52 protein-coding genes and 3 tRNA genes (1 of these 55 running past the window's edge) are annotated in these 57,671 nt (G+C 70.6%); 10 read left to right on the forward strand and 45 right to left on the reverse strand.

Annotated elements, in window-relative coordinates:
* Positions 1-59: 59 nt before the first annotated feature.
* The 11 genes from ABKW26_RS12675 to recQ all read right to left on the reverse strand — a co-directional run bounded on the left by ABKW26_RS12675 (position 60) and on the right by recQ (position 11,382).
* Positions 60-1,892, reverse strand: a complete 1,833-nt coding sequence (locus tag ABKW26_RS12675; RefSeq protein ID WP_348594133.1) for a DUF2075 domain-containing protein — start codon at positions 1,890-1,892, stop codon at positions 60-62.
* A 362-nt stretch (positions 1,893-2,254) separates the two neighbouring features.
* Positions 2,255-2,854, reverse strand: a complete 600-nt coding sequence (locus ABKW26_RS12680) for a YdeI/OmpD-associated family protein (RefSeq protein ID WP_348594134.1) — start codon at positions 2,852-2,854, stop codon at positions 2,255-2,257.
* A 2-nt stretch (positions 2,855-2,856) separates the two neighbouring features.
* On the reverse strand, positions 2,857-3,783 hold the full coding sequence (locus ABKW26_RS12685) for a rhodanese-like domain-containing protein (RefSeq protein WP_348594135.1): 927 nt from the start codon (positions 3,781-3,783) through the stop codon (positions 2,857-2,859).
* Between the two features lie 88 nt (positions 3,784-3,871).
* Positions 3,872-4,645 carry a PKD domain-containing protein gene (locus ABKW26_RS12690; protein WP_348594136.1) on the reverse strand — a complete coding sequence of 258 codons (774 nt, stop codon included), beginning with the start codon at positions 4,643-4,645 and terminating at the stop codon, positions 3,872-3,874.
* A 119-nt stretch (positions 4,646-4,764) separates the two neighbouring features.
* Positions 4,765-5,397, reverse strand: coding sequence for a DUF6318 family protein (locus ABKW26_RS12695; RefSeq protein ID WP_348594137.1), 633 nt, complete (start codon positions 5,395-5,397; stop codon positions 4,765-4,767).
* A gap of 92 nt (positions 5,398-5,489) precedes the next feature.
* The gene (locus ABKW26_RS12700; RefSeq protein WP_348594138.1) at positions 5,490-6,053 is read right to left on the reverse strand and encodes a hypothetical protein; all 564 of its coding nucleotides are present in this window, start codon (positions 6,051-6,053) and stop codon (positions 5,490-5,492) included.
* Positions 6,054-6,104: 51 nt separating this feature from the next.
* Positions 6,105-6,872: a maleylpyruvate isomerase family mycothiol-dependent enzyme gene (locus ABKW26_RS12705; RefSeq protein WP_348594139.1), complete on the reverse strand. Its 768-nt coding sequence runs from the start codon at positions 6,870-6,872 to the stop codon at positions 6,105-6,107.
* The gene (locus tag ABKW26_RS12710; RefSeq protein WP_348594140.1) at positions 6,869-7,555 is read right to left on the reverse strand and encodes a pyridoxal 5'-phosphate synthase; all 687 of its coding nucleotides are present in this window, start codon (positions 7,553-7,555) and stop codon (positions 6,869-6,871) included. The genes ABKW26_RS12705 and ABKW26_RS12710 overlap by 4 nt, the downstream gene beginning before the upstream one ends.
* On the reverse strand, positions 7,552-8,235 hold the full coding sequence (locus ABKW26_RS12715) for a GPP34 family phosphoprotein (protein WP_348594141.1): 684 nt from the start codon (positions 8,233-8,235) through the stop codon (positions 7,552-7,554). Before ABKW26_RS12715 ends, ABKW26_RS12710 begins: the two co-directional genes overlap by 4 nt.
* Before the next feature lie 96 nt (positions 8,236-8,331).
* Positions 8,332-9,438: a glutamate--cysteine ligase gene (locus ABKW26_RS12720; RefSeq protein ID WP_348594190.1), complete on the reverse strand. Its 1,107-nt coding sequence runs from the start codon at positions 9,436-9,438 to the stop codon at positions 8,332-8,334.
* A gap of 96 nt (positions 9,439-9,534) precedes the next feature.
* Positions 9,535-11,382, reverse strand: a complete 1,848-nt coding sequence (recQ, locus tag ABKW26_RS12725; protein ID WP_348594191.1) for a DNA helicase RecQ — start codon at positions 11,380-11,382, stop codon at positions 9,535-9,537.
* Between the two features lie 189 nt (positions 11,383-11,571).
* On the opposite strand from recQ, the gene ABKW26_RS12730 reads away from it, so the two are divergent.
* On the forward strand, positions 11,572-12,666 hold the full coding sequence (locus ABKW26_RS12730) for an S-(hydroxymethyl)mycothiol dehydrogenase (RefSeq protein WP_348594142.1): 1,095 nt from the start codon (positions 11,572-11,574) through the stop codon (positions 12,664-12,666).
* Positions 12,663-13,355 carry an MBL fold metallo-hydrolase gene (locus ABKW26_RS12735; RefSeq protein ID WP_348594143.1) on the forward strand — a complete coding sequence of 231 codons (693 nt, stop codon included), beginning with the start codon at positions 12,663-12,665 and terminating at the stop codon, positions 13,353-13,355. The genes ABKW26_RS12730 and ABKW26_RS12735 overlap by 4 nt, the downstream gene beginning before the upstream one ends.
* A 6-nt stretch (positions 13,356-13,361) precedes the next feature.
* On the opposite strand, the gene ABKW26_RS12740 is transcribed toward ABKW26_RS12735, so the two are convergent.
* The 7 genes from ABKW26_RS12740 to ABKW26_RS12770 form a co-directional block, all read right to left on the reverse strand.
* A complete protein-coding gene (locus tag ABKW26_RS12740; protein ID WP_348594144.1) occupies positions 13,362-14,081 on the reverse strand; it encodes an ABC transporter ATP-binding protein in 720 nt (239 codons plus the stop codon).
* Complete coding sequence (locus ABKW26_RS12745; protein WP_348594145.1) at positions 14,068-15,069, reverse strand: ABC transporter ATP-binding protein; 1,002 nt, start codon at positions 15,067-15,069, stop codon at positions 14,068-14,070. The genes ABKW26_RS12740 and ABKW26_RS12745 overlap by 14 nt, the downstream gene beginning before the upstream one ends.
* Entirely contained in the window at positions 15,066-16,307 is a 1,242-nt protein-coding gene (locus ABKW26_RS12750) for a branched-chain amino acid ABC transporter permease (RefSeq protein WP_348594146.1), read from the reverse strand. Before ABKW26_RS12750 ends, ABKW26_RS12745 begins: the two co-directional genes overlap by 4 nt.
* Positions 16,304-17,341: a branched-chain amino acid ABC transporter permease gene (locus tag ABKW26_RS12755; protein ID WP_348594147.1), complete on the reverse strand. Its 1,038-nt coding sequence runs from the start codon at positions 17,339-17,341 to the stop codon at positions 16,304-16,306. Before ABKW26_RS12755 ends, ABKW26_RS12750 begins: the two co-directional genes overlap by 4 nt.
* Positions 17,342-17,390: 49 nt before the next feature.
* Positions 17,391-18,626, reverse strand: coding sequence for a branched-chain amino acid ABC transporter substrate-binding protein (locus ABKW26_RS12760; RefSeq protein WP_348594148.1), 1,236 nt, complete (start codon positions 18,624-18,626; stop codon positions 17,391-17,393).
* Between the two features lie 137 nt (positions 18,627-18,763).
* A complete protein-coding gene (locus ABKW26_RS12765) occupies positions 18,764-22,219 on the reverse strand; it encodes an SNF2-related protein (RefSeq protein WP_348594149.1) in 3,456 nt (1,151 codons plus the stop codon).
* 29 nt (positions 22,220-22,248) lie between these two features.
* The gene (locus tag ABKW26_RS12770) at positions 22,249-23,094 is read right to left on the reverse strand and encodes an alpha/beta hydrolase (RefSeq protein WP_348594150.1); all 846 of its coding nucleotides are present in this window, start codon (positions 23,092-23,094) and stop codon (positions 22,249-22,251) included.
* Positions 23,095-23,112: 18 nt separating this feature from the next.
* On the opposite strand from ABKW26_RS12770, the gene ABKW26_RS12775 reads away from it, so the two are divergent.
* Positions 23,113-23,496: a GntR family transcriptional regulator gene (locus tag ABKW26_RS12775; RefSeq protein WP_348594151.1), complete on the forward strand. Its 384-nt coding sequence runs from the start codon at positions 23,113-23,115 to the stop codon at positions 23,494-23,496.
* A gap of 24 nt (positions 23,497-23,520) precedes the next feature.
* Here the strand turns inward: ABKW26_RS12775 and ABKW26_RS12780 are convergent, their stop codons facing one another.
* Together ABKW26_RS12780 and ABKW26_RS12785 are read right to left on the reverse strand one after the other, a co-directional pair.
* Entirely contained in the window at positions 23,521-24,537 is a 1,017-nt protein-coding gene (locus ABKW26_RS12780) for an alpha/beta hydrolase (protein ID WP_348594152.1), read from the reverse strand.
* On the reverse strand, positions 24,534-25,940 hold the full coding sequence (locus ABKW26_RS12785; protein WP_348594153.1) for an MFS transporter: 1,407 nt from the start codon (positions 25,938-25,940) through the stop codon (positions 24,534-24,536). The genes ABKW26_RS12780 and ABKW26_RS12785 overlap by 4 nt, the downstream gene beginning before the upstream one ends.
* Before the next feature lie 124 nt (positions 25,941-26,064).
* Here ABKW26_RS12785 and ABKW26_RS12790 point away from each other — a divergent pair, with 124 nt between their 5' ends.
* The 3 genes from ABKW26_RS12790 to ABKW26_RS12800 are packed head-to-tail and all read left to right on the forward strand — an operon-like array spanning position 26,065 to position 28,879.
* A complete protein-coding gene (locus ABKW26_RS12790; RefSeq protein ID WP_348594154.1) occupies positions 26,065-26,733 on the forward strand; it encodes a hypothetical protein in 669 nt (222 codons plus the stop codon).
* Positions 26,730-28,208: an ATP-binding protein gene (locus tag ABKW26_RS12795; protein ID WP_348594155.1), complete on the forward strand. Its 1,479-nt coding sequence runs from the start codon at positions 26,730-26,732 to the stop codon at positions 28,206-28,208. The genes ABKW26_RS12790 and ABKW26_RS12795 overlap by 4 nt, the downstream gene beginning before the upstream one ends.
* Positions 28,205-28,879: a response regulator transcription factor gene (locus tag ABKW26_RS12800; protein WP_348594156.1), complete on the forward strand. Its 675-nt coding sequence runs from the start codon at positions 28,205-28,207 to the stop codon at positions 28,877-28,879. The genes ABKW26_RS12795 and ABKW26_RS12800 overlap by 4 nt, the downstream gene beginning before the upstream one ends.
* A 405-nt stretch (positions 28,880-29,284) precedes the next feature.
* Here the strand turns inward: ABKW26_RS12800 and ABKW26_RS12805 are convergent, their stop codons facing one another.
* The 3 genes from ABKW26_RS12805 to ABKW26_RS12815 are packed head-to-tail and all read right to left on the reverse strand — an operon-like array spanning position 29,285 to position 33,196.
* The gene (locus ABKW26_RS12805; protein WP_348594157.1) at positions 29,285-30,466 is read right to left on the reverse strand and encodes a UDP-N-acetylmuramate dehydrogenase; all 1,182 of its coding nucleotides are present in this window, start codon (positions 30,464-30,466) and stop codon (positions 29,285-29,287) included.
* Positions 30,467-30,476: 10 nt separating this feature from the next.
* Positions 30,477-31,763, reverse strand: a complete 1,287-nt coding sequence (locus ABKW26_RS12810) for an MFS transporter (RefSeq protein ID WP_348594158.1) — start codon at positions 31,761-31,763, stop codon at positions 30,477-30,479.
* Positions 31,760-33,196 (reverse strand): MFS transporter, encoded by a 1,437-nt coding sequence (locus ABKW26_RS12815; RefSeq protein WP_348594159.1) that lies wholly within the window; start codon positions 33,194-33,196, stop codon positions 31,760-31,762. Before ABKW26_RS12815 ends, ABKW26_RS12810 begins: the two co-directional genes overlap by 4 nt.
* A gap of 169 nt (positions 33,197-33,365) precedes the next feature.
* Between ABKW26_RS12815 and ABKW26_RS12820 the strand changes: the two genes are divergently transcribed.
* Positions 33,366-34,445, forward strand: coding sequence for a LacI family DNA-binding transcriptional regulator (locus ABKW26_RS12820; protein WP_348594160.1), 1,080 nt, complete (start codon positions 33,366-33,368; stop codon positions 34,443-34,445).
* A 33-nt stretch (positions 34,446-34,478) separates the two neighbouring features.
* Here the strand turns inward: ABKW26_RS12820 and ABKW26_RS12825 are convergent, their stop codons facing one another.
* From ABKW26_RS12825 to ABKW26_RS12855, 7 genes are all read right to left on the reverse strand, one after another.
* Entirely contained in the window at positions 34,479-35,999 is a 1,521-nt protein-coding gene (locus tag ABKW26_RS12825; protein WP_348594161.1) for a Tat pathway signal sequence domain protein, read from the reverse strand.
* A 146-nt stretch (positions 36,000-36,145) separates the two neighbouring features.
* Positions 36,146-36,580 carry a MaoC family dehydratase gene (locus ABKW26_RS12830; RefSeq protein ID WP_348594162.1) on the reverse strand — a complete coding sequence of 145 codons (435 nt, stop codon included), beginning with the start codon at positions 36,578-36,580 and terminating at the stop codon, positions 36,146-36,148.
* Complete coding sequence (locus tag ABKW26_RS12835) at positions 36,577-37,080, reverse strand: MaoC family dehydratase N-terminal domain-containing protein (protein ID WP_348594163.1); 504 nt, start codon at positions 37,078-37,080, stop codon at positions 36,577-36,579. The genes ABKW26_RS12830 and ABKW26_RS12835 overlap by 4 nt, the downstream gene beginning before the upstream one ends.
* 25 nt (positions 37,081-37,105) lie before the next feature.
* Positions 37,106-37,276 carry a 50S ribosomal protein L33 gene (rpmG, locus tag ABKW26_RS12840; protein WP_348594164.1) on the reverse strand — a complete coding sequence of 57 codons (171 nt, stop codon included), beginning with the start codon at positions 37,274-37,276 and terminating at the stop codon, positions 37,106-37,108.
* 83 nt (positions 37,277-37,359) lie between these two features.
* A tRNA-Met gene (locus tag ABKW26_RS12845) sits at positions 37,360-37,436 on the reverse strand.
* A gap of 65 nt (positions 37,437-37,501) precedes the next feature.
* Positions 37,502-37,573 (reverse strand) — tRNA-Thr (locus tag ABKW26_RS12850).
* 218 nt (positions 37,574-37,791) lie between these two features.
* Positions 37,792-37,873, reverse strand: a tRNA-Tyr gene (locus ABKW26_RS12855).
* Positions 37,874-38,011: 138 nt separating this feature from the next.
* On the opposite strand from ABKW26_RS12855, the gene rarD reads away from it, so the two are divergent.
* From rarD to ABKW26_RS12870, 3 genes are all read left to right on the forward strand, one after another.
* A complete protein-coding gene (gene rarD, locus ABKW26_RS12860) occupies positions 38,012-39,001 on the forward strand; it encodes an EamA family transporter RarD (protein WP_348594165.1) in 990 nt (329 codons plus the stop codon).
* 115 nt (positions 39,002-39,116) lie between these two features.
* Complete coding sequence (locus tag ABKW26_RS12865) at positions 39,117-39,611, forward strand: YajQ family cyclic di-GMP-binding protein (protein ID WP_348594166.1); 495 nt, start codon at positions 39,117-39,119, stop codon at positions 39,609-39,611.
* Between the two features lies 1 nt (position 39,612).
* Positions 39,613-40,467, forward strand: coding sequence for an HAD-IIB family hydrolase (locus ABKW26_RS12870; RefSeq protein WP_348594167.1), 855 nt, complete (start codon positions 39,613-39,615; stop codon positions 40,465-40,467).
* On the opposite strand, the gene htpX is transcribed toward ABKW26_RS12870, so the two are convergent.
* From htpX to nuoH, 15 genes are all read right to left on the reverse strand, one after another.
* Positions 40,461-41,360, reverse strand: a complete 900-nt coding sequence (htpX, locus tag ABKW26_RS12875) for a zinc metalloprotease HtpX (RefSeq protein ID WP_348594168.1) — start codon at positions 41,358-41,360, stop codon at positions 40,461-40,463. The two genes, ABKW26_RS12870 and htpX, sit on opposite strands and share 7 nt — an antisense overlap.
* 145 nt (positions 41,361-41,505) lie before the next feature.
* The gene (locus ABKW26_RS12880) at positions 41,506-42,897 is read right to left on the reverse strand and encodes an FAD-dependent oxidoreductase (protein ID WP_348594169.1); all 1,392 of its coding nucleotides are present in this window, start codon (positions 42,895-42,897) and stop codon (positions 41,506-41,508) included.
* Between the two features lie 142 nt (positions 42,898-43,039).
* Positions 43,040-43,531: a hypothetical protein gene (locus ABKW26_RS12885; RefSeq protein ID WP_348594170.1), complete on the reverse strand. Its 492-nt coding sequence runs from the start codon at positions 43,529-43,531 to the stop codon at positions 43,040-43,042.
* Positions 43,532-43,536: 5 nt separating this feature from the next.
* The gene (locus tag ABKW26_RS12890) at positions 43,537-44,232 is read right to left on the reverse strand and encodes a hypothetical protein (protein WP_348594171.1); all 696 of its coding nucleotides are present in this window, start codon (positions 44,230-44,232) and stop codon (positions 43,537-43,539) included.
* Positions 44,233-44,302: 70 nt separating this feature from the next.
* Positions 44,303-46,108, reverse strand: a complete 1,806-nt coding sequence (locus ABKW26_RS12895) for a serine/threonine-protein kinase (protein ID WP_348594172.1) — start codon at positions 46,106-46,108, stop codon at positions 44,303-44,305.
* Entirely contained in the window at positions 46,105-48,051 is a 1,947-nt protein-coding gene (locus ABKW26_RS12900) for an FHA domain-containing protein (protein WP_348594173.1), read from the reverse strand. The genes ABKW26_RS12895 and ABKW26_RS12900 overlap by 4 nt, the downstream gene beginning before the upstream one ends.
* A gap of 107 nt (positions 48,052-48,158) precedes the next feature.
* Positions 48,159-48,953 carry a protein phosphatase 2C domain-containing protein gene (locus tag ABKW26_RS12905; RefSeq protein ID WP_348594174.1) on the reverse strand — a complete coding sequence of 265 codons (795 nt, stop codon included), beginning with the start codon at positions 48,951-48,953 and terminating at the stop codon, positions 48,159-48,161.
* Positions 48,954-49,101: 148 nt separating this feature from the next.
* Complete coding sequence (locus ABKW26_RS12910; RefSeq protein ID WP_348594192.1) at positions 49,102-50,106, reverse strand: polyprenyl synthetase family protein; 1,005 nt, start codon at positions 50,104-50,106, stop codon at positions 49,102-49,104.
* A gap of 159 nt (positions 50,107-50,265) precedes the next feature.
* The gene (gene nuoN / locus ABKW26_RS12915) at positions 50,266-51,987 is read right to left on the reverse strand and encodes an NADH-quinone oxidoreductase subunit NuoN (RefSeq protein ID WP_348594175.1); all 1,722 of its coding nucleotides are present in this window, start codon (positions 51,985-51,987) and stop codon (positions 50,266-50,268) included.
* Positions 51,984-53,588 (reverse strand): NADH-quinone oxidoreductase subunit M, encoded by a 1,605-nt coding sequence (locus tag ABKW26_RS12920; protein WP_348594176.1) that lies wholly within the window; start codon positions 53,586-53,588, stop codon positions 51,984-51,986. The genes nuoN and ABKW26_RS12920 overlap by 4 nt, the downstream gene beginning before the upstream one ends.
* A gap of 12 nt (positions 53,589-53,600) precedes the next feature.
* On the reverse strand, positions 53,601-55,541 hold the full coding sequence (gene nuoL, locus ABKW26_RS12925) for an NADH-quinone oxidoreductase subunit L (protein WP_348594177.1): 1,941 nt from the start codon (positions 55,539-55,541) through the stop codon (positions 53,601-53,603).
* A gap of 15 nt (positions 55,542-55,556) precedes the next feature.
* Complete coding sequence (gene nuoK, locus ABKW26_RS12930) at positions 55,557-55,856, reverse strand: NADH-quinone oxidoreductase subunit NuoK (RefSeq protein ID WP_098455199.1); 300 nt, start codon at positions 55,854-55,856, stop codon at positions 55,557-55,559.
* Between the two features lies 1 nt (position 55,857).
* Positions 55,858-56,667 (reverse strand): NADH-quinone oxidoreductase subunit J, encoded by an 810-nt coding sequence (locus ABKW26_RS12935; protein WP_348594178.1) that lies wholly within the window; start codon positions 56,665-56,667, stop codon positions 55,858-55,860.
* The gene (gene nuoI / locus ABKW26_RS12940) at positions 56,667-57,344 is read right to left on the reverse strand and encodes an NADH-quinone oxidoreductase subunit NuoI (protein WP_348594179.1); all 678 of its coding nucleotides are present in this window, start codon (positions 57,342-57,344) and stop codon (positions 56,667-56,669) included. The genes ABKW26_RS12935 and nuoI overlap by 1 nt, the downstream gene beginning before the upstream one ends.
* Positions 57,337-57,671, reverse strand: the final stretch of a protein-coding gene (gene nuoH, locus ABKW26_RS12945; protein ID WP_348594180.1) for an NADH-quinone oxidoreductase subunit NuoH. Its footprint extends 1,015 nt past the window's final position; 335 of the gene's 1,350 nt are visible here — the last part of the coding sequence; its start codon lies beyond the right edge, outside the window; its stop codon occupies positions 57,337-57,339. Before nuoH ends, nuoI begins: the two co-directional genes overlap by 8 nt.

The following is a 57,671-nucleotide window of genomic DNA, read 5'->3' on the forward strand; positions in this document are numbered from 1 at the left end:
CCCCCCCCCCCCCCCCCCCCCCCCACGGCAGCGCACGAGGATGTCGAACCACACGCTTGCTACCTCGCGATCGCTCCCAGCATCGCGTGCGTCTCCTCATCGGTCGAGTACAGGAGCGTCCCCACCATCCCCCGGGTGAGGAGCACCTTGTAGACGTGCCTGACGAGACGGTCGAACTCGGCGTCGGACACCTTGGTCTTCGAGCGGAAGTCGGGGTCCTTCGAGAACTCGCGTCGCGACACCCACCCTCCGGCCCCGCCCCTCGCTGCTGCACGCCAGACGAGGTCCGGCCCCAGGATCACCCCGCTCCACGAGTACTCGAAGCCCTGGGCCGTGTAGACGCAGCCCACCTGCTCGAACCCGCCCGCTTCCGAGGCCCAGAGCGACGCGGGCGGCGCGCCGCCGACGCGCCGCTCCCCCTTGAGGTTCCACGGTTTGCGCCAGCTGCCGACGACCACGTCGTCGACGAGGCTCCCGTCAGACCTCGGGTCGCTCCATGGCCAGCAGTAGCCCGCCGTCATCCGAGCGTTGAAGCCCGCATCGCGGTAGGCCCGCAGCCGCCCTTCCATCTCCTCGACAGAGTCGACGACGTCGACGGCGAACGTCTCCTCGTCGACCCACCGTGTTGGTCCGCCGGGCGTGAGACCGAGCAGTCGCTGCACCCAGTCGAGATACGCATCCGAACCGCCGGCTCGATACTGCGCCTTGAGGTCGACGTGCGTCACCGCGAGCCCCCGCTCAGCCGCGTGGGTCGCGATCTCGGTGAGGGTGCCCATCTCGCCGGGACGGACCACCTGGTGCTCGTCGAGAAGGAAGACGGGGACTCGCGCCACAGCGAGCAGCTCCTCGATCTGCGGGCGCGCACGGTCACGGATCGCCTTGATCGTGTAGCGGTTGACCGACGTGTCACGGATGCGGTGCGCCTCGTCGAGGATGACGACGTCGAGGCCGTTGGGCTCAGCGTCCATGAACGAGTTGAAGTACTTGAACAGGGACTTCGTCCGCGTCGAGCCCTTCCCGGCGACCTGCCGCATCGTCTGCGTGAAGCTGCGCGAGCCGGTCGCGTGGATGACCGTGCGGCCCTGCCGCGCGAGCTCGCCGAGCAGCGAGAGGGCGATGACCGACTTGCCGGAACCCGGGCCCCCGGACACGACCACCACCGACTTCGTGTCCTGTCGCCGCGCATGCTCCACCGCTCGCAGGACCAGCTCATAGGCGACGCGCTGCTCGTCGAGCAGGACGAACTGCTCGCGCTCCTGGATCTCCTTGGCCGCCACCGTGAGCAGCTGCTTCGACGGTGCGATCGCCGAGGACAACAAGAGGTCTGCGGCCTCGATCCCCGGCGCGCCAGGCGCGAGCCTGGTCCGCAGGTGAGTGTGGAGCTTGCCTCGTTCCTGGCCCGTGAAGAGCGGCGCGTCCGCGAGCGCCGGGTTGTCCCAGAGGTCTGCGACCGCGATGTCCGTCGCGTTGTGCAGGTACGCGAGGCCTTGCAGCTTGGTCGTGCCGTTGGCGAAGACCCGCACGAAATCACGGAGGTAGTCGGCGTAGCCAGCGACCTGGACGCTCGGGTGCAGGACGGGCCGGTACGGAGCACCGTCGACGTCGACAAGCGTTGCAGAGTCCTCCCACCTCCGGGCCGAGCTCCATTGCTTGAGCTCGACGACCACGTAGGACGGAGCACCCGTCCGAGGGTCGGCACCCGCGACGATGACGTCCGTCCGCTTCGAGGACAGCGGGAGCCTGTGCTCGAGGATCACCTCGGTCTTCTCCAGACCGGCATCGCAGAGGTCCCGCACCAGTGCGGGGATCGAGTTGCGCCACGATCGCACCTCACCCGCGCCGGGCACGCCGATGCCCAGGGCCCTGAAGTGACTCGCCAGGTGCCTCTCCACAGCGGAAGGATCATGGATGGACAGGGTCGCCAACGAGTCGGCGCTGAAACGGACAGCAGACAACAGAACACATCCCCGGGCAGCACGAATGAACGTGCGGAGGGGACATCTCCCCGAGTGCCCGGCACAGGAGCCGGGCGCGCCGAGGAAGTCCGTCGGTACCGCTGGGAAGGAGACTACCTACAGCGTGTCGATCGAGGGGTCTTCAGACCGGTCGACCCATGCCGTCACCGTGCCCTGTGGCGCTCCCGTTCCACGTGACGCGATCCACTCAAGGATCCCTCGAACGTCCTCGGCGTCGAGGTCACGCGGCCTTGCCGTGGCGCGCAGGACGCAGGAACCGGTGAGCGAGCGCCGTCCAATCATCCGACCCCGTCCGGCCTCCGCTTCTGCGGGTAGGGCGTCACGCCCTGCGCCAGCTGGTCGACGAAGGTCGCGATCCGACGAGCACGGGTCTCGGGCCTCTTGGCTTCGTGGATCCGGACGAGGATGGCGAAGCGGTTGCCCGACGTCAGGACGTCGAACCAGGCTCGGGCCTCAGGTGACGCCGCGAGAGCCTCGGTGAGGTCCGGCGGGACCTCGATCGTCGCCGGGCCGGCATAGGCCCGCTCCCACCGGCCGTCGGCCTTGGCCGCGGCGACCTGGGCGCGGCCGGCGTCGGTCATCGCTCCCTCACGCTCGAGGCGCTCGGCGCGTTCGACATTGATCGCGGACCACACGCTGCGGCTGCGGCGCGGGGTCATCCGTTGGAACGAGGCCTCGGAGTCCCGTGAGCGGGCCTGGCCGTCGATCCATCCGAAGCACAGCGCCTCCTCGACGGCGTCGACGTAGGTGAGCGCTGTGACGGTGCCGCCCTTCTTGTGCAGCACGAGCCAGACGCCGATCGCGGTGGCGGCGTTCTCGTCGAGCCATGCGCGCCATGCTGGACGGTCCGGGACGAGCAGCTCAGGAAGCTCGATCACGCTCAGCCCACCTCGACCGGCAGGTCCGCGTCGGCGGTCCACTCGCTGAGCGACCCGTCGTAGACGGCGACGTCCACCCCGGCGACGACGAACGCCGCGAAGGCCGGCAGCGTCGCGGCGATCCCGCCACCGCAGTAGGTCACGGCGCGCTGCGCGTCGAGGATGCCCTGCTCCTGGAGCTTCGTCGTCAGGTCCTTCGTAGGCAGGAAGCGTCCCGTCTCGGGGTCGAGGAGCGTGAAGAGCGGGAGGTTGACGCTGCCGGGGATGCGTCCGCGACGGCTGTACGGGCTGAGGTCCGGCGTGCCCTCGTACGTGGCCGGGTCGAGCGCGTTGATGACGACGTCGGCCGTCGTACCGTCGCCCTCGGCGGCGTCCGCTCCCGGGAGTGACCGCGCGATCTCCGCCTTCGTGGCGAGGAGGTGCTCGCGGAGCTCCGGCGTGAAGACGGGCTTCTCCTCCGCCTCGGGCGGGGTCGCCTCCCCGGACTCGACCGGGTAGTCGGCGTCCTTCCACGCGCGAAGGCCACCGTCGAGGACCGAGACCGCGTCGTGCCCGAAGAGCCGGAACAGCCACCACACGCGGGTCGCCCACGCGGAGCCGGCCGTGTCGTAGACGACGACGTGCGTCTCGTCCCCGACGCCGAGCGCCTCGGCCGCACGCGCGAACCGCTCCGGCGACGGGACGGTGAAGAGCTGCTCGGCATCCGGGTCGGACAGCTCACCGGTGACGTCCGCGTAGACGGCGCCCGGGATGTGCTCAGCGAGGAACTGCTCGTACCCGGTCGTCGCCGTGTAGGGCGCGCCCTCGGTGGTCGTGTGCAGGAACGTCGTCGCGTCGAGGATCGCGATGTTCGTCGATCCGATCGCTGTCCGCAGGACGGTCGGCGGCACGAGGGCAGGGAGCAGGACGGGCTGGACTTCGTCGGTCACGACGGTCACCTCTCGAGGAGTCGGATGCTTCCGACAGTCAACGCCCCGACGCCCTGATCTGCCACCCCACAGACCGGTCCGCGTGGCGTCACGTCTCCGTGCCGTCGACGAGGAAGGAGCGCAGCTCCGTGACCGTGAGAGGGTCGCCGGTCGACGTCGTCTCAGCTGTGCCGTCGATCGCCGTGAACGTCGCCCCACCGTCGACGGAGAACTCCCCCGACCACGTGGTCGTCATCATCACCGTGTACTCACCGACCCGGGCGTAGGTGTTCGACACCGTGTGGTCGGGGTGGGGTCTGCCCGGGTCCGTGGTGACGAGGGGCGCACTGCCGTCCCCGAAGTCCCACGCGAAAGACGTCGGGGTCGCGCGCACGAGGACCGGCTGGCCGAGCACTGTCGTCGGCAACGTCTGCGCCGCGCCGTCGGTGTAGACGACGTTGACCATGTTCACCGGCAGCCACCCGCCGGGTGGACCGACCCAGATCGCCGACGGTGTCAGAGGCAGGGCACGGAACTCCTCGACCGTCACAGTCACGGGGAGCGGCACAGCCTCAGCGATCTCCGGGCACGCAAGGACCCGGACGACGCGAGGGCCCGCCACGAGACCGGCGGCCTCGGCAGCCGCCGCTTCCGCCGGATCGATCGTCGGCGTCTCACCCGTGCAGTCCGGGACGTTCTGCGCCGCCACGCCGGCACAGGTCAGGTTCGTCGAGATCGCGCCCGCGAACTGTCGGACGCAGGGATCGGCGACCTCGACGACCTGCGCACGCGGGCCGGTGGGATCCGGTTCCGGGCATGGAGTCCGCGCCTTCGACTGGACCTTTCCGAGCGTGAAGAGATCACCCGATGCCGTTCCGGTCACAGTCTCTGCCTGGCCCAGGCTGCACGTCCCTCCCGTCCCGACGATCGGCAGTGCGAAGGCGGTAGGGAGGCCAGTGAAGGCCAGCGCGATAACGACTCCGGTTGTCCACGCCACACTCCTCATCGTGTGTCGACATCCGCACCGCGGACGATCCAACCGGAGCCCGCCTGATGCTCCAGGAAGACCACGAACGGCACATCGAGCTGCCCCTCGGTCGCGAAGACGACCTCGCCTCCCGGTCCTGACTTGGTCATCGGCTCTTCGTCGAGCGTGCCGAGCACCTCGAAGAACGGCGACTCATCCGTGGGTGGAAGTACCGAGTCGATCGTCAAGGTCGACCGTCCGCCCTGAACCACCGCACCGGCGACGGCGTTCGCCTCGACCGTCTCGACCGAGCTGGTGCAGAACGCACTCGCTCGATCACAGATCTCCACCAACGCCGTCGGATCATTCGAGGTCAGCGCCCAGTGCCGAACATCCAGGAAGTACGTCGCCGCCGCGCGCGCCCCGAGGTGGCTGTCGCTGGCCATGTCGGCGGGCATCTGGGGCGCGGCGGTCCCGTCGTACGGCGGGATCTCGGCGGGGCTCGGCTCGGGCGTGGCAGTCTCGCCGCTCTCCGACGAGGATACCGTGGGTGCCGGCTCGTCGTCATCGCTCGCGGTGCATCCCCCGCAGAGCAGGACCCCGAGGACGAGGGCGGTCGTGCGAGCGGTGGTCGAGCGGCGCCACGAGGTGATCATCCGAGCAGTCATGCCCCGACCCTAATGTCTGGAACGCGTGGAACCGGCGCCGCGCATCGTCCTGTGGACGACGCGCGGCGCCGGTCCGCGACCAGACGCTCGGCTCAGCGTCCCTGCAGCGCGTCGAGCGCGACAGCCATGGCTGCGGCGACGCGACCGTCGACCCGTGCCCCAGGGACGGTGACCGTGTAATGGTCGCGGAGCGAGAACTTGCGCTCGACGAACATCGCGGGCACACCGGCCGGGTCGTGGAAGTCGAAGTGGAACGTGAAAGGCAGGTTGATGAAGCGCCGGATGATGGCGAGCGCCGCGCTGCGCTCCTCCCCGCGCGCGCCGATACCGGCCGCCTCGAGGAACCAGGTGGAGCGCAGGAGCGACGCCTTGAAGTCCTTCCTGAACAGGCCGATGGGCGTGCCGCTCGCATCGAGCACGTCGTAGGTGGCCCCGAGGTCGATGGCCTGACGTGCTTTGAACGAGAAGACAGGGACCGAGCGGGAGTCGTCCGAGTAGAACGTCACCTGCTCCTTGAACGCCAGGCGCTTCTGCTGTGCGACCGCGAGCAGCGGGCCGAGCTCGTCGTTCGGTCCGAGCGCGTGGATGGCGTACCGGTTGACCATGAGAGTGATCTTCTGACGGACGGCGAATCGTTCGATCTGGGCAAGGCTCACTGACAGCTCTCCAAAGGACGGGTTCGCGCTGGGGGTGCGCGCCGTCGAACTCTAGCGGGACGATGCCGCCGGTGGACGCCCTGGCCACGGGCCCAGCTCGGGGAGAGGGACCTCGACGTCGTCGAGGAACGCCACCGGGGAGACCACCGGGGCACGACCGGCCAACCAGAGGAGCACGTCTCGCCGTGCACCGACGAGACGCACGTGGCGCCCCACGGACGCCGGTGGCCCCTCGTCCGTGGCGGTGTCGTCGCCCTCGAGGACGTGCGCGGGTTCCGTCGGCAGGCGTTCGGAGAGGAACGCCCACAACCGGGTGCAGAGCTCAGGGCTCCACGCGCCGGCCGTGATGCCGGCGTCGAGGTCGACCGCGTGGATCGCGAGCTCGCGCCACCAGGCGTCGAGGATCGTGCGGAGCGTGCCGGAGCGATAGACGACCGCCGCGTCCCAACCGGCCGCGCGGTCCGGCCACGAGGCGCTGAGACGCACGAGGGCCGCCTCGAGGTGGGCGAGGTGCTCGTCGGCGCTGCGTGGCGCTGCGGCCTCGATCGCCGCGTCGCGCCCTTCCGGCCCGCCGTCGTACACCTCGCCGACCTCTCCCCGTGCGGCGAGGTCCGCCTGACGTGTGAACGCGGTCGCGAGGTTCGTCAGGTGCGCGACGACATGCCCGCGGGACCATCCGGGGAGCATCGACGGCGCCCGGACCTCGTCGTCGTCGAGCCGTGCGACGGCCTCCAGCACGAGGTCCTCGAGCTCACCGATGTCGGCGAGCGCGGCCGCCTCCGGCAGCTCGGCCTCGGCCGGGACGGGGGTGCGGTTCATGGCCATAGTGTCTCCTGGGTCCAACGGTCTCGGTCACGGACGTCGGTCGAGCGGGTGCGGGTGTAGAGCAGCCGGGTGTGGGCGCGGTCGTGGGACGCGTTCCAGAACTCGACGCGGTCGGCGACGAGGACGTACACGGCCCACTCGGGGTCGACGAGCTGCGGGTCGGCGTCGAGCCGCGCGCGCGCCTCGGCGAGGGCCCGCGCGTGGTCCTCAGCAGACGCGAGGGGCTGGCTCTGGCGTCCGACGAGCGTCGCGGCGCGCGCCGCCGGCCGGCGCGCGAGGAAGTCGCGGGCGACCTCGTCTGGGCCGAGACGCTCGACGCGACCGGCGACCCGCACCTGGCGCCCCACGACGGGCCAGAAGAACGTCATCGCCGCCGCGGCGTTCTCGGCGAGGTCCCGTCCCTTGGGGCTGGTCGCGTGCGTCGCGAACCACCAGCCGTGGGAGTCGACGTCCTTGAGCGCGAGCGTCCGCGCCGCGACGTCTCCCGTGGCTCCGCTCGTCGAGAGGACGGGTGCATGCGGTGCGGGCTGTCCCGCGTCGACGGCCTCGTCGAGCCAAGCGACGAAGAGCTCCACCGGGTCGGCTGGAGCGGTGCCGACGTCGAAGGTGGGAACAGTCTCAGGAAAGACCGGGAGCGCACGCAACCGGGCACGCAGCGCCGGGACGTCCGACGTCACGAGCTGCTCGCCGCACCCGCGACGGTAGTCGTGGTGAGCACGACCAGGAGGGCTGCGTTCACCGCGTCGATCGCGCGCCGCACGGCCTTGTCCGCGAGTCCGCCGTCGCTCGCGGCCTTGGCGCGCCGGCGCAGCTCGCCCGCGGGCAGCCCGACGTCACCGAGCACCTTGGGCACCCGGTCGACCGCGTGCAGCATGCTGATGAGAGCCGCCTCGCGCGGGGTCGCACCCCGCCCGTTGACGAGGACCTCGTAGAGACCGGTGCGCAGCGACCGCTCCACCCCGGTGCCGGTGGACGGCCACGAGCGGACGCGGAAGACACCGAAGGTCCGCCGCTCCTCGAAGCGCAGGAAGCCCTGCCGGACGAGACGAGCAAGGACCTCGTCACGCAGACCCTTGCGCAGGTCCGGCAGCGTGCTCTCGGGCGTGCGGGGCTTCCCCACCGCGATCCGGCGAAGGGCCTCGTCGAGGAGCGGGTCGCCGGTCGGACGCGGGTCGCGCACCACGAGCCGACCAGCCTTGACCGGCTCTCCCGGCCCCGACACGTCCACCCGGCCCGACGCCACGAGATCGAGCAGCACCGACCCTGCGAGCGCCAGGTCCAGCCGGGTCGAGTCGACGACGGCCTTCCCCGAGATGTCGTGGATGAGCAGGAGCGCGACCTCTTCGGCAAGGATCATGCGTTCACTCTAGGTCGCGGCGGCAACGTCGACGAGACGGCCACGAGCTGCCTGCGGCGGCGGGAGCGCGCCGGACGGGCAGTCCACCGACGCAGATCAGGAGTGCGTCGCCTCGACGGCGCGCGCGACGACCTTCTCGAGGTCGCCGTCGTGCGCGAACCAGGCTCGCTGCGCGTCTGCGCCGTTGCCGCGCACCCAGACGCGGTCGAGCATCTGGTGGACGAGGTCGAGGTCCCCGGTGTCCGCGAGCGCGGGCGCGACGTGGTCGACGAGCTCGTCGACCACCACGCGCGCGGGCACGGGGCGGAAGGTGGTGGGGCTCACGAGGTCGCCGCGCAGCCCGGACCGGCCGGCGCGCCAGCTCGCCGCACGCAGCTGCTCGACGCGGATGTCGGGCGCAGCGTCTCCGTCGGCGGCCTGACGGGCGGCGGTCTCGACGAGTCCACGCACGAGCGCGGCGAGGAGGGCGGCGTCGTCGGGTCGCAGGCACACGTCGGCGACCCGGACCTCGACGGTCGGGTAGCGCGCAGAGAGGCGGGCGTCGAAGTAGATCATCCCGGCGTCGAGGATCGCGCCGGTGTCGATGAGGTCCTGGACGGTCTGGTGGTAGGCGTCCGCGGAGCCGAAGCGTGCGGCGGGACCGGCGGTGGGCCAGCGGTTCCACACCTGGGAGCGGAAGCTCGCGTACCCGCTGTCCTCCTGCTGCCAGAACGGGGAGTTGCCGCTGAGCGCGAGGAGCGGTGGGAGCCACGGGCCGATCCGGTCGAGGACGGCGACGCCCTCGTCGTCGTCGTCGACACTGACGTGGACGTGGCACCCGCACGTCAGCTGCTCGCGTGCGGTGAGACCGAACTGTCGGTTGATCTCGAGGTAGCGCGGCGAGGGCGTGGGCTCGGCGACGACGTGCAGCGGCGAGGTGGCCAGCGCGACGACGCGGGCGTCCACGCGTTCGGCTGCACGCTGTGCACGCCGACGGCCGTCGCGCACCTGGGTGGTGAGATCGGTGAGGTCGGTGCAGGGATGCGTCCCTGTCTCGATCTGCTGCAGCTTGAGCTCTGCCTCGAGGTCGCCGCCCGGGCTGCCCGCACCGGGTGGTCCGTCGCTCGTGGCGCCGGCGCTCTCGGCGGCGTCGAGCAGCGCGCGGGCTCGCGCCATCGGGTGCCCTTCGGACCCGACCAGCAGGTACTCCTCCTCGACCCCCATGGTGCGCACGCGCTCAGTGTGGTGCCTGCGGTCGGGCTGCGCACGCGCAGCGCACGAGCGTGCGCGGTGGTCGGCTCCGCGTCGAGCGGCCGTGCGTCAGGAAGCCGTGTGGCCTAGGGCCTCGAGGACCCCGGGCCCGAACTTCTCGAGCTTGGCCGCTCCGACGCCACCGACGGTCGACAGCTCGTCGAGAGAGGACGGGCGCAGCACCGCGATGTCACGCAGGGTCGCGTCGTGGAAGACGACGTATGCCGGCACCCCCTGCTCCTTGGCGGTGGCGCCGCGCCACGCACGGAGCTTCTCGAAGGCGGACGCTGCGGTCTCGTCGAGGTCGACGGCGGCCGCGCGGACCTTGCCGCCACCGGATCCTCTGGCCGTCCGGCTCCGGGGAGCCTTCGGCGCCTCGCGGCGGAGGAGCACGGGCCGGGCACCGGACAGGACCTCGGCGCTCGCCTCGGTGAGCCCGAGGGTGCCGAAACCGTCCCCGTCGACGCCGAGGAGGCCGCGGGCGAGCAGCTGGCGCACGACGGCCCGCCACTCGCCGTCGGAGAGGTCCGCACCGATGCCGAAGGTGCTCAGCGACGTGTGGCCCAGCTGGGTGACGCGCGGCGTCTCCTTGCCGAGGAGGATGTCGACGAGGTGCCCGGCCCCGTAGCGCTGACCGCGCTCGCGCTCGAGACGCACGACGGTCGAGAGCAGCTTCTGCGCGGCGACCGTCCCGTCCCACGTCTCCGGCGGTGCGAGACACGTGTCGCAGTTGCCGCACGCCGCGCTCTCCTGACCGAAGTAGGCGAGGAGCTGCACGCGGCGGCACTCGACGGTCTCGCAGAGGCTGAGCATGGCGTCGAGGTGCGCGGAGAGCGTGCGCCGGTGCGCGGCGTCACCCTCGGACGTGTCGATCATCCGACGCTGCTGCACCACGTCCTGGAGACCGTAGGCGAGCCACGCTGTGGCGGGCAGTCCGTCGCGGCCCGCGCGACCGGTCTCCTGGTAGTAGCCCTCGACGGACTTGGGCAGGTCGAGGTGGACGACGAACCGGACGTCGGGCTTGTCGATGCCCATGCCGAACGCGATGGTGGCGACCATGACGAGACCGTCCTCGCGCAGGAAGCGCGACTGGTTCGCTGCCCGCACCCGGGAGTCGAGACCTGCGTGGTACGGCAGCGCCGAGATGCCCTGGGCTACGAGATGCTCGGCGGTCTGCTCGACGGACTTGCGCGACAGGCAGTAGACGATGCCCGCGTCGCCAGGGTGCTCGGAGCGCAGGAGGTCGACGAGCTGGGTGCGGGGGCTGTTCTTCGGCGCGATCCGGTAGCGGATGTTCGGCCGGTCGAAGCTCGCGACGAAGTGCCTGGCCTCGACGAGCTGCAGCCGTCGGGCGATCTCCCCGTGGGTCGTCTCGGTGGCGGTCGCGGTGAGCGCGATGCGCGGCACGGTCGGCCAGCGCTCGTGCAGCACCGACAGCTGCAGGTAGTCGGGGCGGAAGTCGTGCCCCCACTGCGAGACGCAGTGCGCCTCGTCGATCGCGAACAGGGCGATCGTCCCGCGGTCGAGGAGCGCGAGGGTCTCGGGGACGCGCAGCCGCTCGGGTGCGAGGTAGAGCAGGTCGAGGTCGCCGGAGACGAAGGCCTCCTCCACGCGTCGTCGTTCCCGGTAGTCCTGCGTCGAGTTGAGGAACCCTGCCCGGACGCCGAGCGCGGACAGGGCGTCGACCTGGTCCTGCATGAGGGCGATGAGCGGGGAGACGACGACGCCCACACCTGGTCGCACGAGGGCGGGCACCTGGTAGCACAGCGACTTGCCGCCACCGGTGGGCATGAGCACGAGCGCGTCACCACCGGCGACGACCGTGTCGATGATCTCGGCCTGGTCGCCGCGGAACGCGTCGTACCCGAACACGCGCCGCAGCACCTCGAGCGCGGCACCGTCGGCAGCGACCGGCACGGCTGGGCCGGCGGGCTCGTCGGTCACGGGGCGGGGGACGTCCAGCACGGGTTCGATCACGTCCCCACTGTAGGTCGAGCGGCCCACGCGGTCGCTCACGTGCCACGATTCTCCACAGGCCTCCGTTCCCCACGAACCATCGGGACCACGTAACCTGGCAGGAGTCCCTGAAACCACGGAGGAGCCCCTGTGCCCTGGACAGTCAACGCCGTCGTCGCCCTGAGCAAGGGCGCCCCGGTCGAGCTCACCCAGATCGTCGTCCCCGACCCCGGACCGGGCGAGGTCGTCGTCGACGTCGCCGCGTGCGGCGTGTGCCACACGGACCTGCACTACCGCGAGGGCGGCATCACCGACGAGTACCCGTTCCTGCTCGGCCACGAGGCTGCCGGGACGGTCGCTGCGATCGGGGAGGACGTGACGCACGTCGCCGTCGGCGACACCGTCGTCCTCAACTGGCGTGCCGTCTGCGGGCAGTGCCGTGCCTGCCGGCGCGGCCGACCGCAGTACTGCTTCGCCACGCACAACGCGACGCAGAAGATGACGCTCACCGACGGCACGCCCCTCAGCCCTGCGCTGGGCATCGGGGCGTTCGCCGAGAAGACGCTCGTCGCCGCCGGCCAGGCGACGAAGGTCGACCCGGGTGTCGACCCGGCTGTCGCCGGTCTCCTCGGCTGCGGCGTCATGGCCGGCATCGGGGCGGCCGTGAACACGGCGCCCGTCCGCCGCGGCGACACGGTCGCCGTCATCGGCTGCGGTGGCGTGGGGTGCGCGGCCGTCGCCGGCGCGGACCTCGCCGGCGCCCGGCGGGTCATCGCGATCGACCTCGACGACCGCAAGCTCGAGTGGGCGAGGTCGGTCGGCGCGACCCACACCATCAACTCGAGCGGGCTCGACCAGGACGGCGTCGTCGCCGCCATCGCGGCCCTCACGGACGGGTTCGGCGCGGACGTCGTCATCGACGCGGTCGGTCGCCCCGAGACGTGGAAGCAGGCCTTCTACGGCCGCGACCTCGCGGGCACCGTCGTGCTCGTCGGCGTCCCCACGCCGGAGATGATGCTCGACGTCCCGCTCGCCGACGTGTTCGGCCGGGGCGGGGCTCTCAAGTCCTCCTGGTACGGCGACTGCCTTCCCGAGCGCGACTTCCCCGCACTCCTGGAGATGTACACCCAGGGCCGCCTGCCCCTCGACGCCTTCGTGTCGGAGCGCATCGGTCTCACGGACGTCGAAGAGGCGTTCAGCACCATGAAAGCCGGCAACGTCCTACGATCGGTGGTCGTCCTATGAGCACGTCCGAGAACACCTCGCCCGAGACCGCGTCCGTGTCCGACACGCAGACGCCCTCGCCCCGCGCCCGCATCGAGCACCTGTCCACCTCGGGGACCTTCTCCCTCGACGGACGCACGTTCGACGTGGACAACAACGTGTGGCTCGTCGGTGACGACGAGGAGGTCCTCGTCGTCGACGCACCGCACGACGTCGACGCGATCGTCGAGGCCGTGCGCGGCCGACGCGTCGTCGGCATCGTCGCCACCCACGCGCACGACGACCACGTGCGGTTCGCGCCCGAGCTCGCCGAGCGGCTCGACGCACCGCTGTGGCTCCACCCCGCCGACCGTGAGCTGTGGGAGATGACGCACGGCACCGACGTCCCGACGCTCGACCTCGTCGACCGTCAGATCGTCCCGGTCGCGGGCATCACCCTGCACGTCCTGCACACCCCGGGGCACTCCCCCGGCTCGGTGAGCCTGTTCTCCCCCGAGCTCGAGACCGTGTTCACGGGCGACACCCTCTTCGCCGGTGGCCCGGGCGCGACCGGGCGCAGCTTCAGCGACTTCCCGACGATCATCGTCTCCATCCGGACGCGGCTGCTCACGCTCCCGACCGGGACGCGCGTCAACCCCGGCCACGGGCCGTCCACGACGGTGGACGCCGAGGCGCCCCACCTCCAGGAGTGGATCGCGCGCGGTCACTGACTCGGCTCAGGCGACTCCGAGGTAGGCGTCCTTGATCGCCGGGTCGGCGAGGAGCACCTTCCCGGGGCCGGTCCGCACGACCGACCCGGTCTCGAGGACGTAGGCGCGGTCGGAGCGGGACAACGCCTGCTGCGCGTTCTGCTCGACGAGCAGGACCGTGGTGCCCTGCTTGTTGATCTCGGAGATGATCCGGAAGATCTGCTGGATGATCATCGGCGCGAGACCCATCGAGGGCTCGTCGAGGAGCAGGAGCCGCGGGCGCGCCATGAGAGCGCGGCCGATCGCGAGCATCTGCTGCTCGCCACCCGACATCGTGCCGCCCACCTGCGTGCGCCGCTCAGCGAGCCGGGGGAAGAACGTGAAGACGCGCTCGAGCGTCTCGTCGTGCTCGGCCTTCGAGTCGAACGTCCGCGCGAAGCACCCCATCTCGAGGTTCTCCATGACGGTCATCCCCGCGAAGACCCCGCGCCCCTCGGGCACCTGGATGATGCCCTCGCTGACGCGCAGGTGCGGCTTCATCCGCGTGACGTCCTGCCCGTCGAAGACGATCGAGCCGCGCGCGAGCGGGTGGACACCCGAGATGGCGCGCATCGTCGTCGTCTTCCCGGCGCCGTTGGCACCGATGAGCGTGACGAGCTCACCGTCCTCGACCGTGAGCGAGATGCCGTGGATGGCCTCGATGCGCCCGTAGGCGACCGTCATGTCGGTGATCTCAAGCAGTGGCATCGTCGGGAACCCCCAGGTAGGCGGCGATCACGGCCGGGTCGGTGGTGACCTCTTCCGGTGTGCCGTCGGCGATCACGCGGCCGAACTCGAGGACGACGATCCTGTCCGTCACCCCGCGCACGAGCCGCATGTCGTGCTCGATGAGCAGGACCGTGTAGCCGTCGTCCCGGATCTGACGGATGAGGTCCATGAGGGACTCCTTCTCCGCCGGGTTGAAGCCTGCCGCGGGCTCGTCGAGGCAGAGGAGCTTGGGCTCCGTCGCGAGAGCGCGAGCGATCTCGAGGCGGCGCTGGTCGCCGTAGGAGAGGTTGCGTGCCTTGTCGGTCGCCCGCCCGCCCACTCCGACGAACTCGAGCAGGGCCATCGCGCGGTCCATGCCCTCCCGCTCCTCGTGCCGGTGGCGAGGCGACCGGAAGAGCGCCCCTGGCACGGACGTGCGGTGACGGGCGTCCGTGCCGACGACGACGTTCTCGAGAGCCGTCATCTCGTTGAAGAGACGGATGTTCTGGAACGTGCGCGCGATCCCCATCTGGGTGATCTGGTGCCGCTTGCGGCTCCCGAGCGCGACGCCGTCGAAGAGGACGTCGCCCGACGTGGGCCGGTACACGCCGGTCATCGCGTTGAAGCATGTCGTCTTCCCGGCACCGTTGGGGCCGATGAGCCCGAGGATCTCGCCGCGCCGGATGTCGAACGTCACCGAGTCGAGCGCGGTGAGCCCGCCGAACTTCAGCGTGACGTCCTGCATCTGCAGGAGCGGCTCGCCCACCTCGGCGTGGACCGAGCGGGTCGGGGCGACCATCTCGGCGACGACGGTCGGGTCGGCAAGCTCCGGGTGGACGTCGGCGACGTCGACGGATGCCGGTTCGTCGACCCCGCCACCGGGCATCTCGGTCTCGCGCGGACCTGTGTCGAAGCTCGTCTCGGTCGCGCGGAACGGCTCGCCGTGCTCAGCGCCGGCGCCCATGCCGCCGGGGTCGTGCCTGCTCATGCGGCGTCCTTCCGTGCTGTGCGACGTGCGGTGACGTAGAGCTCGCGCCCGTACGTGAGGAGCTTCTGCCGCACGGGGATGAGTCCTTGCGGCCGGAAGACCATGAGGACCATGAGCGCGACGCCGAAGAAGAGGTAGCGGAACTCGGCGATCTCCGTCCCGTTGATGGGGATGCCGAAGAGCTCGGTGCGGCCGAGGAAGAAGTTCGGCAGGTAGACGATGAGGAACGCGCCGAGGATGACCCCGAGCTTGTTGCCCTGACCACCGAGGACGACGGCGCAGAGGAAGAGCACGGAGTTGATGACGTTGAAGTTCGTGGGGTTCACGAACTGCACCTGGCCCGCGTAGAGCGCCCCGGACATGCCGCCGATCGATGCGCCGATGACGAACGCCCAGAGCTTGAAGCGGAAGGTCGGCACGCCCATGATCTCGGCGGCGTCCTCGTCCTCGCGGATCGCGACCCAGGAGCGGCCGACCCGGGAGCGTTCGAGGTTCCCGACGAAGACGAGGGTGATGAGGATGAGGACGATGCTCAGCCAGTACCACCACACCCCGGAGTTGAGCGTCCCGGAGGATGCTCCGGCGGAGAAGATGCCGTTCGTGTTCTCCTCGCTGATGCCGACCCGCGGGTAGGCCACCTGGGACAGTCCACGACCGCCGCCGGTGACCTCGTCGAGGTTGTCGGCGAGCAGTCGGACGATCTCACCGAAGCCGAGGGTGACGATGGCGAGGTAGTCGCCGCGGAGCCGCAGCGTCGGAGACCCGATGATGAGGCCGGAGATCGCGGTGATGGCCACGGCGACAGGGAGGGCGGCGAGCCACGCCCAGTCGCGGGAGAGCCAGCCCTCGTCGCCGGTCTGGTTCCACGGGCTCGACGGGCTCGTGAGGATCGCGACCGTGTAGGCACCGACGGCGTAGAAGCCGATGTAGCCGAGGTCGAGGAGACCGGCCTGACCCACGACGACGTTGAGGCCGATCGCGATGAGGGCGTACATGCCGAACTGCGCCATGACGGCACCGAAGTTGGTACCGACGGTCGTGAGGACGGGGAGGTTGAGGATGGGCAGCAGCGCGATGAAGATGATGAGCGGGAAGCCCACCACCCACTGGGTCGGGCGTGGGAGCGCGTCCCACCACAACCGCATCGCGTCGCCCACGCCTCCGTGCGGACGGTCGGCGACGCCGGGCTTCTTGCTGCTCTCGGCGGGGGGTGTCGAGGTCACCGGGGTCTCGCTCATGCTCTCGACCTCCCCAACGACTCGCCGAGTATCCCTGTGGGTCGGACCATGAGGACGAGGATGAGGAGGACGAACGCCACGACGTCCCGCCACTCCGTGCCGAAGAGCACCTGGCCGTAGTTCTCCATGACTCCGAGGAGCAGCCCACCGAGCAGTGCTCCACGCAGGTTGCCGATACCGCCGAGCACCGCGGCGCAGAACGCCTTGATGCCGAGGATGAAGCCACCCGAGTAGATGATCCCGTTCGGGACGCGCAACGAGTAGAGCAGCGCCGCAGCTCCGGCGAGCAGCCCACCGATGAGGAAGGTCAGGACGATGATCCGCTCACGCGAGACTCCCATGAGGGTCGCGGTCACGGGGTCCTGGGCGACGGCGCGGATCCCTCGACCGAACTTCGTCCGGTTGATGAACATGTCCGTCGCGAGGGCGAGCACGAGCGCCGAGACGATGATGATGATCGTCACGTTCGTGACGTTCGCGGTGAAGAGCGTGAACTGGGTCTCCGGGACCACCAGCCGGATGGGCTGCTGGGCGTTGACCCCACCGAGGGTGTCGCCCGTGAGTCGCGGGAGGACGAAGTGCACGAACTCCTGCAGGACGAACGATGCCCCGATCGCGGTGATGAGGAAGACGAGCGGCTGTGCGCCCCGCTTCCGCAGGGGGCGGTAGGCCACGCGTTCGAGGCCGACCGCCACCCCACCGGAGATGGCCATGCCCCCGACGAGGGCGATGACGAGGTAGACCACGGTCATCGCGATGCCGAGGTCGTAGGCGTTGCCGCTCGGGCCGAACCCGAGCAGCATGAGCACGGCGTACTGCCCGAACATCCCGATCATGAAGACTTCGGAGTGTGCGAAGTTGATGAGCCGCAGGACGCCGTACACGAGGGTGTACCCGACGGCGACCAGTGCGTACACGGCGCCGTAGGTGAGCCCATCCACGGTCAAGGCCCAGAAGTTTCGTGCTAGCGCTGCGATGTCGAACCCGATGAGGGGTTCGGCCACCACCATGGCGTGGATGAGCCCACCTGACATGTTGTTGTTCTCCTTCTCCGGCTACTGGTCGTGTCGTACCGGAGACGTGCTACTCGACGTTGTACATCCAGATGAGCGCGGACTCGAGCTCGCCGACCTCGTCCCACTTGTAGCTGCGGGCGAGGCCCGAGCCCTCGTAGCTCTTGACGAACTCGACGAGACCGGCACGGTCCGTGACGCCCGAGTCGATGCCGAGGAGCATGATCGTCATGAGGTCGTAGCCCTCGGTGGAGTAGACGCCAGGAGCCTGGCCCGCGCTCGCCTCGTACTCGGCGGCGAACTCCTCAGGCGCCGGACCGCAGGGGCAGGAGAGGACGGCACCCTCGGCGGCGGAGCCTGCCTGGGAGACGAACTGCGGGTCGTTGACGCCGTCCGCGGAGACGAACGGGATCTCGACGCCACCGTCCCGCAGCTGCTGCACGAACGGTGCGGCCTCGGCGTAGTAGCCGGCGTAGAACACGGCGTCCGCGTCGGCGCCGTTGATGATCTGGACGGTCGCGGCGAAGTCCTTGTCACCGGTCTTGACCTCGGCGGCGCAGGACGAGTCGGCCGCGTCTCCGAGGCCCTCGTTAATCTGCTCGGCGAGGCCGATGCCGTAGTCGGAGTTGTCCGCGACGACGCAGACCTTCTCGTAGCCGAGCGTGTCGACGAGGTACTTCGCGACGGCAGGGCCCTGGATCGCGTCGTTGGCGAGACCGCGGTAGAAGGTGCCCCAGCCGTTGGACGTGAGGTCGGGGTTCGTGGCCGAGGCGGTCAGCGTGAGGAGACCGGCCTGGTTGAAGATCGAGCCGGTGGCGTTCGTCTCGCCCGAGAACGCCGGGCCGAGGAGGCCGAGGACGCTCGCGTCGCCGACGATCTGCGGTGCCACCTGGGTGGCCTTCTGCGGGTCGCCCTCGGTGTCGAAGGACTTCAGCTCGACCTGGCAGCCCGCGTTGGCCTCGTTGTGCTTCTCGAGCGCGACCTGGGCGCCGTAGAGGATGTTCTGGCCGAGCGCGGCGTTCGGTCCGGTGAGGGCGCCCGCCATGGCGATCGAGACGCCGGCGCACGTCGCGGACCCGTCACCTGCGGGGTCGGCGGGCTCCATCGCCTCGCCGGCCTCGACCTCGGCGCCGGTCACGTCGATCTGGACGGCCGGGACGATCGACAGGTCGGCTGCCGCGCTCGTGCTGCCGGTGGCGTCGTCGCCCGTGTCGCCTGCCTCTTTCTGACTGCAACCTGCGACGACGAGTGTCGTTGCGAGGGCGAGAGCGAGAGCGCTCGACCTACGACGTGTCTGAGAACGCATTCGGAACCTCCGGTGATAGGGGCCTGCCGCCCGCGGTGCCCAGAGCGTGGCAGCGGGGGGTTTCGGTGGTATGCGGGTGACGTTTCCCACAAGTTACAGCACCAGAGAGTGTTCCAGGTCACAGAACAATCGCGACTTCAGGCAAGAAGCTCGCGAACGTCATCAGCCGTGATACCTGCCGAACCCGCGGTCCCCCCGTCCAGGACGCTCGCGAAGAGCTGCGCCTTCGTCGCCTTGAGCGCCATGACCTTCTCCTCGATCGTGTCCGTCGCGACGAGCCGGTAGACCATGACCTTGCGGTCCTGGCCGATGCGGTGCGCCCGGTCCACCGCCTGTGCCTCGGCCGCGGGGTTCCACCACGGATCGAGCAGGAAGCAGTAGTCGGCAGCCGTGAGGTTCAGCCCGAACCCACCGGCCTTGAGACTGATGAGGAACACCTTCGTCTCGCCCGACGTGAAGCGCTCGATGGTCTCGGAGCGCCGACGCGTCCGACCGTCGAGGTAGGAGTGGTCGAGCCCGCGTGCGTCGAGGCGCTCACGGACGCTCTTGAGGAACTGCGTGAACTGGCTGAAGACGAGGACCGAGTGGCCCTCGGCGACGATGTCGTCGAGCATCTCGAAGAGCACGTCGAGCTTCGTCGCTGGGATGTGCGCGTGCTCGGCGTCGACGAGCGCGGGGTCGAGGCTCGCCTGGCGGAGCACGGACAGCGAGCGGAAGACCGCGAAGCGGTGCTCCTCGAGCGATCCCACGAGGCCGAGCACGTTGGTGCGCTCCCGCTGGAGGTACCTGTCGTAGACCTTGCGGTGGCGAGGGTTGAGCACCACGTCGACGATCTGCTCCTGCTTGGGCGGCAGGTCCTTCGCGACGTCCTCCTTCGCGCGGCGCAGCATGAACGGCCGGATCCGGTCACGGAGCTGGTCGAGCCGCTGGACGTTGCTGTTCTTCTCGATGGGGCGCTGGTAGTACTCGGCGAAGCGCCGCGGGTTCGGGAAGAGGCCGGGGCTCACGACCGAGACGATCGACCACAGCTCCATGAGGTTGTTCTCGAGCGGCGTCCCGGTGATCGCGAGCTTGAAGGGTGCCGCCAGGCGACGCGCGCACTGGTAGGCGATCGACTGGTGGTTCTTGACGAACTGCGCCTCGTCGAGGACGAGCCCCGCCCACGGGAGCGCGTCGTACTCGTCGAAGCCGAGACGGAAGAGGGCGTAGGAGGTCACGACCACGTCGGCGCCTGCCACGAGGTCGGCGAGGTCGACACCGCGACGTGACCGCGTCTCGCTCACGACGGCGACGGTGAGGTCCGGCGTGAACCGGCGCGCCTCGGCCACCCAGTTGCCGACGACGCTCGTGGGCGCGACGACGAGGAACGGCGCCGGCCGACCGTCCGGTACCGCTCCTGCGTCTGGGTCGAGGTCCGTGACCGGATCGATCTCTGCCGCGGCGGCCTCGAGCGCACGCACGTGCGCGACGAGGGCGAGGGTCTGCAGAGTCTTGCCCAGACCCATGTCGTCTGCGAGCACACCGCCCAGGCCGTTGGCATGGAGGAAGGCCAGCCACTCGAAGCCCTCCTGCTGGTAGGAGCGCAGCGTCGCGACCAGCCCCGCCGGCGGTTCCAGCGGTTGCACGCCCTGCCCGTCCGCGAGCGCACCGAGCGCGCTCCGCCACGCTGCGGCCTGCGACCCGACGACGCCGAGCCGGTCGAGCTCGTCGAACAGCGCCACCTGGAAGCGGTTGATGCGCAGGGTGCCGCCCATCGTGTCCTGGAGGGCGCGCGCCTCGTCGATGAGCTCGCGCAGCCGTCCGAACCGGTCCTCGTCGAGCGTGAAGTACGCGCCGCTCGCGAGGAGGATCGTGGACTCCCCTTCTGCGAGGGCGGTGAAGACCTGCGCGAAGGGGACCGTCTGGTCGCCGGCCCGGACGGTGACGCCGAGGTCGAACCAGTCCCGGGAGTCGGGTCGCGGGGTCGCCGAGACGGTCACCTGGACGTCGTGCTCCTCGCGGTACCGGACGGCACCGTCGTCCGCGCCGCGGACGTCGACGACGACATGGGGGTCGTCCTCGGCCAGGTCGAGCAGTGCCGGGAGGACCTCGGTGAAGAGCTGGGCGGTCGCCATGCCGCTGAACGTCTGCGGCCCCGCGTCGAGCATGGGCCGGACGCCGGGCGCAGCGGCGAGGACACGGTCGAGGACCGCCCGCTCGGCGACGGGGTCGCGCGGTCCGTGCGCGGGTCGGTCCTGGGGAGCGGGTGCCGCGAGGTCGCCGCGCCCGAGGGGCACGGTGAACGCGGCCGGTCGGTCCGGGTCGCCGTCGGGGACCCGGTAGCGCCACTCCCACGCGGTGCGTGCGCCGTGCTCGGGCTCGTGGGTCACGGTGAGGCACAGGCTCGGGCGCGGGGGCTCGGGGAGCACGATGGTGGGGTCCACCATCGCGTCGTCGAAGCGGTCGCGCAGCGCGGGGTACACGGTGGTGAGGAAACGCTCCTGGTCGGGTGCCGGGATGCGGACGCTCGTCGCCCGCTGGACGAGGTCGCGCTCTGCCGCGCCGAGCGCCGTGGCCAGCTCGGCGAGGACGATCGGGCCGGCGGACCCCTGCCACGTGTAGAGGCCGGACGCGGGTTCGCCGACGAGAACCGTCCGGCTCGCGTCGAGGACCGCTCCGGCCAGGGTGATCGATGTGCTCACGACGATGTCGTCGCCGTCCCGGTCGAGGTCGACCGCCGTCCGCGCGGGCGTGTCGCTCAGCTCGACCGGGGTCTGCTGGGTGTCGGACTGCACGAGCGGCAGTCCCGCGTGGCGAGCGTCGCGCAGGAGGGCCCAGAGCACGGAGCCCGGGATCTCGGTCACGTACACCCACCCCGGTGGATGGTTGTAGCCGCCGGTGAGGGCGGCGCTCATGGCACCGGAGGACACTCCGTAGAGGGACCGGAGCACCTCGACGTGCTCGCGGCGGTACTCCCCGTGCCGGTACGCCCCGACGAAGCGGAGGTCGGCCCACGTGAGGCCCGACCGGATCCAGCGACCACGAGCGCCCCGGACGACCGGACGCATCCCGAGCCTCGGCGGCGCGTCCTCCTCGTCGGGTGCGTCCGCGCCGCCTCGCCCGTAGTAGCTGCGCTCCGGGAGCGCGTCGGGGAGCAGCTCGAGCTGCAGCGCGATCTCGTGGGTGGACCGCGAGCTGGTGTCTCGTCCCGCCCCGGGGGCGCGGTCGAGCGCGGGTGGGTGCACCACGTCGCCGAGAACGGGCGCGAGTGCCGTCTCCCACGCCGGGCGCGCGACCTCGACGGGCGCTGCGACGCTCTGCGCGGCGACCTCCTGACGCTCGAGGAAGGCCAGCAGGAGCGCCGCGACATGCTTGCAGTCGAGCCGCACAGGGCAGGTGCACCGCCCGTACCGCGGTATCGCCCCGTCGCCGGCACCGGACATCTCGACCGAGGCGACGTACTGCTTCGTCGTCGACCCGGCGATCTGAGCGACGATCCTCGTGCCGTCGGCGTTGCGCGCCACGCTGAGGACGTGGCCCCGGCGTACGTACTCCTCGCCCCGTTCCGCCGTCACGCGCCCGACGAGGCGGGTGACGTCAGCGGGTGTGAACACGTCGACCATTCAACACGACAGGACAGGGCCTACCCGCGCCAGCAGCGGTCGAGCAGGGCTGCGGTCGCGACGGGGTTCTCCTCGGCCGGGCAGTGCCCGGCGGCAGGGATGATCTCGTACGGTGCACCGAGAGCGAGCGCCATCTGCCGCTGCCACTCGGGCGGCCACGCCTCGTCCGTCTCGCCGCGCGCGACGAGCGTGCGGACCCCCGTCGCGCGCAGCTCCTCGGTGCGGTCCGTCGGGTCCCAGAGGATCTCGATGATGCCGCGGAGGTTGTCGGACGACGTCTCCTGCGCACGACGACGCAAGAACGCGTCCCGGTCTCCCAGGACGGCCGGGTCGACGTCCACGAGCTCCGGGTGGTCCCGCTCCCAGAGACCGAGCGAGCCGCTCGCGTCGACGACCCGCAACAGCTCGTTCTTCCCGGCACCCCAGCCGCGCGGTCCGGAGCACAGCAGCACCACGTCGAGAAAGACCTCCGGGCGGGCGATGACCGCGGCGCGCGCGACGAGACCGCCGAAGCTGTGGCCGACCAGATGCACGGGCGCCCCGTCGCCGACGACCGCCACCACCTCGAGCAGGTCACCGGCGAACGCGTCCAGGGAGTAGGACGGCACGCCGTCGGGGGCGACCGAGCCCGCCTGGCCGCGCTGGCTGTACGTCCAGGTGTCCCAGCCGGCGTCGGCGAGCAGCGGCAGGAGCGGTGCGAAGTCGTCCTTCGAGCCCGTGAAGCCGGGGACGAGGAGCACCGTGCCCCGCGCTCGGCCGACAGGCCGTGCCCGCAGCGCGTCGAGCGGCCCCACCACGATCTCGACCACCGTGTCGACTGCAGCCGTCGGGCGTGCGGGAGCGCTCGAGGAGGGCTGCGATGTCATGTCCGAACTCTACGGTGCATGCTTGTCCCTGTGCCCGACCTCCAGATCGCCATCGACGTCGACTCCGGCGTGCCGCCGTACGAGCAGGTCCGGGTCCAGATCATGGACCTCGTCTCTGCCGAGCACCTCCGGGTCGGCGATCGCCTCCCACCCATCCGCGTCCTCGCGGCGGACCTCGGCCTCGCCGCCGGCACCGTCGCCCACGCGTACAAGGACCTCGAGACCTCGGGCGTCGTGACGACCCGCCGCGGCGCGGGGACCGTCGTGTCCCACAGCGCGGTGGCGAGCGACGTCCTCCTCCAGCAGGCCGCCCGGACGTTCGCCGAGCAGGTGCGCAGCGCCGGGCTCGCGGAGACGGTCGTGCTCGACGCGGTGCGTCGCGCCCTGCGCTCCGGCGGCTGAGCCGACCAGCACCGCTGCGCCCGCTCAGGCAGGTGCCGGCACGTCCAGGTGGATGGTGACCCACTCGAAGACGGCCGTGAAGTAGGCCGTCCGCGCGGGCTCGGGCGACAGCGCCAGGTCGTGGATCCCGTCCTCGATCTGCACGACAGAGACGTCCGGACCGATGGCCGGGGCGCGCGCGACGATGTGCCGTACGTCGAGGACGACGTCGACACGGCTGAGGTCGGGGTTGTCGGCGCGGTTGACCCCGCTCTCGGTCGAGCAGCACACGAGGACGGGGCAGCGGACGTCGAGCCCGGCCGCGAGCCTCGCCTGGCCTGCCCGGATGGCCCGCAACCACCCGGTGAGCACCGCCGTCCCGTCGACCGGCTTGTAGCGCTCGTCGATGTCCCACTCGCCACCGGACGCGGCGCGCAGGCTGCGGGAGTACTCGGACGGGCCGTGCTGCACGACGACGTAGCGTGCCCGACGCCCGACGACGTCGAGCACCGCGGTGCCGATCACCCTGTCGAACCACGGACGGTTGAGGTCGAGCCACGGGCTGTTGAGCACGAGTCCGTCGACCGTCTCCCGGCCGGTCGCGCTGTGCGCCCAGAGCGCCGCGACGAGCCCGCCGGTCGAGTGCCCGTTGATGAGGAGGCGGCCGTAGCCCAGCTCGTCGCGGATGACGGCGGTGGCAGCGGCCAGCTCCTCGCCGTACTCGCGCAGGTCCGTGCAGAAGTTCGGCGTCTGGTGCTCGAGCAACGACCGGCCGTAGCCGTGCAGGTCGATCGCGAAGAAGTCGATCCCTCGCTCCTCCCACTCGCGCGCGAGGTGCGTCTGGAAGAAGTAGTCGGCGAAGCCGTGGATGTAGAGGACGGCTGTCCTCCCTGTGCGCGGCGCGCGCGGTGCGTCGTCTGCGACGACCGCTGCGCGGGCTACGAGCGTCGCCACGACCTCGCCCTCGGTGTTCGGCTGCAGCGGGAGCGTCCTCGCGACCCAGTCGTCACCGAGGACGTCCGGCGCCCACGGCGCGTGCGTGCCCGAGCCCGGCTCGGTCATCGCGCCGCCCGCGCCCGGTCGAGGTCGTCCGTCCGGACAGGCAGGAGGAGCGCGAGACCGAGGGCGAGCACCACGATGAGGCCGAGGATCCCCCAGTGCTGGGCGCCGAAGATCATGATGGACAGCGAGAACGCGCTCGGGGCGAGGAAGCTCGCCGCCCGCCCGGTCGTCGCGTAGAGCCCGAACATCTCGCCCTCCCGGCCGACCGGCGTGAGCCGGGCGAGCAGGGCGCGGCTCGCGGACTGGGCTGGTCCGACGAAGACGCAGAGCGCGAGGCCGAAGGTCCAGAAGACCGTCGCGCCGCCGTCGTGCAGCACGAGGACGACGATCGCGGCGATGATCATGCCGACGAGCGACGTGACGATGACGGGCTTCCCACCGATGCGATCCTCGACGTACCCGGCGGCGATGGTCGCGAGGCCTGCCACCACGTTCGCGACGATGGCGAACATGATGACCTCGGACGCGCTGAAGCCGAACGTGACGGACGCGATGATGCCGCCGAAGGTGAACACTCCGGCGAGCCCGTCGCGGAAGACGGCGCTGGCGAGGAGGAACCAGACGGTGCGACGGTCGGCACGCCACAGCGTCGCGACGTCCCGCCCGAGGCTGCGGTAGGCCTCGACCACGCCCACGCGCACCTTCTTCCCGCTCGCCGCGACCTCCGGGACGGCGCGCATGACGGGGATCGCGAAGACCCCGAACCACACCGCGGAGACGAGCACGGCGACCCGGACGTCGAGTCCGTTCTCGGACGTCACCCCGAACCAGCCGACGTCGGGGTTGATGAACCCGACGAAGAGGATGAGGAGCAGCACGATCCCGCCGAGATACCCGGCCCCCCACCCGATGCCGCTCACCTTGCCGAGCGTCAGGGGTGTGGAGACCTGGGAGATCATCGCGTTGTAGCTGACGGACGCGAGCTCGAAGAAGATGTTCCCGAGGGACAGGAGCGCGATCCCGAGGAGCAGGTTCTGCTCGAGCGCCTGCGGGTCCGGCGTGATGAAGAACATCGCCGCGGTGAGGACGACGACCACAGCCGTGTTGATGCCGAGCCACAGGCGTCGCCGGCCCGTGTCGTCCGAGCGCGAGCCGAGGACGGGCGCGAGGACGGCGATGAGGAGACCGGCCGCCGCGATCCCCCAGCCGAGCCAGGAGGAGTGGGTCGCGAGGACCGTGTCGAGGGCGGTCTGTGCGGCCGAGTCCTCGCCGCCGCGCTCGGCGGCGTCGACGACCACCGGGTCGACGAAGGCGCTGCTCGTGAGCCAGCGCGTGAAGACGAACGTGGTGACGACCGCGTTGAACGCGGCCGAACCCCAGTCCCACAGCGCCCAGGAGAGCACGGCGCGACGACCGAGCCGGGTGGAGCCTTCGGGACGGACTTCAGCGTCGACGTTGGTCACGGGAACAGTGTGGCTGCCGCCAGGGACTTTTGTCTCCCCTCGTCCATGCACACGTGCCACGAGGCGCGCCCGAGGATGAGGACGGTCTCATGGACTTCTCATCGAATACGCCGATACTTGGTGCATGAAGCCTGGGTGGCGTGTGTTCGCCGGCGCCGCCGCAGCGGTCGTCGTGTGGACGCTCGGGCTCTGCGCGTGGGCTCTCGTGTCCCGAGGCGGTCCCACCCTCGACCTCGGACCGACGATCGCGCTCGAGGCGCCCACGGAGCCGGAGGGCGTCTCCCCCGCACCGCTGCCGTCAGCCGACACGTCGGCGAGCGTCCCGGACGACGTCCCGGCCGCGCCCGACGTGCCACTCCCCACCGAGACGGCACCGGCCCCGCCCGTCGCACCGCAGGCCGCACCGACCACCGGCGCGACGAGCACCACCCGCACCGCGCCCGCGGCTCCGCCAGCCCAGACCGCCGAGACGGCCCCCGTCGAGGCCGCTCCGCCGGAGACCGTCGCCGTCGAGGCCGCTCCGCCGGAGACCGTCGCCGTCGAGCCCGCTCCGGCCCCCGCACCGCCCTCGACACCCACCCGCACCGACGGGTGGCCGGCACCCGGCCGCCCCGCGCCCGGACAGCCGTCGGAGTCGGTCGGCTCCCTCGAGCCAGGCACCCAGTGGGGCGGGAGCACCCCCTCCCACGACGGTGACAAGGGATCACCAGGACCACGACAGGGGTGCGACGACGACCGCCACCGGTGGGACCGCACGTGGCACGAGCACGACTCGACGGACGACCGACGGTGAGAACCACGACCGTCCGGTCCCGCGTCCTCGCCGCCATGCTCCTGCTCTGCTCCCTCGGGCTGCTCATCGCCGGCTTCACGGCCTACGGGCTCGAGCGTCGCAAGGTCGACGCGCGCATCGACGACTCGCTCATCCGCTCGGTCACGTCATTCCGCGACCTGGCGAGCAGCGGACTCGACCCGGAGACCGGACAACCGTTCACGACCGCGAGCTCGCTCGTGTACGTCGCCATCCAGCGCACCATCCCGGCACCGAACGAGGGCATGATCGGGTATGCCCAGGGCCACGTGCGCTGGTACGCACCCGAGGCCGTCAGCCTCCGGCTCGAGGCGGACGAGGCGTTCGTCGAGCATCTCAGCGCACTGCAGGTGTCCGACTCGGTCCTGCTGAAGAGCTTCGCCTCCGAGACGGCGGACTACCGCTTCGCAGCGGTGCCGGTCGCGGTCGGCCCGGACGAGACGGGCACCTTCGTCATCGCCTACGACCGTGCGGCCGAGCTCGCCGCTCTCGGCGACACCTTCCGGACGTACGCGCTCGTCGCCGTGAGCTCCCTCGTGCTCATCGGGCTCGTCGGCTGGGTGCTGGCGGGTCGCTTCCTGTCGCCGATCCGACGCCTGCGCGACACCGCCCAGCAGATCTCCGAGTCGGACCTGTCCGCCCGCATCCCCGTCCAGGGCAACGATGACCTCTCCGACCTCACCCGGACGTTCAACGACATGGTCGAGCGCCTCGAGCAGTCCTTCGTGTCGCAGCGCCAGCTCCTCGACGACGTCGGGCACGAGCTGCGCACCCCGCTGACCATCGTCGGCGGGCACCTCGAGGTCATGGACCCCCACGACCCGGTCGACGTCGTCGCGACGCGGGAGATCGCGCTCGACGAGATCTCCCGGATGGGCCGGCTCGTCAACGACCTCATGACGCTCGCCACCGCCGACCGCCCCGACTTCGTCCGTCGTGACGACATCGACCTCGGTCGCCTCACGGACGACGTCCTCGACAAGGCCCGGGCGCTCGCCCCCCGCACGTGGGTCGTCGACGCCCGGGCCGACGGACCCTTCCCGCTCGACTCCCAGCGCATCACCCAGGCGTGGCTCCAGCTCGCCTCGAACGCCGTCAAGTACTCGGCAGAAGGCTCGACGATCGCGCTCGGCTCCGTCGTCGCCGCCGACGAGGCGCGGATCTGGGTCCGCGACGAAGGCACCGGCATCGCACCCCACGACCTCGGGAAGATCTTCGGGCGCTTCGCCCGCGCCGGGACCGGGGGCGCCCCCGACCGCGAGGGTGTGGGCCTCGGCCTCGCGATCGTCGCCGCCATCGCCGCTGCGCACGACGGGAGCGCGGACGTCGAGTCGACCGAGGGCACGGGGTCGACCTTCACGGTCACCTTCCGCCGCCCGGCTCTCGAGCCTGGCACCCGCCAGACCGTGGAGCTGTCCCGCCCTGCGCACGACGACCACCTGGAGCGACACCTATGAGCAAGATCCTCATCGCCGAGGACGAGGCACGGATCGCGGCCTTCCTCAACAAGGGGCTGCGCGCAGCGGGGTACGTCCCGACGGTCGTCGGCTCCGGGCGTGAGGCCTACGACCAGGCGTCGACGGGTCAGCACGACCTGCTCATCCTCGACCTCGGCCTGCCCGACCAGGACGGTTTCACCGTCCTGCGCCGGCTGCGCGCGGCCCGGGCGTCCGTACCGGTCATCATCCTCACCGCCCGCAACTCGGTGACGGACACGGTCGCCGGGCTCGAGGGTGGAGCGGACGACTACATGGCGAAGCCGTTCCGTTTCGAGGAGCTCCTCGCGCGGATCCGCCTGCGGCTGCGGTCCGAGAACGAGACCGGCACCGAGAGCAACGAGCTCGTCCACGGGGGTCTCAGCCTCGACCTGCGGACGCGACGCGCACGTGTCTCCGGCAAGTACGACGTGGAGCTGTCCGCGCGCGAGTTCGGCCTGGCGGAGGCCTTCCTGCGCAACGCCGAGCAGGTTCTCAGCCGGGAGCAGCTGCTCTCGATGGTGTGGGGCTACGACTTCGACCCCGGGTCGAACGTCGTCGACGTCTACGTCCGCTACCTGCGCAACAAGCTCGGCGCGGAGCGCTTCGTCACGGTGCGCGGGATGGGCTACCGGCTCGTCGCCCTGAAGTAGCAGCGCACCGACGTGGCAGCGCCCCCGCACGGACCGAGGGATCGGCACCCAGAGGAGATGGGTCCGGCCGCCGCGTCCAGGGGGAACGCGACGGCCGGACTCGCGCGGGAACCCGCCGGTCGCCCGTCAGCGACCGCCTGATCCCCACCGTCACCGACGGTGGGCGGGAGGCCGCGACTTCTCCCCCGCCGCCACACGTCCACCGTCTCGGTCACGTTGCTCTCGGGGCCGTCACTCTCACGACCCCTGCGGCTGCGCATCGCTCGCGCAGTTCCCGCCTGCACACCATCATGGGTCCGGCGCATGAGGCGCAGAGGAACTGAGGATGAGAGACCTCTCAGACGCGACCCTGCCAGCAGGACCCGCCGGCACGACCTGCCAGCAGGAGCCAGCGAGGACGCTGGCTCAGAGCGTGCCGCCGACGAGCACCGGCTCCGGCACGAGCTCGATGCCGAAGGTGTGCACGACCCCGTCGCGGATGTCCCGCGCCAGGCGCACGATGTCCGTCGCCGTCGCCGAGCCGCGGTTCGTCAGTGCGAGGGTGTGCCGGGTCGAGATGGTGGCCGGGCTGCCGGGTCCGTCGAGCCCGTACCCCTTCGAGAAGCCAGCGCGCTCGATGAGCCACGCGGCCGACGTCTTGACGAGGCTCTCGTCGATCTCGCCGAGGCTCGGTCCGGTCGTGCTCGCCGGCGTCGACGAGCGGACGGGATATCGCGGTGCGCCCTCCGGCAGCTCGTCGGCGAGCTCTGCGGGGATGATCGGGTTGGTGAAGAACGACCCGGCGCTCCACCTGTCGTGGTCCGGCGCAGCTGGGTCGTCGAGCAGCATGCCCTTGCTGCCGCGGAGCTCGAGCACAGCCTCACGGACCGCCGAGGACTCGACGCGCGCACCGACCTCGACACCCAGGCGCCGGGCCAGCTCGGGGTAGCCGATCGGCGCGGAGAGCGTCCCGAGGCGGAACTGGAAGGTCACGTCGAGGACCACGTACCGGGGGGTGGGGTACCACGGTGCACGCGGGTCCCGTGCCTCGCCGGGAGCGACCTCAGGCATCTGCGTGGACCGCTTGAGCACGGACGTGCGGTACCCGAAGGCGAGCTCGACGAGCGAGAGCATCCGCACGCGCGACTCGCCCCGGTCCCAGACGCGGACACTCGCGACCGAGCCGGAGACCTCTTGACCGTAGGCACCGATGTTCTGGACGGGTGCAGCCCCCACCGTCCCAGGGATGCCTGAGAGCGCCTCGATGCCCACCCAGCCGTTGGCGATCGCCTCGACGACGACGTCGTCCATCGTGTGCCCGGCCGGGACCACGATGTTCGCGCCGCCGCACGCGTCTGCGCTGTCGAGGTGGATCCCCGTCCGTACGTCCCGGACGACCACTCCCCCGAAGCCCTCGTCGGCGACGAGGATGTTGGAGCCGGCGCCCATGACGAGCACGGGCCGGTCGTCGTCGTCCGCCGCGCGGACGGTCTCGATGAGCTCCTCCTCGCTGGACGTCTCGACATACGTGTCGATCGAACCACCGACGCGCAGCGTGGTGAGGTCGGCGAAGGTCGGCTCGGTCAGGGTGCGCGTCTCGTCGGTCACGTCACCCAGACTAGTTCGCCGCGAGCGGCTCGTGCTCGGTCGCCTTCTCCGACGTCTCCGAGGGCTTGGCTGCGACGTGCGCCACGAGCAGGCCGAGCACGACGGGAGCGGCGATCGCGAGGAGGGCGTAACGGTAGCCGATGTGCTGCGCGAGCTCGCCGAGCACGGGCGGACCGGCGAAGAACGCGGTGTACCCGATCGTCGCGACGACGCTCAGACGACCGGCTGCACGGACCGGGTCGTCGCTCGCGGCGCTCATGCCGACGGGGAAGCCGAGAGCAGCTCCCATCCCCCAGAGGACCACGCCGACGAGGGCGAGCGGGAGCCACGGCACGAGCCCGAACACGAGCAGCCCGACGAACGCGAGGCCCGCCGAGAGCCGCAGCACGAACACACGCCCGTGCTTGTCGAGCAGCGCGGTGCCGAGCAGGCGCATACCGGTCATCGCGGTGAGGAAGACGAACAGGGCCATGGCGCCGACCTCGTGCTCGACCTCGAAGCCGTCGACGACAGCGATCGAGAGCCAGTCGTTCGCCGCCCCCTCCGTGAGCGCCGCAGCGAGCACGACGAGCCCGATGAGGAGGGTGCGCGGCTCGAGCCACGCCCCGAAGGGGTTGTGCTTGACCGGTGCCGGGACCGTCGCCGCCGGTCGCCCGTCCGCCGAGCCGGCCGCTGGGCCGGTGGCCGCAGCCTCGGCTGCAGCCGACTCGGCGAGATCGGGAAGGAGGTAGCGGACCGCGACGAGGACGAGGGCGAGCGAGACGCCGGCGGCGGCCACCATGTGGACGAGGAGCGAGAGCTCGAGGCGCGACGCGACGGCTCCGACGCCTGCGCCTGCCATCGTGCCGAACGAGAAGCTCGCGTGGAAGCGAGGCATGATCGACCGCCCCAGCCGCTGCTCGACGGCAGCGCCTTCGAGGTTCATCGCGGCGTCCCACACGCCCATGCCCACCCCGGAGAGGAAGAGACCGACGACGGCGGGCGGCAGCGAGCTGCCGACCACTCCCCACGCTGCGAGCACGAAACCGACGACGTTGACGACCGCGAAGAGCGCGATGGCGCGGCGTGCGCCGAAGCGCTGGACGATCCAGCCCGACAGCGGGAGGGCGATGATCGACCCGACCGCGCCGACGAGCACGAGCCGGCCCATCTCGGACGGGTCGAAGCCGAGGAGGTCGCGGACGAGCGGGATCCGTGATGCCCAGTTGGCGAAGTTGAACCCGCTGAGGAAGAAGACCGCGTACACGGCGTTCGCCGCGTGCCTGACGGTGCGGACGGTGCGGTCCTCGGTGCTCATACGGAGGCTCGTTCCTTCTCCTGCGTGACGACGAGGCCGAGAGCCACGGCGGTCTGCTCCGGCGCGATCTGCTCAGGGACGATGGGTTCGGGGACGATGGGATCGACCGGGTCCGAGCCGACCGGTCCTGAACCGGACGGCCCCGAACCGGCACCGACAGCCTCGGGCTCCGCGATCTTCGCGACGTGCTTCGAGAACACGAGACTAGCGATCATCGCTGCGACGATGAAGGTCAGGGCGTGCCGCGCCCCGACGCTCTCGGCTGCGAGCCCGAGGAGCGGCGGCGCCGCGAGAGAGGACATGGACGCGAACGCGGAGACGACCGAGACGCGGGCGGCTGCACGCAGGGGGTCGTCGGAGGCGGCGGCGATACCGAGAGGCACCGCGAGTGCGGCACCCATGCCCCAGAGGACCACGCCGACCGCAGCGAGCGGGAGGCTCGGTGCGAACCCGAAGACGAGGAGCCCCACCACAGACACGACTCCCGACGCGCGCAGGACGGCGACGCGACCGTGGCGGTCGATGAGCTTCGTCCCGAAGAGGCGCACGAGCGTCATCGCGGTGACGAAGATGCCGAAGACGAACGCGCCGATGGCCTCGGTCTGCGCGAAGCCGTCGACGACCGCGATCGTCAGCCAGTTGTTGGCGGACCCCTCGGAGAGAGCTGCGGACATGACCACGATCCCGATGAAGAGGGTCCGTGGCTCGCGCCAGGCGCCGAGCGCGGCGCCGAGGCGTGACCGGCGCGCTCCGAGCGCGGCGCGGGCACCCGTGGTGCCCGGCGCGGGCAGGAGGACACCGGCGCGGATCTCGGCCCTGCGGACGCGGCTCGATCGCGACGTGATCGCACGGTCCCAGCGGACGTCCTCGCCGAGGTGGGTGTCGAGGACGACGTGCGGGATGGAGGCGAGGCGCCACGCCGTGACGAGGAAGGCCGTCACGGTGAACTGCGCGAGCAGGGGGACGTCGAGCCAGGCGCAGGCGGCACCGATGAGCGAGCCGAGGACGGCGCCGATGGAGAAGGCGGCGTGGAACTGCGGGAGGACGGCACGGCCCATGCGACGCTCGACCGCTGCGGTCTCGACGTTCTGGGGGACGTTCGTCAGCGCGACCGCGGCCCCGTTGAGAAAGATGCCGACGGCGAGCACTGGGACGGAGCCGATGGTGGGCCCGACGCCTTCGAGGATGAAGGCGAAGAAGATGCCGACGGCTCCCACGGTGAGGATCGCCCGCCCGCCGAAGCGCTGGACGAGCCCGCCCGCGATCGTCACGGCGATGAGCGAGCCGATCGCCCCGGCGAGGAGCACGACGCCGAGCTCCGACGTGCTGAGGTCGAGGGCGTCGCGCACCGACGGGAGGCGCGCGAGCCAGCTCGAGATGCTCATGCCGAGCACGAGGAAGAGACCGAGGAGAGCAACCCGGGCGCGGTGCACCTGGGGATCGGGGGCGAGCGAGGCCTTGATGGCACTGTCCTAACGTTTTCGAATCGATTCGATGGCAGACCTCGGGCGATATCGAATCGTTTCGAGGAGTGGTCACAATTCTCGGGTACGCTGGCGGCGTCCGTCAATCAGAAACCGGATGAAGAGCGAGGACTACCCAGTGTCTGCACACAAGCCGACCCTTGCGAGCGTCGCCGAGGCTGCAGGCGTGTCCCTCTCGACCGCTTCTCTCGCCTTCTCCAGCTCGGGCCCCATCGCGGAGAAGACCCGCGCGAAGGTGCTCGCCGCCGCCGAGAGCCTCGGCTACCGCGGACCCAACCCCCTCGGACGACAGCTCCGCTCCGGACGCTCCGGCATCGTCGGCGTCGTCATCGGCGACCAGCTCCGCCGAAGCTTCCGCGACCCGGTGTCCATCCAGGTGCTCGACGGTCTCGCGAGCACCCTGGGCTCCCTGGGTCTCGGCGTGCTGCTCATCCCCGGGGGGCTCACCGAGGACGGGCGCCGCGTCGTCGACCCCCTCGTCGAGACCGCCGGCATGGACGTCGCCATCCTCATCTGGGGCGTCCACCGCGTCGACCCGACGCTCGACGCCCTCGTCCGCCGCGGGGTCCCCGTCGTCATCGGCGAAGGACGCCCCGTCGACGGTGCACCGCTCGTCGGCATCGACGACCGCGGCGGGACCGCAGCCCTGACCCGGCACCTCACGTCGCTGGGGCACGAGCGCATCGCCGTCGTGAGCCTGCCGTTCGGTGCGACCCGACGGTCCGGGGTCGTCACCGACCTGAGCGACGAGACCATCGACTGGACGCCCACGCTGCACCGACTCCAAGGTGTGCGCGACGCCGGTGTCCAGCCCATCCTGTGCTGGGAGACCGAAGCCTCCCTCGTCGAGCACGGCAAGGCCGCGGCCCTCGAGATCCTCTCCGCCGAGCGCTACCCCGACCCGGCCGAGCGGCCCACGGCGATCATCGCCCAGTCCGACCTGCTCGCCGCCGGCGTCATGCTCGGTGCCCGGGAGCTCGGCCTCCGCGTCCCCCAGGACGTATCGGTCGCCGGGTTCGACGGGCTCGACCTCCCGTGGCTCGGCTCCGACGTCCTCACCACGGTCCGGCAGCCCCTCGCTGAGAAGGGCGCAGCGCTCGGCCGCGCCGTCGCGAGCCTCATCGCCGGCGAGGAGCCGGGCACGACCGTCCTCGACGTCGAGCTCGTCCTCGGGACCACGACCGGCCCGCCACCCTGAACCGTCCGGTCAGCGACGACCTCGGCCGTCAGGTCAGAGGCCTCCCCGCTGGAGCGGGTTGACCTGCTTCTCAGCCATCACGTACCAGCTCGTGGCACCGACATGCTGGACCTGGAAGTACCCGAAGCCGAATCCCGAGTCGATGAGGCTCGACGCAGCGACGACACCGCTGCGCTCCGGGAGCGCCACCCCTCCCATGAGCTGACCGGCACCGAGCGCACCCTGAGCCCGCTTGATCTGGTCGAGGAGCGCCCGCACCTCCTTGTTCCCCCCACGTCGCGGCCCTGACCCGTGGCGGCGGTGCCCGCGACCGCCCCCGCGGCGGTCACGGTCCGCCAGCGCGGTCGCCAGCTGCGCGGTGCCCTCGAGCCATACGCCCTGCTGGTTGACGGGGAGGCCGTTGTAGCTCGCGGTGGACGTGAGGCTCGCCGAGCTGAACGTGACACCCGAGACCGAGAAGCCCGGTGGGACCTGGGTGTTGGCAGCCGCAGACGAGTCGGTGACCGCGAGGCCTTCGGTCGCCCACTCCAGAGCGTCGGCGTAGTCCTGCGACCGCAGCGCCAGCCAGCTCCACGTCTGCGGATCCAGGGGGATCGGTGTCGGGTTGATGGCGACACCGTCGTTCGTCCCCGTGTAGAAGTACCCCTCGACGTCGTTCCACATCCCGAGGACGAACGCACGGGCGTGCGCCGCAGCGAGGTCCCAGCGGCTGTCACGGGTCGCGTGCTTGAGGAGGCTGAAGAAGCTCACACAGTCGATGTTGTGCTCGGTCGAGCCGTTGGGGAGCGGGACGTTCGCACCGTCGACACCCAGGGAGAATCCGCCGAGCGGACGCGTGGACCAAGCGTTCGTCGTGATCCACTCCCCGATCCGTACGGCAGCCGCGAGATAACGCGGGTCTCGCGTGACGTCGTACAGCTGGACGAGCGCGATCCCCGGCCAGGCCATGTCCCCGACCGCCGTGCCGAGGAAGCCGAACTGCCACCCGATGTTGGCGGTGCCGTCGGGCAGGACGAAGCCGTACGGCTGGGGAGTGCCGTCGTAGAAGACGTACGGACCGACGTTGTACGCCTGGCGGAGGCGTCCGTCCGCGTAGACCGGGTCGTGCTCGAGCGCGTAGACGAGCCCGTCGCCGAGGGTGCGCGCCGCGGTGCGGTACTGACGGCCGGCCGCCAGGTAGGCGCAGACGGCGAGAGCGTTGTCGTACACGAACGCGGTCGAGAAGAGACCGAGCTCGTCCGCGTAGCTCTGGGCGAGGCGAGGACCCGTGTTCTGGGTGGGGTACGCGTTGGACGCGACGTCGAGGAAGGCGAGAGCCCCCGCCAGCCCCTTGCCGGATCCCGGCCGGCCGCCGGAGGACACCAGGGGGGCGGCGCTCGCCGGACCGGCTCCCATCGCGGCCGCACCCACGGTGCCCGCGCCGAGGGCGAGGAACATCCGGCGGCTCAGGGCCGAGGGAGTCGGCGGCAGCGGGAGATGGTGGTCGTCGAGCAGCGGCGCTGCGGCTCGCCGTCGAGACTCGTGTCCAGCCTGGTCACCAGCGTTGCGTCCCATGGAGGTTCCCCTCGTGTCGCACCTGTCCGGACTCCTGTGTCCGATCTGGGTCAACCGTACGGTGTGTGCCCCCACACCGGAAGAGGTATGCACACACCGGGCTCTATCGGTCTGGCTGGCGTCGCGGGCACGATGCGGAGGTGGGCTCAGAGAGCGACGCGCACCTGCGACTTGCCGAGGACGCGGGCGCCGTCGTGCGTGACGGTGAGGTCCACCCGCACCGTTCGGGTGTCGGGCTCGATGGCCCCGACCGTCGCGACGACCTCGACGTGGGTCTCGCCACGTGCGGGCACGGGGACGGGACGGGAGAACCGGGTCTGGTAGTCGACGATCGCCCCGGGGTCGCCGGCCCAGTCGCCGACGAGCGCGACGGCGGCGCCCATCGTGAACATGCCGTGCGCGATGACTCCCGGGAGGCCGACGTCTGTCGCGACCGCGTCGTTCCAGTGGATGGGGTTGAAGTCTCCGCTCGCGCCCGCGTACCGGACGAGGCGCGCCCGGTCGACAGGGACGGACACTGTTCCGACGACGTCTCCGACGGAGAGCGATGCCAGGTCGGGGCGGCCGACGGTCGCGCTCACAGGCCCTCCCCCCGGACGGCGAGGGTCGACAGGACGGTCGACACCAGCTCCGGAGCAGGTGCGTCGTCGCCTCCTGCGTGAGCATCAGCAGCACGGCTGCTGAGAGCGTGGATGTCGCACCGCGTCGTGATCATCGAGAGGCCGGAGCGCTGCGTGATCGAGACCACGGTGAGGACCGTCACGAGCTCGTCGCCGGCGATGATCGGTCGGACGTGCGTGAAGCGTTCGTCAGCGTGGACCACGCGCGAGAAGTCGATCCCGGCCGACGGGTCCTCGATGTACTGAGCCTCGGCGCGCTGCGCGACGATCACGGCGAAGGTCGGCGGCGCGATGACGTCCGGATAGCCCAAACCCCGCGCAGTGGCCACATCGTGGTGCGCGGGGTGGGTAGAACCTGTTGCTGCGGCGAACTCTCGGATCTTCTCGCGTCCAACCGAGTACGGGGCGTTTGCCGGATACTCGCGCCCGACGAAGTCGAGGTTGACGGAGACGGAGCTCATCGCTGTGCGTGCTCGACCGCGAGGGTCAGCGCGTCTCGCGGTGCGCGGTGTGCTTGCTGCAGCGCGGGCAGAACTTCGCGAGCTCGAGCCGGTCGGGCGTGTTCCGACGGTTCTTCTTCGTGATGTAGTTGCGCTCCTTGCAGTCAACGCATGCCATCGTGATCTTCGGGCGAACGTCTGAGCTCTTGCTAGCCACGGTCTTGCCACCTCTCGCGCCGCCGGGGGCGCAACGTGCTTCGTTGTCGCGCACCGCCGGCCGGCACGCGTTCTGTTCAGTACTGGTAGCGGGGGCGGGGCTCGAACCCGCGACCTCACGATTATGAGCCGTGCGCTCTGACCAACTGAGCTACCCCGCCGCATCGATGTCCCAACACCGGACGCAGGGACAATGTTCCCACGCACGACAGCACGACACCAACAGAGCCCCCGATGGGAATCGGACCCATGACCTCAGTCTTACCAAGACTGCGCTCTACCACTGAGCTACGGGGGCAGCGCGGGAAACTTTACATGCGAACTGCGGTGAGAACGAAATCGGCTCGTGGCCAGGGCCACCGGTCCGCCTCACGTGGGACGCACGTCACACCAGGCACACCCCGAACCCGCACCGGGGGACCCGCCCTGCCTCTCGCCCGGCGCTGCGGAGCACCACCGGGCGGCACAGCAGAGGGCGCCGTCCGGAGACGGCGCCCTCTGTCGTGCGTGCAAGTGTGGCAGGTGAGGGATTCGAACCCACGTAGCATTACACGGCTGATTTACAGTCAGCTCCCTTTGGCCGCTCGGGCAACCTGCCTTGCACTCACCGACATCGTGCGTCGCGCGGAGAACCACGCGTTGCAGTCTGCAGGAGCGGACCGATACTACAAGAGCGAACGCGTGGTTGGAAATCGAGCGCCCCGCCGACGTCACCACCTCGTCGTACAGTGACGACGTGACACAGCCCGGCTCGTCGAGCTCCCTCCGCGCAGCGGCCCCTCTCTCCCACCGTGCAGGCCTGGCCCTCGGGATCGCGACCTACGGGATGTGGGGCGTGCTCCCCCTCTACTTCCCGCTCCTCGAGCCGGCCAGCGCCCTCGAGATCATCGCGCACCGGATCGTCTGGAGCCTCGTCTTCTGCGCCCTGCTGCTCTCGGCGACCCGCCAGCTCGGGGCGTACACGCAGATCCTGCGGTCACGACGTCTCGTCGGGACTCTCGCGGTGGCCGCTGTCCTCGTGGCCGTGAACTGGATCATCTACGTCTACGGGGTCACCACGGGCCAGGTCGTCGACGCAGCTCTCGGGTACTTCATCAACCCGCTCGTCACCGTGCTCCTGGCTGTCGTGGTGCTCAAGGAGCGCCTCCGCCCCACCCAGTGGGTCGCTCTGTCCTTCGGCGCCGTCGCGGTCGTCGTCATCACCGCAGGTCTCGGGAGGGTGCCGTGGATCTCGCTCGGTCTGGCGGCCTCGTTCGGCATCTACGGTCTCATCAAGAACCGTGTCGGCCGCGAGGTCGCCGCGCTCCCCGGGCTCGCCGTCGAGACGACCGTCCTCTTCCTGCCTGCCCTCGCGTACATCGTCTGGTTGACGGTCCAGGGCACGAGCTCGTTCGGGGCCGAGGGCGGCGGGCACGCCCTCCTGCTCGTCTCGTCCGGGATCGTCACCGCGCTCCCGCTCCTCTCCTTCGGGGCCGCCGCGCGCGTCCTTCCCCTCCGGGTGATCGGGATGCTCCAGTACATCGCCCCGCTCATGCAGTTCCTCATCGGCGTGCTCGTCTTCCGGGAAGCGATGCCCACCGTGCGCTGGGTCGGCTTCTCGCTCGTCTGGCTCGCGCTGGCGATCCTCACCGTCGACGCCCTGCGGTCCGTGCACGCCTCCCGCCTCGCCGAGCGGGGCGGACGCCCCGCCGCCGACCGCGAGACGCCTGCAGGAGCCACAGAGTGACCCCTGCGCGACCACTGGTCGACCTGCTCGTCCACCGCTGACCTGCGGGCCGGCTGAGAGCGCCATCCGATACGGTGGACTCAGCCGCAGTCCACTACGCACTAGGAGCTCCCCCATGGCCGACTCATCGATGGACATCGTCAGCAAGGTCGATCGCCAAGAGGTCGACAACGCCCTCAACCAGGCGGTCAAGGAGGTCGCGCAGCGCTACGACTTCAAGAACATCGGCGCCTCGATCGCGTGGAGCGGCGAGAAGATCGTCATGATCGCCAACTCCGAAGAGCGCGTCCTCGCGATCCTCGACGTCTTCCAGACGAAGCTCATCAAGCGCGGAGTCTCCCTCAAGCACATCGACACCGGCGAGAAGGAGCCCCAGCTCTCCGGCAAGGAGTACCGGCTGGAGGCCACCCTCAAGGAGGGCCTCGCCGGGGAGAACGCCAAGAAGGTCACGAAGATCATCCGCGAGGAAGGCCCCAAGGGAGTGAAGACCCAGATCACGGGCGACGAGGTCCGCGCGACGAGCAAGTCGCGTGACGACCTCCAGGCGATCCAGGCCCTCCTCAAGGGTGCCGACCTCGACTTCGCGGTGCAGTTCACGAACTACCGCTGACGTGGAGGCACCCGTCCGGCCGCGCGTGGTCGCGACCGATCTCGACGGCACGCTCCTGCGGTCGGACGGGACGTTGTCGTCCCGCACGCGGGCCGCGATCTCGTGGCTCGAGGAGACGGGCACGTCCGTCGTGTTCGTCACTGCACGCCCACCGCGCTGGCTCGACGATCTCGCGGACGCGGTCGGCGGCCACGGTACGGCCATCTGCCTCAACGGTGCATGCCTCTACGACGTCGCCGGTCGTCGGCCGCTGAGCTTCACGGGCTTCCGGCCGAGCCTGCTCGCCGCGCTCGTCGACGAGCTGCGTGTCGCGGCGCCCGGGATCGCGTTCGGCCTCGAGCGTGCGTCCGGCGCCGTGTTCGACCCGCACTACACGACGACGGAGTTCGTCATCCCTGCGCACACGCCGCGGCAGGCGGTCGGGGACGTGCTCGAGGAGTCCGTCGGCAAGCTCATCGCACGAGCCGACGGCGTCCCGCACGACGACTTCCTCGCACGTGTGAGCGCCACGGTGGGCGACCGTGCCCACCTCGCCTACTCCGGGGCCGTCGGGCTCGCCGAGATGACCCCGGTCGGCGTGACCAAGGCTGCCGCCCTCGCCCGGTGGTGCGAGGGTCACGGGGTGCAGGCGTCCGAGGTGTGGGCCTTCGGCGACATGCCGAACGACCTGCCGATGCTCCGCTGGGCAGGGACGTCGATCGCTGTGGCGAACGCCCACCCCGACGTCCTCGCGGAGGCGAGCCTGACGACGGCCAGCAACGACGACGACGGTGTCGCACGAGCGCTGGACGTGCTGCGGCATCCGCTCGACCCTCCGGCGCCGGGGGCGGTCGACGGCGCCGGGATGCGTCAGTAGCGGGTGATCGGCCCGTCCTGCGTGCCGCCGCCGCCCTGTGCTCCCGCCATCCGCTCGAGCCGCTCGATGCGTGCGTCCATCGGCGGGTGCGTGGCGAAGAGCGTCTTGACCCCGGTCGCTCGGAACGGGTTCGCGATCATGAGGTGCGACACGTTGACGAGATCGCGGTTCGCGGGCAGCGGCTGACGCTGCGTGCCGGACTCGAGCTTGCGCAGCGCGGACGCCAGGGCGGCGGGGTCACCCGTGAGGTGGGATCCGTCCTCGTCGGCGTCATACTCTCGGGTCCGCGAGATGGCCAGCTGGACGAGCGTCGCCGCCACAGGCGCGAGGAACACCATGAGCAGCGCTGCGAACGGGTTGCCGCCTCGCTCCCGGCCTCCGCCGAAGATGAGCATCAGCTGCGCGAGACCCGTGATGAGGCCTGCGAAGGCTGCCGCGACCGAGGCAGTGAGGATGTCTCGGTTGTAGACGTGCATGAGCTCGTGGCCGAGCACGCCACGGAGCTCTCGCTCGGTGAGCATCCGCAGGATCCCCTCGGTGCAGCAGACCGCGGCGTTGCGCGGGTTCCTGCCTGTCGCGAACGCGTTGGGTGCCGCCGTGGGCGAGACGTAGAGGCGAGGCATCGGCTGGCGTGCGGCCGTCGAGAGCTCACGCACGATCCGGTACATCTGCGGCTGCTCGATCTCGCTCACCGGGCGTGCCTGCATCGCGCGGATCGCGATCTTGTCCGAGTTCCAGTAGCCGTATGCCGTACCGACGAGCCCGAGGCCGCAGAACAGGACGAGCATCCCCGAGCTGCCCTGACCGACGAGAGCCCACAGCCCGAGCAGGAATGCCCACATGATCCCGAACAGCACAGCTGTCTTGAGCCCGTTGAAGTGCCTGTGCCCCATCCGCTCGTCTCTTCCTAGGTCGGCTGTCGTGTCTGCGGACCGCTGAGCGCGTCGTCCGTCCACCTGGTGCAACGCACGGGCCCCCGTGTCCGTTCCCCAGGAGGGGCGGACACGGGGGCCTGTGGGGCTCTTGCGCGGGTACGGCTCAGGCAGGCGCCGCGGTCTCGCCGAAGGCGATAGCGATCATCTCGTCGCGCGCGATGACCTTGACGCGCTCACGGCCGTGGGGCTCGCCGAGCGAGCGCTCGTGGGCGTCCAGCAGCTGCCACCCGTCCCACTCGATGAACCGGACGCCGCGGTCACGCAGGAAGTCCGTGATGGCTGACGGCTCAGGCTGCGTGGCGGACGCGAAGTCGGCCTGCTCCTGGGCGTCGGCCACGAGGTTGCGGATGGTCTCGGACGCGTCGGACTTGGTGTGCCCGATGAGACCGACCGGACCGCGCTTGATCCAGCCGGTGCAGTACACGCCCCGAACCTGCTCGCCGTCGATGTCCATGACACGACCCTCGACGTTCGGGATGACCCCCTTGCGGTCGTCGTAGGGGATCTCGGGGAGCGCGGAACCGAAGTATCCGACCGCGCGGTAGACGGCCTGCACGGGCCAGTCGTGGAACTCGCCGGTGCCGCTGACCGTGCCGTCGCCGTTGAACGCGGTCCGCTCGGTCCGCAGCGCGTCGACCTTGCCGTCACCGTCGGCGTCGACGATCTCGGCAGGGGCGTGGAGGAAGTGCAGGTGCAGGCGGCGCGACGCGGTGAACGTCGACGGGTCGTTGAGGGCCCAGTCGGTGAGCGTCTTGACGACCTGCTTCGTCTGGTTGGACGAGTTGATGGCCGCCAGCGATCCCTCGTCGAACTCGAAGTCCTCGGGGTAGACGACGACGTCGACGTCGCGCACGTGGCCGAGCTCGCGCAGCTCGAGCGGGGAGAACTTCGCCTGCGCCGGGCCGCGACGCGCGAAGACGTGCACGTCGGTGACCGGAGAGCTCTTGAGACCGTCGAACACGTTCGCCGGGATCTCGGTGACGAGGAGGTCGTCCGCGTGCTTCGAGAGGACTCGTGCGACGTCGAGGGCGACGTTCCCGGCACCGATGACGGCGACCGAGCTGGCGTCGAGCGGCCACGTGGTCGGGACGCTCGGGTGGCCGTCGTACCAGGAGACGAAGTCCGCGGCGCCGTACGATCCGTCGAGCTCGACGCCGGGGATCGGGAGCGCCGCGTCGGCGAACGCTCCGGTCGAGAAGATCACCGCGTCGTAGAACTCACGCAGGTCGTCGAGCTTGAGGTCGATGCCGTAGTCGACGTTCGCGAGCAGACGGATGTCTCCGCGGTCGAGGACCTTGTGCAGGGCGGTGATGATCTGCTTGATGCGCGGGTGGTCGGGCGCAACGCCGTAGCGCACGAGCCCGAACGGCGCGGGGAGGCGCTCGAGGAGGTCGATGGAGACGTCGAGATCCGTCTTGGAGAGGATGTCAGCGGCATAGATGCCTGCCGGCCCCGCCCCGACGATGGCGACGCGCAGTTGACGATCGGTGCTCACGGAAATTCGTGCCTTCCGGTTGGGATCCCGAGGAGATCTCGGTGGTTACCTACGAGTGTAAGTTCACGCTCACTGCCTACCAGATTCGCAAAGATCTCGGCTGGTGGATACGCCATCTTAGATGATGGACGCCTGGTGGAGGTCAGACGCTGGGCCCGAGGAGCGCGAGGCTGTCCTGGATGGCACGGATCTCGCCGAACGTGGGATCGACCTGGCCACCCGCGCACGTTCCCGTGATCTGCACCACATCGGCGACCGCCCCGCTCTGCAGCAGAACCATCCGCACCGCCTGGACGAGCGTCCCGCCCTTGCCGTCCGAGAAGTACCCCTCGACGCGCAGTCCTGTCGCACCGAGGACCTCCGCGCCGTCCTCCCGGAGCGTCTCGGTGAACCGCGGCAGCTCCTTGAACCGCGCGTTGACCTCCTTGCGGGCGTCCGCGAGCGTGTGCCCGGCGCCGAAGCGCTGCACGGTGACGAGGACGTTCGGTCGGAACTGACCCTGCGGGACCTCACAGGCGGCTGCCAGCGGCAGCCCCACCCCGGCCAGCGCGACCCACCCGGCGGGCGTCACCATCGAGAGGCTCGGGTATGCAGGGAACGCCTCGCTCGGGAACGTGAGCGTCTGGCTCGTCACGGCGCTCAGTCGTCGGACTCGACGTCGAGGAGCGGCAGGTCCGCTGACGTCACGAGACGCGACGTCACGGCATACTCCACCAGGCGTGCCCGACGGTTCGTCGCGAGCTGCTTGGGTCCGCCGCGCAGACCCTTCACGCCCAGGCGGTCGAGCTTGTCGCACACGTTGTCGAGCTTGCGGTTGAAGCGCGTCGTCGCCCAGCCGAGACGCTTCGCCGCCTCGGCGGTCGACGGGATCTCGCTGAGGCCGGCACCGTCCCGCTTGAGCATCGGCTCGCAGAGCGCGACGATCAGCTGCTTCTGGCTCGTGGTGAACGCGATGACACCGATGGTCGTCTCGCCGATCTGCGGGTCGTCGGTGAGCACCTCCTCGTACGGCGAACCCTCGAGGTGCATGAGGATCTCGTACGTCGTGGGACCCGCGGTGAAGACGACCGTGGTCGTCTTGAAGACGATGGGGAGCCGGTTGCCAGGAGACAGCCAGGACTGCACCCCACCGCTCGCGTCGCACACCGTCGCAGAGATGAGCGAGCCCACGTTCGCGAGCCACCAGATGCCGTCCGTGTGCGTGATGCGCAGGAACCGGCGGTGCAGGTACGGGTTGTCATCGACCGACAGGTCGGACTCGCGACCCACCTCGAACGGTTCGTCGAGGGCTGGGCGGAACCACTCGCCGCAGTATTCGATCGCAAGTTCCGTCATCGCGCAGGTACTCCTTCGTGGGTGCGATCCATCGCACATGGACGCGTCAGCACTCTATCGAAGAACACCGTCATTCGAGGCACCTCACAGCCGGCTCGGCCGAGAGCCTCCCGCCGCGGACGATCGCTACCTCGAGGCAGGCCTCGTCGACGCCGAACGTGTTGACCGACGCGGTGAGAGCCGACGTCTGCTTGAGCGGGACGACCGACTCCGGGTCGGTCTCGCCCTCCGAGCCCTCGGCACCGAGCACCGGGCGATAGGCGTAGAAGTCCCCGTCCTGCGCGTCCGGGTTCGACCAGACGAACACGGCGACGCTCCCGCTCACCGTGACCGAGAGGTCCGCAGGCTGCGGCACCTCCGCAGCCGGGACGCTCCCGCCCGGGTCCGCGAAGGTCAGGTACACCCCGAAGCCCCCGCCGATCCCGACGAGCACCGCCAGCGCCACGACGAGGACGGCGGGCTGCCTGAGGAACGCCACGAGACCTGTGGGACGGGCGGACGGATCCGGTGCAGCGCCCCCGGACCATCCTCCGCTCCCGGTCGCAGCCGTGCCGCCCCCGCTGCCCGTCCCTGTGGGTGACGCGGTCCCCGTCGTCGTGTAGTAGCCGTGGGACGCGCTCGTCGAGGACGCGCTCGTCGAGGCGCTCCCGGTGGTCGTGGCTGACGGTGGTGGCGCGACGATCGAGGGAGCGCCCGACGCGGCGACCGGCCGGCCCGTCACAGCACCAGCGTGCCGCCGCTCGTCGACCGGGACGTACGGGACACCGTTGATCGAGCCGTAGCTCAGCGAGGACGAGTCGTGACCGATGCTCCCCGAGAGCGAGTCCGCGACACCGGAAGGCGTCCGTGACCGGACAGGCCCGCGCGCCGATCCCTCGCTGTGCGCGACGCCGTACGCAGGGTGGTAGCGGTCGGTCGCGAGCCGCATCCGCGTGCCGCCGTCGTCGTCGGCGAGTGCGCCGTCGTGGTGCGCAGCCGGACGCTCGTCCCCACCGACCGACGCCCCCTCGAGGATGTCGATCGGCGACGTCGCGAGGGAGAGCTCCATCTGCACCTGCTGCAGCTCACGAGCCATCTCGAGGACCGTCGGGTAGCGCATGGCCGGCGACTTCGCCATCGCGACAGCCAGGACACGCTCGAGCGAGGCCGGGACGTCACCGCGGCCGATGGGCGGCAACGGGTCGTGGGTGATCCTCTCGATGAGCGCCCGCTGGGTGTTCACCCCGCCCGGGACCTCGAACGGCGACCGGCCCGCCAGAAGGGTGTAGATCGTCGCGGCCAACGACCACACGTCGCTCGTCACCCCGCTGCACGGGGTCGCCGTGAGGTTCTCCGGCGGTGACCACGGGACGGACATCCCGTCAGCGCCGGCCTCGCTCTGCTCGATCGTCGCCGAGATGCCGAAGTCGGTCAGGGCCGGGTGCCCGTAGTCCGTGACGAGGATGTTCGCCGGCTTGATGTCCCGGTGGACGATGCCCGACCGGTGCGCGGTCTCCACCGCTCCGGCGATCTGCACACCGATCCGCAAGGTCTCGGCGATGCCGAGCCGCTCCTTCTTGTACCGCGCCGAGAGGTTCGGCCGGGAGCAGTACTCCATGGCCAGGTACAGGCGCCCGTCGTCCGTGACGTCGCTGTCGAAGATCGTGACGATCGACGGGTGGCTCGAGACCGCCGCCATGAGGTCGGCCTCTGCGGCGAACGCCTCGCGCGTCGTACCGTCCGACCACTGGGGCAGGAGGACCTTGATGGCCACCTGCCTGCGAGGACGGAACTCCTGGTACAGGAAGACGTCGGCGAAGCCTCCGGACCCGATGACCCGGAGGTACTCGTACCCCTGGATCTCGGGGGGTGGCGAAGGCGGGCGCTTGGTGCTCACGCGATGCCCTCGAACGTGAGGATGACACCGTCGCCGAGGTCGACGACGTCGCCCTCCGCGATGAGGGTGGGCTCGTGCGGGTGCAGGCGGCGAGGAGCCTGACCGGACCGCAGGAGAGTCGTGCCGTTCACGGTGTCGAGGTCGACGAGCAGGACGTGCCACCCCTCGAGGCGCACCTCCAGGTGCGAGCGTGAGACGTCCTGGCTCGGGCTCACCACCGTGACGAGCCGCGGCGCAGGCGGCTGCTGGGACTGTGGCATGGGGAACCGGCCCACGACGACAGGCTGGACGAGGTCGACGACCTCCCCGTGGGAGAACCGCACACGGCCGAGGGACGGACGCTCGACGAGCTGGGCGTTCGGGCTCAGCCCTCCCCCGCACTGCGAGCACGTCATCCGGACCGGCGGGTTGGCGTGCCCGAAGAAGCACGACCGCGCCAAGATCTCCGGAGCCTTCGGCACCGGTCCGCGAGGCGCCGAGACCGGCGGTGCGGGCTCGGCCGGAGCCTGCGACGTCGGCGCGTTCGGCGACTCGCCCGGGGGCTGCGGTGCGACGACGCCGTACCCGCCGAGGCTCGGTGCCGTGCTGCTCTGCGCCGCCCCCAGGGTGGGCTGCGACTGCGTGGCCGTGGGCGGCGTGCTCACGGGCTGCGGGTTCACACCGTAGGCGGATGCGTACACAGGGGACGGCGGCGACGGGGGTGGGGGCGGCACCGGTGGCAGCCCGACAGCCCCAGCCGCCTGTCCACCGGTCGGTGTACGCGGAGCCGGGGGTAGCGGCGCGACCGCGCTGGGTGGCTGCACGGCGTGGGCGGGACCAGGGACCGGGATCGCCGACCCGGCTGTCGAGAGGATCGTCGAGTCGTCCAGGTCCTCGTCCGGGGAGTCCTCGTGTGCCGAAGAGTCGTCATCGAGGTCCACGGGGACGGGGACGTCGGTGTCGGGGAGCGCGTGGTGCCCGTCCGGTGACTCGCCGAGCTCGGTCGACGCGCCCTCGTGGTCGTCAGCCGGGGTGCCGTCGACGGAAGGTCCGTCGGTCGCGAGCCCGTCGGACGAGGCCGTCTCGGGGTCTTCCTCGAGGAGGTGCCCTCCCGCGCGCCAGTCCTCGGGAAGGTCGGCCAGGGTGCGACCGAACTCGAGCTCGCGCAGCTCGGCAGCCGGGAGGGCCTCCCTCTCAGGCTCCGCGACCTCGGGCTCGGGCTCGGGAGTCGGCTCTGGTTCGGGAGTCGGTGCGGGTTCTGGCTCCACGATCAGCTCGGGCTCGGCCTCCGCGGCCGTCACGACCGCCGGGCCACCCACGTGCTGAACCTCGGCGTCGAGCGCGGGCACGGCGCCCGGTGCTTCGTCGGGCTCGGGCTCGGGAGCCGGCTCCGGCTCGGGTGCCGGCTCCGGCTCGGGTGCCGGCTCCGGCTCGACAGCGACCGGCTCGACGACCTCCTGCTCCTCGGCAGCGTCGACGACCGGCGCAGACGAGACGCCCCACCCGAGCGTGGAGACCTGGACGATGCCGCTGACGATCGTCAGCACACGGTCCTCCGCGCCGTCGCTGCCGGGGCCGAGGGTGACGGCGTGCACGTCGTCGACCTGGTTCTCGACCCACGTCGTGACGTTGCGTCCGGCGACGGTCGTCTCGCCGGCGGCGCTGCGCAGGTGCACCGCGAGGTCGCCGCGGGACGCGACGTGCGCGGCGACGGTCACGTCGGTGCCTGCCGGGCCCAGCCCGGTGAGCGCCACGACCGAGAACGCGGGCAGCGCCCTCCAGGTCGGGTCGAGGACGGTCGTCACGGCGTCGAGGACCACGGCCATCCCGTCGCCCGGCGCGACGTGCTCGAGGGAGTCCCACAACCGTGCGACGGTCGACAGGCCGACGGTCGGGTCCACGACCACCACGAGCCCCGGCCGCACGAGCGCGAACGCCGGGCCTGGTGCGTAGCGGATCGACATGTGGACCTCTTCTTGGTTTCGCGCGCCGTCGGTGGCTCGCGGGCTGGATCGATCGTCTGGCGGCGCTGTCCTCCGGCCCGCATGGCGGTTCGTGAGGACGTTAGCGCCTATGCAGAGAGAACGGAACTCTGCCGACCGTGGGTGTGGACACCGCTGCCGGCGTCCTGGCGCAGGTCGGTCCCGACGTCGACGACCACGACGGTGATGTTGTCGCGGCCACCTGCCAGGAGAGCACAGTTCACCAGCTGGTCGGCTGCCAGCTGGGGGTGGGGCTGGGCGCGCAGCACGGCCGCGATCTCACCCGCACCGACGTCGTCGCTCAGCCCGTCGGAGCAGATGAGGATGCGCTCCCCCGGGACCATGGGCATGTACCAGCAGTCGGGTTGGGGCTCCACGAGCCCCCCGAGCGCCCGGGTGATGACGTGGCGTCGTGCGTAGGTGCGGGCCTCCTGCGGCGTGACCTCTCCTGCAGAGACGAGCTCCTGGACCAGGGAGTGATCGACGGTGACCTGCTGCAGCTCACCGTCGACGAAACGGTAGGTGCGTGAGTCGCCCACGTTGGTCACGAGCCAGGTCGGAACTCCCTCGTAGTCCACGGCGACGACTCCGGAGATGGTCGTCCCGGCACCCCGGCCCGGCTGGGTGGCGATGCGGGAGATCGCCGAGTGGGCGTCGCTCACCGCCTCGCGCACGTCCTCGACCGTCGCGTTGCTCGACTCGCCGAGACCGCAGAGGATGGCGACGGCCGTCGCGCTGGCTCGCGCTCCCGCCTCGTGCCCGCCCATGCCGTCGGCGACGAAGTACACGCCACGCGCGGCGTGGAAGGAGTCCTCGTTCGCTGCGCGTCGTCGGCCTGCGTGCGTCGTCGCTCCCCAGCGCAGGGTGCTGGTGGCGTATCGCATGCTCACCTTGCACCACCTCACTCGTCCGCTGGGAGCCGCCCTGGAGAGGGCTCATCACTCCATGGTGCCTGACCGTAATCTTCTTGACGCGCTCGGGCGATGGGGACTAGTCCCCTCCGTCGCCCGGCGGCCCGTGGAGCGACATGTTCTAGGCCGTGCGATCCACGAGCGCGTCGGCGAAGGACACCAGGGCGGCCTTGACGGGTCCCTCCGGGAGCGGCGCCAGCTCGGCGACTGCGTCCCGCGCCCACGCGACGGCCTGGGCCCGCGTCTCGGCGACGACGGCGTGGTGGCGCAACGCGCTCACAGCGCGCTCGAGATCGGCGTCCGACGCGAGGTCCCCGTCGAGCAGACCGAGGAGCTCGAGGTCGGCAGGCAGCGCGCCGGCGCCGTCGGCGGACGCCGCAGCGATCCGGCTGCGCAGGAGCAGGACCGGCATCGTCGGGACCTGCTCGCGCAGGTCCGTCCCCGGAGTCTTGCCGGTGAGCCCACCCTCAGAGGTCAGGTCGATGACGTCGTCGGCCAGCTGGAAGGCGACACCGAGCTTCTCGCCGTAGTTCGCGACGACCTCGACCACCTCCGGGCGGCACCCGGCGAACTTGGCACCGAACCGTGCGGACGTCGCGAGGAGGGACGCCGTCTTGTCCGACAGGACGCGCAGGTAGTGCTGCACCGGGTCCTCGCCGCGCGACGGGCCGACGGTCTCGTGGAGCTGTCCGAGGCAGAGGCGCTCGAAGGTCTCGGCCTGGAGGCGGACCGCCTCGGGGCCGAGCCCGGCAACCGTGCGCGACGCCCGGGCGAAGAGGAGATCGCCCGTGAGGATGGCGACGGAGTTGCCCCAGACCTCGTGCGCGGACGGGGCGCCTCGTCGCAGCGGCGCGGAGTCCATGACGTCGTCGTGGTAGAGCGTCGCGAGATGGGTGAGCTCGACGACAACGGCTGCGTCGATCACCTCCGGCCGGGCGGCCTCACCGAGCTCGGCCGTCAGCAGCACGAGCAGCGGCCGCAGCCGCTTTCCTCCGGCGTTGACGAGGTGTCGCGAAGCGGTGTCGGCGAGAGTGTCGGCGTTGGTCACCGAGTCCCGCAGGCGCTCCTCGACGAGAGCAAGGCGGCGCACGAGCGTCTCGGACAGCTCTCCGTCCACGTCCGGCATGCCGATAGCAGCGTTAGTCACAGGTAGAACCTATCCGCTGTCATCCAGTCCTCCGACCGGGACACCCGGCGTCGGCCAGATCTGTGACCGACGTCGCTCCGCGCCCGGAGGGCTCTCGCTCACCGTCTGTGCTCCCTGGCTCGTCCCGGCCGACCACGATCAGCGGATACCGGTGACGTGCGCGACGAGGTCGAGGACCGGCGACGGGAAGACCCCGAGGGCGAGCACCGCCGCAGCCGTGACGCCGATCGTCACCGCAGTCATCCCTTCCGACCGGACGACTGTCACGGCCGGCGCACCGGTGGCGACGAGGACGGAGGACCGTGCCGTGTCGGACGCCTCGGCACCGGCGCTTCCCGTCACCTCCACCGGGGCCATCCCCTCGGGTGACGTGAAGAACATGATGACGACGACCCGGATGTAGAAGAACACGGCGACCGCGGACGCGAGCACACCGACGACGGCGAGGACCGTCGCGTCGCCGAGGACCTCGTTGCCCTCGACGGCCGCCGCGAAGGCTCCGTACTTCGCGATGAAGCCACCGGTGAGCGGGATGCCCGCGAACGACAGCAGGAAGAGCGCGAAGGACGCAGCGAGCCACGGGCGCCGGCGGCCGAGACCGGCCCACTGGCCGAGGTGGGTCGCCTCGCCGAGGATCTCCCCACCGGGACCGACCTCGCGCACGAGCGTGACGACGGCGAACGCACCGATGGTCGCGAGCCCGTAGACGAGCAGGTAGAAGACCACAGCCTTGATGCCGGCGCCGTTGAAGCCGAGGATGGCGACGAGGACGAAGCCTGCGTGGGCGATCGACGAGTAGCCGAGCATCCGCTTCATGTCCGTCTGGGTGGCACCGACGACGGTGCCCACGATCATCGTCGCGATCGCGACGACCCACAGCGCCGCCTTGACGGAGTCGAGCATCTCGACCGAGCCGACGAAGCCGCCCATGTAGAGGAACCGGAGGAGCGCACCGAAGGCTGCGACCTTGGTGCACGCTGCCATGAATCCCGTGATCGGGGTCGGCGCACCCTGGTAGACGTCCGGGGTCCATGCCTGGAACGGAACGGCTCCCACCTTGAACAGCAGGCCGGAGACGACGAGGAGCACGCCGACGAGCCACAGGAGCTCCCAGTTCTCGGGCCCACCGCCCTGGGCGACCGTGGCCGAGGCCGTCCCGATCCCCTGGAGGGTGACCGAACCCGAGTAGCCGTAGAGCAGCGCGGTGCCGAAGAGGAAGAGTGCGGACGCGAAGGCACCGAGGACGAAGTACTTGAAGGACGCCTCCTGGGACAGCAGGCGTCGGCGGCGGGCCATGCCGGAGAGCACGTAGAGCGGCAGCGAGAGCACCTCGAGGGCGATGAACATCGTCACGAGGTCCCCGGCCGCGGGGAAGATGAGCATCCCGGCGACGGCGAACATGAGCAGGGGGTAGGCCTCGGTCTGCTCGAGGCCCTTCCGGCGGGCGAGGTCCTCGTACTCGGAGCCCGGGATCGCGGCAGCGCTCGGCGCGAAGGGGCTCTGCATCGCCACGGTGCGGTCCGAGACGACGAGCAGCGCGAGCAGGGCGAGGAGCGCGATCGTGCCCTGGAAGAGCAGGGCGGTCCCGTCGAGCTGGAGGGCCCCGCCGAGGACGGCCTTCCCGCCCGTCCCGTCCGGCTGGATCCAGGTGGCTCCTTGCCAGACGATGACGCCGAGCGCCGCCGCGAGGGCGGCTGCGGTGAGGACCACCTGGACCGTGCGGCGCAGCCGCGCGGGGACGAAGGACTCGACGAGCACCCCGACGACCCCGGCGCTGACGACGATGATGAGCGGTGTGAGGGCGACCCACTCGACCGCGGGCGCGACGAACACGCCCTCTGCTGCAGCGTTCGCGATCATGAGTCGCTCCCCTCGATGGGCTGGGCGGTGCTGTCGTCGGGCGTGGTGGCGTCGGGCGTGAGCCCCACCTGCTCCACCGTGACCGCAGCGGGCTCACGGACGAGCTCGAGCGCCGCTCCGGGGAGGAACCCGAGGACGAGGAGCCCGACCACCAGCGGTGCAGCGACCCACTTCTCGCGGGCCGACAGGTCCGCCGTCCCGGCGAGCTCGTGGCGCACCGGTCCGGTGAAGATGCGCTGATAGGTGAGCAGGACGTAGAGGGCGGCGAGGATCACGCCCGTCGCGGCGACGACGGCTGCCGCAGGGCTGCGACCGTAGGTCCCGACGAGGACCATGATCTCCGAGACGAACGTCGACAGGCCGGGCAGCGAGAGCGCCGAGAGGCCGGCGACGAGGAACGTGCCCGCGAGCACCGGCACGACCTTCTGCATCCCGCCGAAGTCGCCGATCTGCCGCGAGCGGCCCGTCGTGGACCGCGCGACGAGGAAGCCGGCGACGAGGAAGAGCAGCCCGGTGGAGATGCCGTGGTTGATCATGTAGAAGGACGACCCGGAGACGCTCAGCTGCTCGAACGCGAAGATGCCGAGCACGATGAACCCGAAGTGCGACACCGACGTGTAGGCGACGAGCCGCATGATGTCCTGCTGGCCGAGCGCGAGGAGCGCGCCGTAGAGGATCGACACGACCGCGAGCACGATGATCACCGGCGCGGCCCAGCGGGACGCGTCGGGGAAGAGCGGCAGGCAGAGCGTGAGCATCCCGAAGGTCCCGACCTTGTCGAGCACCCCCACGAGGAGCACGGACGTGCCCGCCGGGGCGTGCTCAGCGGCGTCGGGCAGCCACGAGTGGACCGGGAACAGCGGTGCTTTGATCGCGAAGGCGAGGAAGAACCCGAGGAAGAGCAGACGCTCGGTGGTCTGGTCGAGCGAGAGGCCCACGAGGTTCTCGACGAGGAAGCCCTGCGGGCCGCCCGGCCCCTGGACGTAGAGGGCGATGACGGCCACGAGCATGACGAGGCCACCGGCGAGGGAGAAGATGAGGAACTTGATGGCCGCGTAGCGTCGCCGGGCCCCGTCGCCGAAGCCACCGATCATGAAGTAGACGGGCACGAGCATGGCCTCGAACACCACGTAGAAGAGGAACACGTCCCGCGCCGCGAAGATGAGCACCATGAACATCTCGAGGACGAGGACGAGCGCGAGGTAGTGGCGCAGCCGGACGGGCCCGGGAGCGCGGTCCTGCTCGACGACCTCCGGCCGGTCCATCCCCTGCTCACGCCAGGCAGCCCCGATGACGAGCGGGACGAGGACCACGCTCAGGGCGACGAGCAGCAGCCCGACGCCGTCGACGCCGAGCGCGTAGCTCACGCCGAGCTGGGGGATCCACTCGTGCGTCTCGGTGAGCTGGTGCGTCCCCGCCGCTGAGCGGTCGAACGCCGCGACGGTCACGACGAGCAGCGCGACCTCGGCGAGGGAGAAGCCCAGGGCGAGCGGCCGCGCGAGGCGGACCGAACGCTTCGGAAGGGCCCACAGCACGAGCGCGCCGACGAGCGGCAGCGCTACGAGCAGGGTGAGCCATGGCATGTTCGCGTCGATGTTCATCTGCCCGCCCTCTCAGTTCCACACACTCAGGACGACCACGACGAGCACGCCGAAGCCGGCGAGCATCATGGCGGCATAGGACCGCACGTACCCGTTCTGCATCCGCTTCACGCCGATGCCGAGCACGCCGAGGAGCCCGGCGAAGCCCATGAAGCCGCCGTCGACGACCTTCTTGTCGGCGTACACCAGGGACCGCGTGAGGTACTGCCCAGGGCGCTGGAGGACATTCTGGTTGACGACCTCCTGGTAGAGGTCGACGCGGGCCGCCCGTGTGAGGACCGTGCCGCGTGGCGGCACCACCGGGACCGCGGAGGCGGCGTACTGACGCCAGGCGAGGAACGCGCCGGCGAGGACGAGCGCCAGGGTGGCCACCATGATCACGGGGATCGGCAGCACGGGCTCGTGGTGCTCGACGTGCCCCGTGACGGGCTCCAGCCAGGTGGCGAAGGTACCGCCGATCATGAGGACGCCTCCGAGGGCGGCCGATCCGACGGCGAGGATGATCATCGGCCATGTCATGAGCGCCGGGGACTCGTGCGGGTGCCGCTGCGGGGTCTCCGGGGTCACGGACCCGTCGGACAGCTCGGTGGCCCACCGCTTGTCTCCGTGGAAGGTCATGAAGAACAGTCGCGACATGTAGAACGCCGTGATGCCTGCGCCGACGAGCGCGACGGTGCCGAAGACCCACGGCTGCCAGCCCTGCGCGCCGTCGGCGGCGAACGCGGACTCGATGATCTTGTCCTTGCTCCAGAACCCCGAGAACGGAGGGATGCCGAGGATGGCGAGCCACCCGACGCCGAAGGTGAGCCACGTGATCTTCATGTACTTCGACAGCGCGCCGAAGCGGCGCATGTTCACGTCGTCGTCCATACCGTGCATGACCGAGCCCGCACCGAGGAACATGCCGGCCTTGAAGAACCCGTGCGTGAGGAGGTGGAAGATCGCGAACGCGTAGCCGATCGGGCCGAGCCCGGCGGCGAGCATCATGTAGCCGATCTGCGACATGGTCGAGGCCGCGAGGGCCTTCTTGATGTCGTCCTTGGCGCAGCCGACGATCGCCCCGAAGAGCAGCGTGACCGCACCGACGATCGCCGTGACGAGCAGCGCTGTGGGGGCCTCGGTGAAGATCGGCCCCGAGCGCACCACGAGGTAGACGCCCGCGGTGACCATGGTCGCCGCGTGGATGAGCGCGGAGACCGGCGTGGGTCCGGCCATCGCGTCGCCGAGCCAGGACTGGAGCGGGAACTGGGCGCTCTTGCCGCACGCCGCGACGAGGAGGACGAGGCCGATCGCCGTGAGCACGGCGGTGTCCGTGGACGAGCCCGCACCGGCGAAGACGGTCGCGAAGTCGACCGCGCCGAAGGTGGCGAACATGAGCATGAGGGCGACGATCATCCCGACGTCGGCCACGCGGTTGACGACGAACGCCTTGGTGGCGGCCGTCGCGTTCGCGGGCACGTGGTTCCAGAACCCGATGAGCAGGTACGACGCCAGGCCGACGCCCTCCCAGCCGACGAAGAGCAGGAGGTAGGAGTCCGCGAGGACGAGCGTGAGCATCGCGGCGACGAAGAGGTTGAGGTACGCGAAGAACCGCCGCCGGTCCGCGTCGTGCTCCATGTAGGCGACCGAGTAGACGTGGATGAGCGTGCCGACGAAGGTCACGAGCATGACGAACGTCATGCTCAGGGGGTCGATCCGCAGGCCGGCGTCGACGTCCAGCGTCCCCGCGTCGATCCACGAGAAGAGGTGGACGTCGACGACGCGGTCGTTCGCGTCACGGCCGAGCAGAGCGAGGATGACGAGGAGCCCGACGACGAAGCTCGAGGCCGAGACGAGGACGCCCAGCCAGTGTCCCCAGCCGTCGGCGCGCCGCCCGACGAGGAGCAGGACCGCCGCCCCGACGAGGGGTATGGCGATGAGCAGCCAGGCAGCATCGATCAGTGACGTGTCCAATCCGACCGCTCCCTTTCAGTTCTTCAGCAGGTTGACGTCGTCGACCGACGCGGACCTGCGGGTTCGGAAGATGGACACGATGATGGCGAGACCCACCACCACCTCGGCGGCGGCGACGACCATGACGAAGAAGGCCACGACCTGGCCGGTGAGGTCCCCGTGCATGCGCGCGAACGTGACGAACATGAGGTTCGACGCGTTGAGCATGAGCTCGATGCCCATGAACACGATGATGGCGTTGCGGCGCAGGAGCACCGTCGCGGCGCCGATCGTGAAGAGGATGGCGGCGAGGACCAGATAGTTGCTGAGGTCCATGTCAGCTCTCCTCTTCGGTCGTGTCGGCGGGGTCCCGGCGGGCAGGGCCGGCGAGCCGGCCGGGCGCACCCGAGTCGTCGAGACCGAGGATCTCGGACTCGACCGGTGCGCCGCGCTCCTGCCCGCGGATGCGCAGGACACGCGAGACCGAGGCCGTGATCGGACGGCCCTGCGCGTCGAGCGCGGGCACGTCCATCGCGTTGCGCTGGGCGTACACACCGGGTGCCGGGAGCGGCACGAGCGACCCGCCGCCGGCGACGCGGGACGCCGCCATCTCCTTCTGTCCGACGCGCGGCACGAGCCTCTGCTTGTGCGTGAGCGTCAGGGCGGCGAGGGCCGCGGTGACGAGGAGGATGCCGACGATCTCGAGACCGAAGACGAAGTCGGTGAAGAGGATGCGGGCGAGCCCGACAGGGTTCGTCACCTCGTTCGCCTCGGCGAGCCCGACCCCCTCGGGGAAGGCGACCCGGGTGAGCACACCGACGAGCACCGCACCGAGGCCGAGACCGAGGAGCCACCCGACCAGCCGCTGGCCGCGGATGGTCTCGACGAGGGAGTCCGAGGCGTCCACACCGACAAGCATGATGACGAAGAGGAAGAGCATCATCACGGCACCGGTGTACACGACGATCTGCACGATCCCGAGGAACGGCGCCTCGTTCGCGACATAGAGCACCGCGAGGCACACCATGACGAACACGACGCAGAGCGTCGCGTGGACCGCCTTGCGCGCGAAGACGAGGCCGAGGGCGGCGACGACCATGACGGGTGCGAGGCACCAGAAGAGGACCGCTTCGCCGGCGCCGACCATCAGCGCACCGCCCGGGCGGACGCGGCGGCGGCCTGTGCTGCTGCTGTCGCGGACTCGAGGGTCGCGTCGTCCGGTCGGTGCTCGGCGACCCAGTCGACCTGCTCGGTCGACGGGCCCGTGATCTCGCCGCGGTAGTAGTCGGTGTCGGTCGTCCCGGGCACCATCGGGTGCGGGGCGGCGAGCATCCCTTCGCGCATCGGCGCCAAGAGGTCCTCCTTCTCCCAGATCATGCCCGCACGCGTCGGGCCGGCGAGCTCGTACTCGTTCGTCATCGTCAGCGCCCGCGTGGGGCACGCCTCGATGCACAGGCCGCAGAAGATGCAGCGCAGGTAGTTGATCTGGTAGACGCTCCCGTAGCGCTCCCCCGGCGACCGGTGGGCGCCGTCGGGCAGGGCTGCGTTGTCCGCGCCCTCGACGTAGATCGCGTCCGCGGGGCACGCCCAGGCGCACAGCTCGCAGCCGATGCACTTCTCGAGGCCGTCGGCGTACCGGTTGAGCTGGTGGCGGCCGTGGTAGCGGGGCTTGGTCGGCACCTTCTCGAACGGGTACTGCTCGGTGACCGTCGGCCGGAACATCGAGGACAGCGTGACGCCGAACCCGGCGACGGGCGCGAGGATCTCGGCCAGCCCCGAGGGCTGCTCGATCAGGGGCTCATAGGGCTTCGGATCTTCACTCATCGTGGGCCTCCTTGCCGGTCGCTGGTGGGGTGTCGTCGGACGCGGGCTCTGTGGTCCCTGCGTCTGTGGTGGGGCCTGCCCCGACCGCTGCGCGGGCTCGGCGCTCGGCGCGCGGCGACGGTGGGAGCTTCTGGCCCGGCAGGGGCGGCACCGGGAAGCCGTCGGCGAACGCGTCGAAGGGGGCGTCGGCCGCCGGAGCGGCCTCCGCGCTCTTGCGTTCCGGGATGAGCTGGATGACGAGGAGCACCACGGCTGCCACGACGAAGATCCCGATCCCGACGCTCTGGAGGTTGACGTCGTGGAAGTCGCGCAGGCCGCGGATGACGG

This window comes from Sanguibacter sp. 25GB23B1 (genome assembly GCF_040012415.1).
GTDB lineage: Bacteria > Actinomycetota > Actinomycetes > Actinomycetales > Cellulomonadaceae > Sanguibacter.

Bases quoted from the DNA above. Each gene is read 5' to 3' on its own strand.
- ABKW26_RS12865 (WP_348594166.1), top strand. From the start codon at position 39,117: ATGGCCGACTCATCGATGGACATCGTCAGCAAGGTCGATCGCCAAGAG.
- ABKW26_RS12775 (WP_348594151.1), top strand. From the start codon at position 23,113: ATGCTTGTCCCTGTGCCCGACCTCCAGATCGCCATCGACGTCGACTCC.
- ABKW26_RS12780 (WP_348594152.1), bottom strand. From the start codon at position 24,537: ATGACCGAGCCGGGCTCGGGCACGCACGCGCCGTGGGCGCCGGACGTC.
- ABKW26_RS12760 (WP_348594148.1), bottom strand. From the start codon at position 18,626: ATGCGTTCTCAGACACGTCGTAGGTCGAGCGCTCTCGCTCTCGCCCTC.
- ABKW26_RS12755 (WP_348594147.1), bottom strand. From the start codon at position 17,341: ATGTCAGGTGGGCTCATCCACGCCATGGTGGTGGCCGAACCCCTCATC.
- ABKW26_RS12750 (WP_348594146.1), bottom strand. From the start codon at position 16,307: ATGAGCGAGACCCCGGTGACCTCGACACCCCCCGCCGAGAGCAGCAAG.
- nuoI (WP_348594179.1), bottom strand. From the start codon at position 57,344: ATGAGTGAAGATCCGAAGCCCTATGAGCCCCTGATCGAGCAGCCCTCG.
- ABKW26_RS12735 (WP_348594143.1), top strand. From the start codon at position 12,663: ATGAGCACGTCCGAGAACACCTCGCCCGAGACCGCGTCCGTGTCCGAC.
- ABKW26_RS12935 (WP_348594178.1), bottom strand. From the start codon at position 56,667: ATGGTCGGCGCCGGCGAAGCGGTCCTCTTCTGGTGCCTCGCACCCGTC.
- ABKW26_RS12720 (WP_348594190.1), bottom strand. From the start codon at position 9,438: ATGGGGGTCGAGGAGGAGTACCTGCTGGTCGGGTCCGAAGGGCACCCG.
- ABKW26_RS12825 (WP_348594161.1), bottom strand. From the start codon at position 35,999: ATGGGACGCAACGCTGGTGACCAGGCTGGACACGAGTCTCGACGGCGA.
- ABKW26_RS12800 (WP_348594156.1), top strand. From the start codon at position 28,205: ATGAGCAAGATCCTCATCGCCGAGGACGAGGCACGGATCGCGGCCTTC.
- ABKW26_RS12745 (WP_348594145.1), bottom strand. From the start codon at position 15,069: ATGAGCAGGCACGACCCCGGCGGCATGGGCGCCGGCGCTGAGCACGGC.
- ABKW26_RS12705 (WP_348594139.1), bottom strand. From the start codon at position 6,872: ATGAACCGCACCCCCGTCCCGGCCGAGGCCGAGCTGCCGGAGGCGGCC.
- ABKW26_RS12890 (WP_348594171.1), bottom strand. From the start codon at position 44,232: ATGACGGAACTTGCGATCGAATACTGCGGCGAGTGGTTCCGCCCAGCC.
- ABKW26_RS12790 (WP_348594154.1), top strand. From the start codon at position 26,065: ATGAAGCCTGGGTGGCGTGTGTTCGCCGGCGCCGCCGCAGCGGTCGTC.
- ABKW26_RS12810 (WP_348594158.1), bottom strand. From the start codon at position 31,763: ATGAGCACCGAGGACCGCACCGTCCGCACCGTCAGGCACGCGGCGAAC.
- ABKW26_RS12835 (WP_348594163.1), bottom strand. From the start codon at position 37,080: ATGAGCTCCGTCTCCGTCAACCTCGACTTCGTCGGGCGCGAGTATCCG.
- htpX (WP_348594168.1), bottom strand. From the start codon at position 41,360: ATGGGGCACAGGCACTTCAACGGGCTCAAGACAGCTGTGCTGTTCGGG.
- nuoN (WP_348594175.1), bottom strand. From the start codon at position 51,987: ATGATCGCGAACGCTGCAGCAGAGGGCGTGTTCGTCGCGCCCGCGGTC.
- ABKW26_RS12740 (WP_348594144.1), bottom strand. From the start codon at position 14,081: ATGCCACTGCTTGAGATCACCGACATGACGGTCGCCTACGGGCGCATC.
- ABKW26_RS12695 (WP_348594137.1), bottom strand. From the start codon at position 5,397: ATGACTGCTCGGATGATCACCTCGTGGCGCCGCTCGACCACCGCTCGC.
- ABKW26_RS12905 (WP_348594174.1), bottom strand. From the start codon at position 48,953: ATGCGATACGCCACCAGCACCCTGCGCTGGGGAGCGACGACGCACGCA.
- nuoK (WP_098455199.1), bottom strand. From the start codon at position 55,856: ATGGACCTCAGCAACTATCTGGTCCTCGCCGCCATCCTCTTCACGATC.
- ABKW26_RS12715 (WP_348594141.1), bottom strand. From the start codon at position 8,235: ATGATCCTTGCCGAAGAGGTCGCGCTCCTGCTCATCCACGACATCTCG.
- ABKW26_RS12910 (WP_348594192.1), bottom strand. From the start codon at position 50,106: ATGCCGGACGTGGACGGAGAGCTGTCCGAGACGCTCGTGCGCCGCCTT.
- ABKW26_RS12770 (WP_348594150.1), bottom strand. From the start codon at position 23,094: ATGACATCGCAGCCCTCCTCGAGCGCTCCCGCACGCCCGACGGCTGCA.
- ABKW26_RS12920 (WP_348594176.1), bottom strand. From the start codon at position 53,588: ATGAACATCGACGCGAACATGCCATGGCTCACCCTGCTCGTAGCGCTG.
- ABKW26_RS12900 (WP_348594173.1), bottom strand. From the start codon at position 48,051: ATGTCGATCCGCTACGCACCAGGCCCGGCGTTCGCGCTCGTGCGGCCG.